This window comes from uncultured Methanobrevibacter sp. (assembly GCF_900314615.1).
Lineage (GTDB): Archaea > Methanobacteriota > Methanobacteria > Methanobacteriales > Methanobacteriaceae > Methanocatella.
Genome location: NZ_OMWA01000026.1, coordinates 1 through 40,864 on the forward strand (window position 1 = coordinate 1; position 40,864 = coordinate 40,864).

General features: G+C 33.2%; 57 protein-coding genes. 41 read left to right on the top strand and 16 right to left on the bottom strand.

Annotated features, from left to right (window positions below):
- Positions 1-566 precede the first annotated feature (566 nt).
- The gene (locus QZN33_RS09140) at positions 567-968 is read right to left on the bottom strand and encodes a pyridoxamine 5'-phosphate oxidase family protein (protein WP_296791385.1); all 402 of its coding nucleotides are present in this window, start codon (positions 966-968) and stop codon (positions 567-569) included.
- Between the two features lie 225 nt (positions 969-1,193).
- Here QZN33_RS09140 and QZN33_RS11760 point away from each other — a divergent pair, with 225 nt between their 5' ends.
- From QZN33_RS11760 to QZN33_RS09170, 7 genes are all read left to right on the top strand, one after another.
- Complete coding sequence (locus QZN33_RS11760) at positions 1,194-1,370, top strand: SWIM zinc finger family protein (protein ID WP_369333252.1); 177 nt, start codon at positions 1,194-1,196, stop codon at positions 1,368-1,370.
- Between the two features lie 170 nt (positions 1,371-1,540).
- Positions 1,541-1,789, top strand: a complete 249-nt coding sequence (locus QZN33_RS09145) for a hypothetical protein (protein WP_296791388.1) — start codon at positions 1,541-1,543, stop codon at positions 1,787-1,789.
- Positions 1,790-2,254: 465 nt separating this feature from the next.
- Positions 2,255-2,830, top strand: a complete 576-nt coding sequence (locus QZN33_RS09150) for an acyltransferase (protein ID WP_296791534.1) — start codon at positions 2,255-2,257, stop codon at positions 2,828-2,830.
- A 118-nt stretch (positions 2,831-2,948) separates the two neighbouring features.
- Positions 2,949-3,098 (top strand): hypothetical protein, encoded by a 150-nt coding sequence (locus QZN33_RS09155; RefSeq protein ID WP_296791392.1) that lies wholly within the window; start codon positions 2,949-2,951, stop codon positions 3,096-3,098.
- Positions 3,099-3,138: 40 nt separating this feature from the next.
- Positions 3,139-3,297 (top strand): rubredoxin, encoded by a 159-nt coding sequence (locus QZN33_RS09160; RefSeq protein ID WP_296791395.1) that lies wholly within the window; start codon positions 3,139-3,141, stop codon positions 3,295-3,297.
- Positions 3,298-3,364: 67 nt separating this feature from the next.
- Positions 3,365-3,484: a rubredoxin-like domain-containing protein gene (locus tag QZN33_RS09165; protein WP_287412284.1), complete on the top strand. Its 120-nt coding sequence runs from the start codon at positions 3,365-3,367 to the stop codon at positions 3,482-3,484.
- Between the two features lie 9 nt (positions 3,485-3,493).
- Entirely contained in the window at positions 3,494-3,604 is a 111-nt protein-coding gene (locus tag QZN33_RS09170) for a rubredoxin-like domain-containing protein (RefSeq protein WP_292742119.1), read from the top strand.
- Positions 3,605-3,614: 10 nt separating this feature from the next.
- On the opposite strand, the gene QZN33_RS09175 is transcribed toward QZN33_RS09170, so the two are convergent.
- Positions 3,615-4,214: a YigZ family protein gene (locus QZN33_RS09175; protein WP_296791402.1), complete on the bottom strand. Its 600-nt coding sequence runs from the start codon at positions 4,212-4,214 to the stop codon at positions 3,615-3,617.
- A 64-nt stretch (positions 4,215-4,278) separates the two neighbouring features.
- On the opposite strand from QZN33_RS09175, the gene QZN33_RS09180 reads away from it, so the two are divergent.
- Positions 4,279-4,677 (top strand): hypothetical protein, encoded by a 399-nt coding sequence (locus tag QZN33_RS09180; protein ID WP_296791406.1) that lies wholly within the window; start codon positions 4,279-4,281, stop codon positions 4,675-4,677.
- A gap of 24 nt (positions 4,678-4,701) precedes the next feature.
- On the opposite strand, the gene arfB is transcribed toward QZN33_RS09180, so the two are convergent.
- The 3 genes from arfB to QZN33_RS09195 form a co-directional block, all read right to left on the bottom strand.
- On the bottom strand, positions 4,702-5,394 hold the full coding sequence (gene arfB, locus QZN33_RS09185) for a 2-amino-5-formylamino-6-ribosylaminopyrimidin-4(3H)-one 5'-monophosphate deformylase (protein ID WP_296791409.1): 693 nt from the start codon (positions 5,392-5,394) through the stop codon (positions 4,702-4,704).
- Between the two features lie 9 nt (positions 5,395-5,403).
- Entirely contained in the window at positions 5,404-5,886 is a 483-nt protein-coding gene (locus QZN33_RS09190; RefSeq protein ID WP_296791412.1) for an RNA-binding protein, read from the bottom strand.
- Positions 5,887-5,947: 61 nt separating this feature from the next.
- On the bottom strand, positions 5,948-6,412 hold the full coding sequence (locus QZN33_RS09195) for a type II toxin-antitoxin system antitoxin SocA domain-containing protein (protein WP_296791417.1): 465 nt from the start codon (positions 6,410-6,412) through the stop codon (positions 5,948-5,950).
- A 289-nt stretch (positions 6,413-6,701) separates the two neighbouring features.
- On the opposite strand from QZN33_RS09195, the gene QZN33_RS09200 reads away from it, so the two are divergent.
- The 4 genes from QZN33_RS09200 (at position 6,702) to QZN33_RS09215 (ending at position 8,139) form a co-directional block, all read left to right on the top strand.
- A complete protein-coding gene (locus QZN33_RS09200) occupies positions 6,702-6,932 on the top strand; it encodes an LSm family protein (protein ID WP_116591755.1) in 231 nt (76 codons plus the stop codon).
- Positions 6,933-6,976: 44 nt separating this feature from the next.
- The gene (locus tag QZN33_RS09205; RefSeq protein WP_296791420.1) at positions 6,977-7,165 is read left to right on the top strand and encodes a 50S ribosomal protein L37e; all 189 of its coding nucleotides are present in this window, start codon (positions 6,977-6,979) and stop codon (positions 7,163-7,165) included.
- 157 nt (positions 7,166-7,322) lie between these two features.
- Positions 7,323-7,733, top strand: coding sequence for a hypothetical protein (locus tag QZN33_RS09210; RefSeq protein WP_296791424.1), 411 nt, complete (start codon positions 7,323-7,325; stop codon positions 7,731-7,733).
- A gap of 10 nt (positions 7,734-7,743) precedes the next feature.
- Complete coding sequence (locus tag QZN33_RS09215) at positions 7,744-8,139, top strand: hypothetical protein (RefSeq protein ID WP_296791427.1); 396 nt, start codon at positions 7,744-7,746, stop codon at positions 8,137-8,139.
- 9 nt (positions 8,140-8,148) lie between these two features.
- On the opposite strand, the gene QZN33_RS09220 is transcribed toward QZN33_RS09215, so the two are convergent.
- Complete coding sequence (locus QZN33_RS09220) at positions 8,149-8,484, bottom strand: hypothetical protein (protein ID WP_296791430.1); 336 nt, start codon at positions 8,482-8,484, stop codon at positions 8,149-8,151.
- Between the two features lie 162 nt (positions 8,485-8,646).
- On the opposite strand from QZN33_RS09220, the gene rnc reads away from it, so the two are divergent.
- The 25 genes from rnc (at position 8,647) to QZN33_RS09345 (ending at position 29,367) form a co-directional block, all read left to right on the top strand.
- The gene (rnc, locus tag QZN33_RS09225) at positions 8,647-9,324 is read left to right on the top strand and encodes a ribonuclease III (protein ID WP_296791433.1); all 678 of its coding nucleotides are present in this window, start codon (positions 8,647-8,649) and stop codon (positions 9,322-9,324) included.
- Entirely contained in the window at positions 9,317-10,783 is a 1,467-nt protein-coding gene (locus QZN33_RS09230) for a homoserine O-acetyltransferase (protein WP_296791436.1), read from the top strand. Before rnc ends, QZN33_RS09230 begins: the two co-directional genes overlap by 8 nt.
- Positions 10,784-10,864: 81 nt before the next feature.
- The gene (locus QZN33_RS09235) at positions 10,865-11,509 is read left to right on the top strand and encodes an AzlC family ABC transporter permease (RefSeq protein ID WP_296791536.1); all 645 of its coding nucleotides are present in this window, start codon (positions 10,865-10,867) and stop codon (positions 11,507-11,509) included.
- Entirely contained in the window at positions 11,509-11,823 is a 315-nt protein-coding gene (locus QZN33_RS09240) for an AzlD domain-containing protein (protein ID WP_296791438.1), read from the top strand. Before QZN33_RS09235 ends, QZN33_RS09240 begins: the two co-directional genes overlap by 1 nt.
- 657 nt (positions 11,824-12,480) lie before the next feature.
- Positions 12,481-12,717: a helix-turn-helix transcriptional regulator gene (locus tag QZN33_RS09245; protein WP_292744395.1), complete on the top strand. Its 237-nt coding sequence runs from the start codon at positions 12,481-12,483 to the stop codon at positions 12,715-12,717.
- A gap of 9 nt (positions 12,718-12,726) precedes the next feature.
- Positions 12,727-13,458 (top strand): DUF4013 domain-containing protein, encoded by a 732-nt coding sequence (locus QZN33_RS09250; protein WP_296791441.1) that lies wholly within the window; start codon positions 12,727-12,729, stop codon positions 13,456-13,458.
- Positions 13,459-13,521: 63 nt separating this feature from the next.
- On the top strand, positions 13,522-14,238 hold the full coding sequence (locus QZN33_RS09255; protein ID WP_296791443.1) for a hypothetical protein: 717 nt from the start codon (positions 13,522-13,524) through the stop codon (positions 14,236-14,238).
- 49 nt (positions 14,239-14,287) lie between these two features.
- Positions 14,288-15,205, top strand: coding sequence for an ABC transporter ATP-binding protein (locus QZN33_RS09260; RefSeq protein ID WP_292741394.1), 918 nt, complete (start codon positions 14,288-14,290; stop codon positions 15,203-15,205).
- A 12-nt stretch (positions 15,206-15,217) separates the two neighbouring features.
- Positions 15,218-15,943 carry an ABC transporter permease gene (locus QZN33_RS09265; RefSeq protein WP_292741396.1) on the top strand — a complete coding sequence of 242 codons (726 nt, stop codon included), beginning with the start codon at positions 15,218-15,220 and terminating at the stop codon, positions 15,941-15,943.
- A gap of 71 nt (positions 15,944-16,014) precedes the next feature.
- The gene (locus QZN33_RS09270) at positions 16,015-16,290 is read left to right on the top strand and encodes a zinc ribbon domain-containing protein (protein ID WP_296791447.1); all 276 of its coding nucleotides are present in this window, start codon (positions 16,015-16,017) and stop codon (positions 16,288-16,290) included.
- Between the two features lie 121 nt (positions 16,291-16,411).
- Positions 16,412-16,804: a hypothetical protein gene (locus QZN33_RS09275; protein ID WP_296791449.1), complete on the top strand. Its 393-nt coding sequence runs from the start codon at positions 16,412-16,414 to the stop codon at positions 16,802-16,804.
- Between the two features lie 57 nt (positions 16,805-16,861).
- Positions 16,862-18,310, top strand: coding sequence for an asparagine synthase-related protein (locus QZN33_RS09280; RefSeq protein WP_296791452.1), 1,449 nt, complete (start codon positions 16,862-16,864; stop codon positions 18,308-18,310).
- Between the two features lie 343 nt (positions 18,311-18,653).
- A complete protein-coding gene (gene gatC / locus QZN33_RS09285) occupies positions 18,654-18,869 on the top strand; it encodes an Asp-tRNA(Asn) amidotransferase subunit GatC (RefSeq protein ID WP_296791455.1) in 216 nt (71 codons plus the stop codon).
- Between the two features lie 11 nt (positions 18,870-18,880).
- Positions 18,881-19,366, top strand: a complete 486-nt coding sequence (locus tag QZN33_RS09290) for an amino acid-binding protein (RefSeq protein ID WP_296791458.1) — start codon at positions 18,881-18,883, stop codon at positions 19,364-19,366.
- 9 nt (positions 19,367-19,375) lie between these two features.
- Positions 19,376-20,395 carry a homoserine dehydrogenase gene (locus QZN33_RS09295; RefSeq protein ID WP_296791461.1) on the top strand — a complete coding sequence of 340 codons (1,020 nt, stop codon included), beginning with the start codon at positions 19,376-19,378 and terminating at the stop codon, positions 20,393-20,395.
- Positions 20,396-20,424: 29 nt separating this feature from the next.
- On the top strand, positions 20,425-21,636 hold the full coding sequence (locus QZN33_RS09300) for a cofactor-independent phosphoglycerate mutase (protein ID WP_296791464.1): 1,212 nt from the start codon (positions 20,425-20,427) through the stop codon (positions 21,634-21,636).
- Positions 21,637-22,272 (top strand): flavodoxin family protein, encoded by a 636-nt coding sequence (locus QZN33_RS09305; RefSeq protein WP_296791468.1) that lies wholly within the window; start codon positions 21,637-21,639, stop codon positions 22,270-22,272.
- 4 nt (positions 22,273-22,276) lie between these two features.
- Positions 22,277-23,632, top strand: coding sequence for an MATE family efflux transporter (locus QZN33_RS09310; RefSeq protein ID WP_296791470.1), 1,356 nt, complete (start codon positions 22,277-22,279; stop codon positions 23,630-23,632).
- 65 nt (positions 23,633-23,697) lie between these two features.
- On the top strand, positions 23,698-23,865 hold the full coding sequence (locus tag QZN33_RS09315; RefSeq protein WP_296791473.1) for a hypothetical protein: 168 nt from the start codon (positions 23,698-23,700) through the stop codon (positions 23,863-23,865).
- A gap of 8 nt (positions 23,866-23,873) precedes the next feature.
- Positions 23,874-24,653 (top strand): alpha/beta hydrolase family protein, encoded by a 780-nt coding sequence (locus QZN33_RS09320; protein WP_296791476.1) that lies wholly within the window; start codon positions 23,874-23,876, stop codon positions 24,651-24,653.
- Positions 24,654-24,786: 133 nt separating this feature from the next.
- A complete protein-coding gene (locus QZN33_RS09325) occupies positions 24,787-26,415 on the top strand; it encodes a CTP synthase (protein ID WP_296791479.1) in 1,629 nt (542 codons plus the stop codon).
- Positions 26,416-26,508: 93 nt separating this feature from the next.
- Positions 26,509-27,375: a prepilin peptidase gene (locus tag QZN33_RS09330; RefSeq protein WP_296791481.1), complete on the top strand. Its 867-nt coding sequence runs from the start codon at positions 26,509-26,511 to the stop codon at positions 27,373-27,375.
- Positions 27,375-27,800: a class III signal peptide-containing protein gene (locus QZN33_RS09335; RefSeq protein WP_296791484.1), complete on the top strand. Its 426-nt coding sequence runs from the start codon at positions 27,375-27,377 to the stop codon at positions 27,798-27,800. The genes QZN33_RS09330 and QZN33_RS09335 overlap by 1 nt, the downstream gene beginning before the upstream one ends.
- 74 nt (positions 27,801-27,874) lie before the next feature.
- Positions 27,875-28,681, top strand: a complete 807-nt coding sequence (locus tag QZN33_RS09340) for a hypothetical protein (protein ID WP_296791488.1) — start codon at positions 27,875-27,877, stop codon at positions 28,679-28,681.
- A gap of 5 nt (positions 28,682-28,686) precedes the next feature.
- Entirely contained in the window at positions 28,687-29,367 is a 681-nt protein-coding gene (locus tag QZN33_RS09345; protein ID WP_296791491.1) for a TIGR00289 family protein, read from the top strand.
- Between the two features lie 2 nt (positions 29,368-29,369).
- Here QZN33_RS09345 and QZN33_RS09350 read toward each other — a convergent pair whose 3' ends face one another.
- From QZN33_RS09350 to QZN33_RS09360, 3 genes are read right to left on the bottom strand one after another with little or no spacing between them, the layout of a single operon-like run.
- Positions 29,370-29,909 carry an AAA family ATPase gene (locus QZN33_RS09350; protein ID WP_296791494.1) on the bottom strand — a complete coding sequence of 180 codons (540 nt, stop codon included), beginning with the start codon at positions 29,907-29,909 and terminating at the stop codon, positions 29,370-29,372.
- The gene (locus QZN33_RS09355; protein ID WP_296791497.1) at positions 29,909-30,646 is read right to left on the bottom strand and encodes a phosphopantothenate/pantothenate synthetase; all 738 of its coding nucleotides are present in this window, start codon (positions 30,644-30,646) and stop codon (positions 29,909-29,911) included. Before QZN33_RS09355 ends, QZN33_RS09350 begins: the two co-directional genes overlap by 1 nt.
- Before the next feature lie 11 nt (positions 30,647-30,657).
- Positions 30,658-31,041: a hypothetical protein gene (locus tag QZN33_RS09360; protein ID WP_296791500.1), complete on the bottom strand. Its 384-nt coding sequence runs from the start codon at positions 31,039-31,041 to the stop codon at positions 30,658-30,660.
- Between the two features lie 303 nt (positions 31,042-31,344).
- Between QZN33_RS09360 and QZN33_RS09365 the strand changes: the two genes are divergently transcribed.
- A complete protein-coding gene (locus QZN33_RS09365) occupies positions 31,345-32,391 on the top strand; it encodes a ribonuclease H-like domain-containing protein (protein ID WP_296791502.1) in 1,047 nt (348 codons plus the stop codon).
- Between the two features lies 1 nt (position 32,392).
- Positions 32,393-33,898: a HEAT repeat domain-containing protein gene (locus QZN33_RS09370; protein ID WP_296791505.1), complete on the top strand. Its 1,506-nt coding sequence runs from the start codon at positions 32,393-32,395 to the stop codon at positions 33,896-33,898.
- Here the strand turns inward: QZN33_RS09370 and QZN33_RS09375 are convergent.
- On the bottom strand, positions 33,893-34,651 hold the full coding sequence (locus QZN33_RS09375) for a ferredoxin (RefSeq protein WP_296791507.1): 759 nt from the start codon (positions 34,649-34,651) through the stop codon (positions 33,893-33,895). The genes QZN33_RS09370 and QZN33_RS09375 overlap by 6 nt on opposite strands.
- Positions 34,652-34,769: 118 nt before the next feature.
- Between QZN33_RS09375 and QZN33_RS09380 the strand changes: the two genes are divergently transcribed.
- Positions 34,770-35,798 carry a M42 family metallopeptidase gene (locus QZN33_RS09380; protein ID WP_296791510.1) on the top strand — a complete coding sequence of 343 codons (1,029 nt, stop codon included), beginning with the start codon at positions 34,770-34,772 and terminating at the stop codon, positions 35,796-35,798.
- Between the two features lie 123 nt (positions 35,799-35,921).
- Here the strand turns inward: QZN33_RS09380 and QZN33_RS09385 are convergent, their stop codons facing one another.
- From QZN33_RS09385 to tsaA, 3 genes are all read right to left on the bottom strand, one after another.
- On the bottom strand, positions 35,922-36,179 hold the full coding sequence (locus QZN33_RS09385; RefSeq protein ID WP_296791513.1) for a hypothetical protein: 258 nt from the start codon (positions 36,177-36,179) through the stop codon (positions 35,922-35,924).
- Between the two features lie 38 nt (positions 36,180-36,217).
- Positions 36,218-37,156 carry a hypothetical protein gene (locus QZN33_RS09390; RefSeq protein ID WP_296791516.1) on the bottom strand — a complete coding sequence of 313 codons (939 nt, stop codon included), beginning with the start codon at positions 37,154-37,156 and terminating at the stop codon, positions 36,218-36,220.
- 349 nt (positions 37,157-37,505) lie between these two features.
- Positions 37,506-37,991: a tRNA (N6-threonylcarbamoyladenosine(37)-N6)-methyltransferase TrmO gene (tsaA, locus tag QZN33_RS09395; protein ID WP_296791519.1), complete on the bottom strand. Its 486-nt coding sequence runs from the start codon at positions 37,989-37,991 to the stop codon at positions 37,506-37,508.
- Between the two features lie 381 nt (positions 37,992-38,372).
- Between tsaA and QZN33_RS09400 the strand changes: the two genes are divergently transcribed.
- Entirely contained in the window at positions 38,373-38,579 is a 207-nt protein-coding gene (locus QZN33_RS09400; RefSeq protein ID WP_296791522.1) for a molybdopterin-binding protein, read from the top strand.
- 357 nt (positions 38,580-38,936) lie between these two features.
- On the opposite strand, the gene QZN33_RS09405 is transcribed toward QZN33_RS09400, so the two are convergent.
- The 3 genes from QZN33_RS09405 to QZN33_RS09415 are packed head-to-tail and all read right to left on the bottom strand — an operon-like array spanning position 38,937 to position 40,675.
- Positions 38,937-39,374: a molybdenum cofactor biosynthesis protein MoaE gene (locus QZN33_RS09405; RefSeq protein WP_296791525.1), complete on the bottom strand. Its 438-nt coding sequence runs from the start codon at positions 39,372-39,374 to the stop codon at positions 38,937-38,939.
- Positions 39,375-39,425: 51 nt separating this feature from the next.
- Positions 39,426-39,959 carry a nicotinamide-nucleotide adenylyltransferase gene (locus tag QZN33_RS09410; RefSeq protein ID WP_296791528.1) on the bottom strand — a complete coding sequence of 178 codons (534 nt, stop codon included), beginning with the start codon at positions 39,957-39,959 and terminating at the stop codon, positions 39,426-39,428.
- An 11-nt stretch (positions 39,960-39,970) separates the two neighbouring features.
- A complete protein-coding gene (locus tag QZN33_RS09415) occupies positions 39,971-40,675 on the bottom strand; it encodes a hypothetical protein (RefSeq protein ID WP_296791531.1) in 705 nt (234 codons plus the stop codon).
- Positions 40,676-40,864: the final 189 nt, after the last annotated feature.

A 40,864-nucleotide genomic window follows, 5' to 3' on the forward strand; every position in this document is an offset into this window, starting at 1 on the left:
CCACCTATTTATTAAATTTAACTATTTTTAGATAAAATTAAAAATTCACAACTAATTTTCATCAAAAAATTTCAAATCAACAAAGTTTTTGAAAGAGTCCTTTTAGGTTATGAAAAAATATTTTAAGTATTGAAATTAAATATTATTCATTGTTAATTTTGATTTTAACATTCTTAATCGTTAAGTAATATAATGTGAATTATGGAACTTGTTGTGGGATTAGTTCCTCAATAAAATATATATTTTTTAGCTCTATTCTTCAGACCTTCATCAACTACTTTTCAAGAACATGTTTCTATTTCAATGGCTGCCGTTAATGTTAATGTGGTTCTGGCTCAGCTATCGTTAATGTTAATGTTGGTGTTAATTTAATCAATGATGATTTCTTTTGCTTTAATTATCTGATTTGAATTTCACATTAACGCCAATGGTTGTTAATGTTGTTCTTTTCCAAACCCTTGCATATACATGTGAAAACAACTTTTAAAATGGCAATCGTTAATGTTAATGTTGTTTTTAAAAAAAGATTTGTGAAATGAGTAAATATTCTCATTTCTATTTTGGTTTTATAATTCGTAGGATTTTGGTGGGTTTCCGGAGAAATCAGCAATAGTTGCTTTGCCGGTTACTGTGAATACTTCAAATGTTGGATTGTCTGCGGTTTCGTATAATGTTTTAACTAATTCATTGGAGTCTATTACTTTTTGTTTTAAGTCTAAACTGTCAGTGAATTCTACTTTTCCTGCAATTCTTAACCATGCAAATTCAGGAGTTGCAACAACCATTTCACAGTTAGGGTTTGCATCTAATTCTTTAAACATTGGTTTGGTGTTTGCTGTACAGAAGTATGGTTTTCCATCTTCTTCAAAGTAAAATAGTATTGGTCTTACTTTTGCATTTCCGTCAAGTCCACTGGTTGCTAAATATATTAAAGAGTTTTCTTTTAAAAATTCTATTACATCGCTCATTTTTTAAATCTCTTAATAGTTTGTTGTTTATAGTTTATTTTAAGGTATATAAATCATTTTGTAACCAGCAAGTTACTTAGTTACCATTTGGTGACTAACTCTATTACTTAATTTATTATATATGTATATAAAAAAAGATAATAAAATATTAATCATGACATTAATAAAAGAATTGATGGTGTTCAAATCATTGCAGAAATTGAGTCATTCAAAGTCACTACATACATTCAATATAACAGCCCTACCTATGCATCATGCAACTGTCCTAAAAAATACCAATGCAAACATGAAGTGGCTCTGATATACTATCTTATAAATCATTCTGAAATATATGTGAGGGAACTGAATTTAAATGAGATGGTTAAGCTGCAGATGAAAACCTGCTTAAAAAATTCCTTTTAACCGAACTTGAATCAGATAAAGAACTTAAAAAGAGATTCCTCAATGAGTTTAAAAACAGCCCTATTGACAAAAAGCATTATGATGATAAATTATCTAAAGTTTTCAGAACGGGCAAAGGCAGAGATTTCAAACTTCACGGAATTTATGATCTGGATGTGATGGAGAACAGCTTGGAGGACTTTCTCATCCATGACATTTCAGACGTATTGTCATCCGGTGAATATGATTTGGCCTGCCATTTACTCTCAAGGATTGCTGATGTGCTCAATGATGAGGTGGCCAGCACTTATGATTCATGGGATAATCTTGTTGACGAGTTTTTCGAACAAGTAGATGTCTTGTCCGCTTCAATACATCTGGATGCTGATAGGATGAATGATCTGTATTCAAGAATGGATGTTATCAATGATTTGTTGTGAGTGATAACTATTCAATCCTGAGTCATTTTTTAACGAATATTTTTCATGAAATTCACTTTAACGCCACAGTATTGTCATTAAAAAACTTCAAAAATTAACCAGTTAATATATATACTAATTAAAAACATATATTAAATTAATATTCAATTAAATTTAATTAAAGAAAGGTTTGATAATATGGTCAGATTCTCACAAAGTCTTGATGATAAACAAAGGAAAAATCGAGAAAACCCTTACGAGCAGGTCAAGGATAATCATCATTATTATTCTCATGAAGAAAGACAGCCTCATGTAGTCCGCAGGCCTACTGAGGATAGACTCTATGCTCGCCCACCTCAAAAACCAGTTTATCAGGAACCTGCATATCAAAGGCAGGACAATTTCTACAGACATCCTCAAAGAGAGGAAACTGAAGAGATTATTTACGAAAGACCTGTTATTGAAAGGGAATCTGTTAAACCTGACCTGTCAAAACCTGAACTTAAATTCCCTGCCGATCAAAACATCCAGTTCGGTGTTGAATATTCTCCAAATTCAAGACCTCCTGTAATAGGTAAAAACTACACAATCAGGTCAAATTCAATCATCTATAACGATGTGGTTATCGGAGACAATTTCAGAACAGGACACAATGTTGTCATTCGTGAAAACACCAATATCGGAGATGATGTTTTAATCGGAACAAATACTGTCATTGAAGGGGATGTAATTATTGGAAATGACGTCAGCATCCAGTCCAACGTCTATATTCCAACCAATTCTGTAATTGAAGACAATGTATTTATCGGACCATGTGCCTGTTTTACAAATGATAAATACCCTGTAAGAATTAATTATGAACTTCAAGGGCCTAAAGTAAGGCGTGGAGCATCCATTGGTGGTAATACAACATTTCTCTCCAACGTTGAAGTTGGTGAAGGTTCTATTGTTGCTGCAGGAGCTATTGTAATACATTCAGTTCCGCCGTTCTATCTGGCTATAGGAACACCTGCACGTATCAAACCGCTTCCTGATCATTTGAAAGTTCCTAACAGATTCTAAATTTATAAGATATTTAATTGCACGGTCAATATAAAATTTTTTTAAACATATAACTCTAATCCACAATTATTTAAAATAACAAATATAAAAATATTATTAATCTGTTGAGGATGATTATATGGCAAGCAAAGTTAATTCAACACCTACTTTAAGTGGTATGGATGCTGAAAAATTTATTGAAAAATTAAATACGCCTTCAACTGATGATGAATTAAGGTCTTTGAAAAAATCTGATGAAACATTTAAAAAAATTAAATATGTTCGTTAATTTTTTCAATTATCTGATTAATTTTTAGGAGATTAAGATTATGGCTCAATATAAGTGTAAAATCTGCGGTTACGTTTTTGATGAAGATAATATTGAAGAAGGATTAAACATTCCTGAAGGAACCAAATTTGAAGATTTACCTGCTTCTTTCAAATGCCCTAAATGTCGCATGGCAAAGGCTATGTTTGAAAAAATTTAAATAGTTTTATATATTACTAATAAATAAAGTAATATTAATCAAAAATTTTATAAGGAGATTGTTAAATATGGCAAAATTTAAATGCAAACTTTGCGGATACACAACCGAAGAATTCGATGAATTACCAGAAGACTACAAATGTCCAATGTGCGGCGCTACCGCTGACATGTTTGAAAAAGTAGAATAGGTGTTTCGGATGGCATTTGTCTGCAAAGTATGTGGATTCGTTTTAGAAGAAGACGAATTACCAGAAGATTACGTATGCCCAGTTTGCGGCGTACCTGCAGCTAATTTTGAAGAACAATAAGTTCTTCATTTTATATTTTTTCTAAAAATTGCTTATTTTTAAAACTAGTTTTTATTTTACCTGAGTATTTTTCAAATATTTTTTCAATGTCTCTTGCGTCCTTTGATACAACATCATAGCTGACCTTATCGGAATAGTCCTTATCAATGACTTCAAGACTGTTGTTTCTAACTTCAGTATCAGCTGTTTTTATTTCTGAGTATTCAAATGTTATAGTATAGACTTCATACTCTTCAATTTCAAGTATTTCAGCTTCGCCGATTGCTTCCATAACTGATTTTGAATATGCTCTTACAAGACCCCCTGCACCAAGCTTGATTCCTCCGAAGTATCTTGTAACTACTGCTGTAACATTGTGAAGCTCGTTTTTTCTTAAAACATTGATCATAGGTTTTCCTGCAGTTCCTCCAGGCTCTCCGTCATCATCAAAACCCTCTCCGTCACTTGCGATGTATGCTGTGCAGTTATGGGTTGCGTCTGCATACTGCTGGTTCAGTTTCTGTATGACCTCTTTGGATTCCTTTTTGGTTCTTGTCGGAACGAGAGAGCAGATGAACTGTGATTTTTTAACATTGATTTCGCTTTGAACTGCTTTTTTTATAGTTTTCATTGTACCATATCTTTATATATTTAATCAAATATATTATTGTTAGTAAATTTTAAAGGTGTTATAAATGTCAAGTCGTTCAGCTACTATATTGGTAATTTTTGTTGTAGCATGCGTAGCTTTTTGCTTAGCTAGCGTTTTTGGAGCTATGACCGGACCTATATCCATTTTGCCTAATGAAAGTAATAATGGAAGTGTCCTTGATAATCTGTCAGCGATTACAGATTCTGATGATAATTATGATACTTACGGATATGACCAGTCCAGTCAATCTAATGATTATAGTTCAAGTAGTTCACAATCAAGTGAGCCAACTGTAGAGACTACTACTGATCAGTCTTCTTCAAGTTCGTCTCATACGTCTAGTGAATCATCAACAGATGTAGAAACTACTATTGACAATAGTAAAGTTAGTGATTCTTCACAAAATGAAGAATCTGCTAATCCTAAGAGTAATACTAAATAATTTATTATTCTCTTTTTTTTCTTTTCAAAAATCTAATAATTTTTCAATATCTAACAAAACAGAGTTAATTGCCAGATTAAATAGTCTGTGTCCGTATTCTTCATCAACGTAAACGCCGTTTTCTTCAACGTCACGTGCACCTTCTTCAATGTTTGGATCATCTTTTCTAGCTTGTGTAAAACCGTACAGACCTACTTCTTCGTATTCTTTAACATTTGCCTGATTTTCAACTTCATCTTCATTGACAATCCCTAATACTTTAGCCATTGACAGCTCTCCGCTTCCTCCGTGAGGACCTTCTGAAGAGATTACCTTGTTGTTGAATGTTATTGCAAGACCTGTTTTATCTTCAATGTCCCATAATTCAGCTACTAAAGGTATATTTCCACCATGTGCATTGACAATAATGACCTTTTCAACGTCCAGGAATTTTTTAGCTGAATTCAGGGTAGTTATAACATTTTCCTTTAACACGTCAAGTGAAACGTGAACTCCATGGTCTATTGTATCCAGTTCGTAAGCAGGGAATATGATTCCTAAAAATTTGGCACCGCTTAAAAGGGATGACTGAAAGGCAATGTGTGCTGCGATTTTAGCGTCTGTATCTATAGGAAGTGCCGGGCCGTGGTTTTCAAGGTGAGATCCGAGGGCTATTATTCCGACTTTGTGGACTTGGGGATTTTTAATGTTTCCGGCTCTGTATCTTAGCTCTGCCATAAAACCACCTTATATTTCAAAGTTCCAGATATCGTCGCCGACATAATGTTTGGTTTCAACAGCTTTTCCTGAGTCATTTTCAACCATTTCTTCGCCGCTGATTAAACTTACTCCGATAGCCAGAGGTTTTCCGTGTGTTTCATCAATGATTAAAACAATATCTCCCGGTTCAACATTTTCTGAAGCCGCTACAATTCCAGGACTCATGATGTCTGCACCGTTGCTTACGAATCTGATAGCACCCATGTCCACGGTAACGGTTTTTGCATCGATTTTGTTTGCAAGTGCAGCTTTCAGTGTTGGAAACGGTTTTTCATCAATAATTATAATGTAAGGTTCACCATCAACTAAAATGAATGAATTAGGTTCTGCTTCAAGTATCTCAACATTTTTCTTGCCTTGAAGTAACTCGCCATATTCGCCTAATTCTGCTTTTATCTCTTTAATTTTCTTTTTTTTCAGGAAATTTCTTTTTTTAACTTTTATAGCCATGATTATCCCATAGTATTTTTATTGAATAATATTTTGTATTTGAAATTAATAAATGTAATTATTACCTTAAAAACACATCATTATAATTAATTTCATCACCCAGTTCAGTATTGACTAACGGCTTGTCATGCCATGCAAAACGTGTTATTGAAGTTGCATTGCTGTCACTCAGCTTTCTGATTGATGAGTTGATTACCCTAAGCTCTTGGGGTGTGAACTTGAGAGATGGAATTGATGTGGGATAGTATCTGTGGATTGTTCTTGTAAAATAGGGTTCCTTTCTTAAAAACAGCTGGTTTTTGTCGATTAGACTTTGTGTAATCTCTTTAAAGTGTTTTGGCTTTATGCCTTTTCTTGATTTGATATAGGTTTCTTTTGTTAAAAAATCGCCGTATAATTCGTAATAGTTAAAGTCAATGAAATACATCACGGTACACAGAACAGTCTTGCCTAAATTCGGTTTGTTCAGGCATTTGAATAGGATGTACATAATTAGATTGATATATTTCTCTTCGTTGATTCTCATTATATGACCTGATGATGGTTGGGTGCATAGACTTATGTCATTGAGTAGATAAATATCAAGTCCTAGAGAGCATTTGATAACTAATTTAAATAGTGGTTAAGCTAATTATTTATTATTAAGATTAATATTTCACTATTTTTGCTTAAAATAAGGTAACCTTTATATAGTAGGTTAGTTATAATTAATAGTATTAGTTTTAATTAGGTTTTGTCTTATCTTAACTTGATTATATTATGAATTTATTAATTCAAATTAAAAACTAAAATTTTTGATAATATAAGGTGATATAATGAGCGGACAAAATGTTCAAAGACCACTTGACGCATTAGGAAAATCTGTGGATTCTCCAGTTTTAATAAAACTTAAAGGAGATCGTGAATTTAGAGGAATACTTAAGAGCTTTGATTTACACATGAACTTAGTTCTTAATGATGCAGAAGAGTTACAAGACGGAGAAGTAACCAGAAGACTCGGTGTTGTACTCATAAGAGGAGACAATATTGTTTATATTTCACCATAAATATTATTTGATCATATTCTAACTATAGCTAAGGAGGTGTATCAATGTCAAAGGGAACTCCATCAATGGGTAAAAAGAATAAAAAGACCCATATCAGATGCAGAAGATGTGGTAGAAACACTTACCATATACGTAAAAAAGTATGTGCTTCTTGCGGATTCGGTAAATCCAAAAAACTAAGAAGATACAACTGGCAAAATAAAAAACCAACTACTAGGCAAAGATTAGTATAAGTTGGTTAATTTTGAAGATTATTTTAATAATCTTCTTTCAAATCTATTTTTCAACTACTTTCAACTAATTTATAGACAACTTTTTTTTAGATAAGCTTATATAACAATTGCTTTAATAATTTAGTTATAACTAAAAATTTTTCAGGAGGCTCATTTTATGGTAGATATAAATGATGTAGCTAAAGAAAATGATGTTAATTTAGAAAACTGTGTTGTTTTTATAAGAGGTAAAGATGATATATTGGCTGTAGACATTTCCAATGCAGGAATCAGACAAAGAAGTGATGATACTATGGGATTCACTTTCTCTTTATCACCAAAACAGGCTTTGAAACTTGAGGAATACTTCAACAGATTCGGGACTGGTGAAAAATTCTACTTTGACATTTCACAGACCGGTTACAGGCCTGTCTATTACAGAGGTCTGTCTCCTTTGACCAAGGAAATCAGTCAGGAATATCAACCTAAATTCAATATAACCTTATTTGCACAGAAAGCTATTGTAGAGCCGGATGATTCATATTTTGCTCCGACATGCGAGTGCTGTCAGTTCTGTCATATTGATTAAACGGTGCATCATGTCAGATTTTGAATTCTCAGACAAAATTACAATAACTAAAAAAAATTCAGGCCAGAGCATCGATCTTGACCAGAGTAAAGTTCACATCCGTGAAAATCAGAAGGGAATAATGGCTGTCAGCTATGTTGCTCCGATATTTGAAATAATGGATATAGAAGACTTTTTCTCAGACGTAATTGGTTCTGAAAAATTAAGTGTTGATATTGGTGGGTCAGGAGAATTTACAGTAGCATTCAGAGGTCTTGTTGATGGGAAAGGCAAAAATTTCCCTCAAAACATTGACCATAAGATTATTCTCATGCAGGTGTCAAAAAATCTTGATTATCGCCAAAATATGCAGGTTACCGGTTTTTCCAAATTTAAACTAAGGGATGAAATTTCCGATGATAATTAAGATGAATTTTCATAATTCATCTTCAACTGCATCCCATAAATCAACTGCCCAGCCTTGGCCTGCATCAATTACCATGTCAAGCAGTCTTACTTTTCCGTCACGTATTCTGAATAGTCTGTAGTCCTGCTGAGGTTTGCGGGAGGTTCCTTCCTTATTGCAGTCAAGGTATAATCCTTCGCTGTATTCTGCTTCAAAATTTCCTGCCTGGACAAAGTCTCCAACAAGGGAATATCCGTTTCTTACGCTTTTATCCAGTTCTTCAACTGTTTTTAACCATCCGCCCTGTGCTCTAAATTTTATGTCGGGATCGACTTTTGTTATTTCTTCTTGCCAGTTTATTATCATATTACCAAATCCTTTTTGATATTACTTTAATGTTGGTTAATATATAAACGAAGAGATAGAGCATTTGAGAAGTAATATTTTTATATAACTATTGTTATATAATAATTATATATAACTTTAATTTCATAATAATATTATTACTAACGAGTCTGAGCTTTTAATATGAATTTATTTGAAAAATTTGGAATTAACAGTAATAATCATGAGTTATATGAAACAGCATTCACACATGGTTCATATAGTACAGAGTATGGTCTGGATTATACTTATGAAAGACTGGAGTTTTTAGGAGACTCCGTTTTAAGTTTGATTGTTTCAGATTATCTCTACAACAAATACCCTAGCTATGAAGAGGGTAAGCTTACTAAATTGAGAGCCAACTATGTATGCCAGAATGCTTTGATTTATTACTCTCATGAATTGGGATTACAAGATTATTTGAAAGTAGCTGTTGAAGAGTCCAACCTGACTAAAAATGAGGTATTGTCCATTACTGCAGATATTTTCGAATCCTTTTTGGGAGCTATGTTCCTGGACCAGGGTATGGAATTTGCAAAGGCGTTTATCGCAAAATATGTATTTCCACATATTGATGATAAAAAGATATTCTTCAGAGACTATAAATCTGCAATAAAGGAATATGGCGATGCTGAAGAGCTGAAAATATCTTATGAGATAGTTAAGGAGTATGGAGTTCCTCATGATAAAACATTCTACATATCCATTCTGATTGACGGTGATGAAATGGGTATAGGCAAGGGAAAAAATAAAAAAGAAGCGGAACAGGCTGCTGCCAAGATAGCTATGGAAAAATTAAATATTGGTGTTATAAATGAATGATGAATCTGTTGGCATTGTCGAGACAAAATATCTGGATATAAATGATCCTATTCACTTGGATAGTGGTAAAACTCTTGACAGTGTTACTGTTGCTTATGAAACCTATGGTGAACTTAACAAAGAAAAATCTAATGCTATTTTAATTTGTCATGCACTAACTGGAGATGCACATGCCGCAGGATGGCATGAAGGTGACAGAAAACCTGGATGGTGGGAAATAGTAATCGGTCCGGGCAAAGCAATAGATACTGACAAATACTTTGTAATATGTTCAAATGTTTTAGGCGGATGCAAAGGAACAACAGGTCCAAGTTCAATTAATCCGAAAACTGGAAAGGAATATGGAATTGATTTTCCAGTAATTACAATTAAAGATATGGTTAAAGTCCAGAAAAAATTAATAGATTCACTTAAAATTGAGCAGTTATATGCAATTATCGGAGGATCCATGGGCGGAATGCAGGTTCTCCAATGGTTAGTGACTTATCCTGAAATGACAAAAAAAGCTGTTCCGATGGCTACAGCAGCAATGTCATCACCTCAGCAGATTGCTTTTAATGAGGTAGGTCGCCAGGCCATATTTTCAGACCCTGACTGGAATGACGGGGATTATTACAGTACAGGTTTAAAGCCTGAAAACGGTTTGTCTTTAGCGCGAATGATTGCTCATATCACATACCTGAGCGATGAGTCAATGGATATCAAGTTCGGACGTGAGCTTCAGGACAAGGACAAAATCAGTTATGATTTTTCAATCGATTTTCAAGTTGAAAGCTATTTGAAGCATCAGGGAGAAACTTTTGTAAAACGTTTTGATGCAAACAGCTATTTATTCATTACAAAAGCTGTCGATTTATTTGACCTGTCAGTCAACAACTCATTAATCGACGGATTTAAAGATATTAAAGCTAAAATTGAAGTAATTTCAGTCGATTCAGACTGGCTTTATCCTACAGAGCAAAGTACAGAGATACTTACGGCGCTTCATGCAAACAATGTTGAAGCTACATTTTCACAAATCAAATCCAACTACGGTCATGATGCATTTCTTTTGGAAACCGGTCAGCTGAACTTTATTTTATCCAAGTTCCTTGCAAACAATGTTGTCAGTGATTTGATGAAAGAGGTTGTCGTTACCATAAAAGAAAATGCAGATGTTCATGAAGCTGCCGAATTGATGCTTTCACGCCAGGTAACTCATATTCCTGTCGTCACTGATGACTACAAGCTTATTGGTATAGTCACCAGCTGGGATTTGTCCAAATCAATAGCAATGGATACCAATCATCTAAAAGACATCATGACTACAACAGTCAAATACTGTTTTGCCGATGATTCCATTGAAAATGTGGCAAGGATGATGGGTGAATATGATATATCTTCACTTCCTGTTGTTGATGAGGATATGAAGGTTTTAGGAATTATCACAACAGATCAAATTAGCCATCTTATGAGCTAATTTCAATTATTTTTTTTTAAAGGAGACATTACTATTTCTCGAAAGTCCAAATTTATTGATGGTGTTAAAAAGGGTGTTCCAATTACATTCGGTTACGTTCCGATGGGAATTGGCTATGCTGCAATTGCAATGAAAGCGGGTTTTACGTCCCTTCAGACAGTTTCAATGTCTGTTCTGGTTTATGCAGGTGCTGGACAAATTATTGCAGCTTCAATGGCTCTCTCATCTGCCAGCGTTATGGCAGTGATATTGACAAATTTTGTTGTAAACCTGAGGTATTTTGTAATGTCCACATGTGTTTTAAATAAAATTGAGGATTCGAATTTGCCTTTGAATATATTTGCTGCTCATGTGACTGTTGATGAATCATTTGCAATGTTTTCACTAAGTGGGGACTCATCAATATGGACTTATCTTGGAATATCTGTCACTTCCTGGCTTTCATGGATTTTAGGCGCAGCAATTGGTGTTGTAACACTTAATCTGCTTCCTGTAATTGTTACAAACAGTTTCAATATTTCATTATATGCATTGTTTGTTGCGATTCTGGTTCCGGCAATAAAAGAATCAAAGCAGATTGCTCTTCTGGTTTTGATAACGGCAGTTTTGAATATATTTTTAAGTCCGGTTTTAGGAAACTGGTCTTTAATTGTTTCTACATTGGTTGGTGCAGCTGTTGGAATGTATATTGTTGATGATGAATACTTGCTTTCAGGTGATGAATAATGGATTACGTCAGTTTGATTATTTTGGGTTGTGCAATAGTAACTTTTATTCCGAGGTTAATTCCGGCTTTATTCATCAATAAACTTAATTTCCCGCCAAAGGTAGAAAAATTCCTGAATTTAATTCCATATACTGCTCTTGCGGCTCTGATTTGTCCGGGAGTACTGACAGTTGACAATCAGCTCTGGTATATCGGTCTTATAGGTGCGGTCGTTGCAGCAGGACTTGCATGGAAAAAGGTTCCTCTTGGAGCTATCGTAATTTTAACAGTTGTAGTTTTAATTACAGTTTATTCAATTGTTCCTTTCTTCTGATTCAAGTTACAATTTAATTTCACTTTAACATTAACTATTTTAGGATTTGGATTTGGTTTTGAAAGGTGTTTGATATATATCTCTGAAGTTGAACAGGTCTTGTTTTGTAAAATCCTTGATGTTAATGTAAAAAACAATCCATTAAATTAAACTTAAAAAATCTTCTTTTAATTTAATCGACTTTAACGTTAATTATTCTGCAGTCAATATATGTGTGAAAAATAGTTTAGTTCCAGGCAGAGTTTTAGGAAAAACGGGTTGGATATTATGGGTTCTTAATTATGATTTTTCTGCTTGGAAGTGATATGTAACATCAAATGTGTTAATCAAATGTTACATATGTTAAAGATGCATTACCTCATATATAAATGTTTTGTTTTTAATTTTATCATTAAAAAACTTGTATAATCATCATAAATTAAAAAATAATAGTTAATAGTTATGTATTATATTTAGATAAATTAAATATATCTAATTTTTGAAAATTACAGTTATATTTTCTATTTTAATATTTTTAAATAAATTTAAATGAATTAATATAAAATAGTAAAGTTTATATACTATGTAATGTAAGATTAACATAAGTAATTATATTTTAACATAATTGCTTAAGTACTTAAATACTTTTTGCAAAAATGAATTAATTTGTGGATTACTATGAGAACCATGATTAAATATTTAAGACAAGAACTCAAAATGAGTCAAAAAGAACTTGGCGATAAAGTTGGAGTGACTCGACAAACCATTAATGCGCTTGAAAACGGTAGATACAATCCATCTTTATTTCTTGCATATGAGATAACCCAAGTTTTTAATAAAATGTTATTTAAAGGAGATCGAGAACAATACTTTGTTATGGAAGATATATTCATTTTCGATGATGATTACTATTAGGTGATAAAAATGATTTTAGACATATATAAAGATGCACTGGAATATTCAGCAAAAGACTGGAAAACCTTGGTGGTATTGGGAGTAATTTCACTATTCAGTTTCTTATTGTTACCTGCATTCATTATTACAGGATACAATTACAGAGTTGTCAATCAGGCAGTACATGGAATAATCAACGGAAAGGATCCTTTGCCAGAATTCACAGATATAATGGGAATGTTTGTTGACGGAATAAAATTCTTCGTTGTTCAGGTGGCATATCTTATTGTACCGGTATTGATATTCATAATATTTGCATTAATTGCAGGAAACATTGGCGGTTTCGCTTCTGCCGTGCTGATGGTTATCGGATGTCTGATAACATTTATCGTTGGTGTTGTTGCATACATAATGAATCAAATGGGAATATGTCACATGGCATACCATGACGGTGAATTTTCAAAAGCATTTGCATTTAAAGAACTCAAAGAGGTCGTTGATGAAGTAGGATGGTTTGAATGCATTGCAACATACCTCGGGCTGATAATCATTACTGTTGTGCTTGCAGTAGTTGTAACTTCAATTATCGGAATGCTCTTTACAGTATTTGGATTTTCCGGATTCATTTTAGGTGTTGACGCAAGCGGAATATTCGCTTTAGGCGCATTCCTCAACTGGTTAATTACCATATTCATTGTAGGACCGTACCTGAGCATATTCAATTCAAGATCTGTCGGATTACTGTACACAATGCAGATATAATTTGAGACAATGGTCAGTGTTGGGAAAATCCCTTCACTGACATTTAACATTAAAGGTGATAATTTGAAAACAAATTCAAAAGTCTTTGGTATCGTCATGGCTCTGCTTGCTATGTGTATTGTAATTTCAGCTGCAAGTGCAGTTGATTTGGCAAATGATTTCAAAAGTAATGATTTTACAGTTAAAGTTGCATCAGGCACAGATTTTACCGAAACAGTACATGTTTCAACAAATGACATGAATTTCATGATTTTTGAAAATTCAGACAAAAATTCCAAAGATGTAAGTTCAATAATGATGTTTAAAGATTCTACAGCCGATAAAAAGGAAATGAATACCTTCATTAAAGATTTGGAAAAGACCGGAGATAAGGTTGAAGAAACTGACAAGTATGTTGCATTGAAAAATACTCAAAAGCTTTCTGACGGCGATATCGGAAGTGATCTTGAAGGTATTTTCAGCATTGCTAATGATGTCTTTTCATCTGAAGGATTAAATGTTTCCGCTGAGGGCAATTCCGTTTCCCTGTCAGGTAAAAGCTTTGAAGTTTCCACACATGATGGCGAAAATATATCAGTCACTCCTGCCGGAGTATCCTTTTCAGGCGGTGCCTCATCAGGCAATGAAAGCGTTAATATTTCAGGGGACGTTAACTCAAGCATTAAAAATTGTGATTATTCAGTTTATTTGAAGAATAATAACGGAGTTTTTGTAATATCTGGAAATAATTTGGAAGTATTGAAATCAATGGCCGAAACAGTTTCTTTTAATGGGAATTAAACTTTTTATTCTCATTTATTTTTTTTAATTTTTTATAGAGGATTTTAACATGGTAGACTACGTCATCAAAACAAACAATTTGTCAAAAATATATTTCAAAAATAAAGTTGTAAATTCAGTTAATATGCATGTTGAAAGAGGAAAAATCTATGGACTTTTAGGTAAAAACGGTGCTGGAAAGACCACAACAATGTGCATGCTTTTAAATCTTACATATCCAAGTGAAGGGGAAATATTTCTCTTTGGAAAAAATCCTAAAAAACATTCCAATGAAATTTATCCAAAAATAGGTTCAATCATTGAAACTCCTGGATTTTATGAAAATTTAACGGCTTATGAAAATTTGGAAATCATTGCTAAACTGAGGGGAGATTATAATCCGTTCAATATCAGTTCAGTACTTGAAATGGTTAATTTAAGCCAAGCAAAATCAAAAAAATTCAAGGATTTTTCATTAGGCATGAAACAGCGTTTGGGAATTGCAGCAGCAATTATGCACAGTCCTGAGCTATTGATACTGGATGAACCCATCAATGGCCTTGATCCATTTGGAATTAAGGAAATTCGTGCATTGCTTAAAAGATTGTCCCATGAATTTGGAATAACTATTCTAATTTCATCTCATATCTTGAGTGAAATAGAAAATCTTGCCGATGTCATAGGTTTCATGGACAATGGCGTTCTGATAGAGGAGATGTCCAGGGATGAGTTATTCAATAGACTGGATAAATTTGTAGAGTTTGAAGTATCAGACATTGATTTGGCAGTAAATATTTTCAAAGAGCTGGAACTTAGAGAAAATATTGATTTCACAGTCAATGGAAATATAATTCGTTTGTATAGTCATTTGAACATGAGAGATAAGTTCAATGCAATATTTGTCAAAGCAGGAATTGATGTGAAAAAAGTAAATCTGTGTGAAGAGAATCTGGAAGAGTTTTTCACAAGATTCGTTTCTAATAATTAAAGGGGAGATTAGATGTTGACTTTTATAAAGATGGAATTTTTAAAACTTAAAAGATCCAAAATATTTTTGTTAAGCATAATAGGAGCCATTCTTCCGCCATTGCTCATGTTTATTGCTGTAACTTCATTTGATGAAGGGCAAACTTTTGAAGCATTATTCACTAATGTTAATATGTACATGTCGGCGATGTTTGCAGTCATGATATTTGCAATAATCATATCATATCTGTTTGGCAGGGAATACAATGAGCATACCCTAAAGACAATGCTGACTATCCCTGTGTCAAGAGGAAAGTTTCTGATAAGCAAATATGTCATGTTTCTGGTTTGGATTGTTATTCTAACAGTGGTGACAAGTCTTTCAACACTCATATTTGGTTTTGCAGCAGGTCTTGAAGGATTCAGTGTAAATCTGTTTTTAGACAGTTTCACTCAGCTTCTCTATGCAAATGTACTGTTATTTTTAACATTCTCTCCATTTGTATTCATTTCACTGCTGATAACAAACATGGTTCCTGCGATGATTGGAGGTGCAGGCCTGTCATTGGTCAATTTGATGGTATATGGCCAAAAATGGGCTCCATTCGTTCCCTGGACATGCCCATATTTAATCGCATCAGGGGAGATAACCGAATATGCAACAAGCATTAGTGTATCGTATAGCATTATTTTAGCCACTTTTGTAATTGGATTAGTGATTTCATACATTTACTTTACAAGAACGGATGTTTCACTTTAGACATTACTCTTCAAATGCTCTATGCATTGATTTAAATACTGCTATGTCAAAATATATTAAGAGGTGATATAATGAATGATTTTGAAAATCAAAAATTCTGTCAATCCTGTGCAATGCCTTTGTCAGATAATCAGCTCTTTGGAACCAATGCCGATGGCACTAAAAACGAAGACTATTGCATATACTGCTTTAAAGATGGAGAATTCACATCTGACATTTCCATGGATGAAATGATGAATTTTTGCATTGAAAAAATGGTAGAAGTTCACCCGGAAATGGACAAAAAACAGGCTTCTTTTATGATGAGAGAAGTATTTCCAAAATTAAAAAGATGGGCAAAAGATTAGTTTCCCATCAAACTTTTTTTTTCTTTTTGTACCAAACTATATAATGTAAAAAATAGTATATAGTATAGGAGTTTTAAATATGAAATTGTGGAATCCTATCGCTTTTTTTATTAGTCTAATAATGAGTATTATAATGCCGTTGATTTTTGCAACCCCTATGGGAATGCCTGTTGAAATCTGTTTTCTGATGTGGCCGGTCAGATGGGTTGTAGCTTACTTTTTAGTTAATCTGATTGTTCATCCTTTAGGACTTAAACTGGCAGGTAAAATCTTTGGATTTAAATTAGGAATGAAAACAGGACTGTGGAATCCATTGGCATTTTTCATAAGTTTAATAATGAGTTTCATTATGCCTTTGATATTCGGAGTTCCTATAGGACAGCTGCCTGTTGACATGCTGATTTATTTATGGCCAGTCAGATGGGTTGTAGCGTACTTCATTGTAAGTCAGGCGGTTAATCCGTTGGCATTTAAGCTTGCCGGTAAAGTATTCGGATTTAACCCTATGAAATAGCTAAATTTATAAATCTATTTTTCAATATTTAATTATAAGTTAGGAGATTTTGATATAATGAGTTCTATAGTTGGTTTACAGGGTAATGTTAAAGCACAAGACATCATAAAAATGTTGAAAGCCTCTAAAAACAGAGGTCCTGATGCATCAGGAATTTATCTGGATAAAGTTTATGAAAACATTGATTTGGATGAGTTTTGTGATGATAATGATTATGATCTGGCCCTTGGGCACAATATGCTTTCAGTCTATGATAAAAATGAACATATATCTAAAGTGCAGCCTGTATCCGATGATAATCTCATTCTCGTTTTAAACGGCTCATTGTATAATTTTCCAACTATCAGAAACTTCCTCTCCAAAGTAGGTGTTGAAGCTGAAATCACATCAGATGCAGAAGCGATATTATATTTGATTGGTTTTTATGCTGAAAAAATGGACCTTCTCAAGGCATGCTCTGCTGCAGTAAGATTACTTGACGGTGATTATGCCTTTGCAGTCTGGGACGGTGAAAACCTGGCAATAGTCAGAGATCCGTTAGGTGTAAAGCCACTATTTTACGCACAAAAGGACGGTTTAAACGGATTTGCATCTTCCAGAAATGCACTAAAAGAAGTCGGATTTAGTGACATTAACACCCTGAAACCTGAACATATACTCTATAACTGGGAAGATATAGCTCCGGCACAGGCTATTTATGAAAAGGTCTTTGAAGGGGACGTTGCTAAAATAGACAAGATGTTAAGGTTAAGTCTTGTTACAAGAGTTGCTGATTTAAGGGAAGTGGGAGTGATATTCTCAGGCGGCCTTGACAGTTCATATCTTGCCCTGCTTTTAAAGGAAATATCAGAAAACATACCTCTGAAAATCAAATTGTATGCTGTAGGTGTGGAAGGCTCAAAAGATGTTGAAGCCGCAATATATGCATCTAAGTTCCTGAATATGGACCTGGAGATATTCACACTGACAGAAGAAATGATACGTGAAGCATTGCCTGGTGTAGTAAATGCAATCGGTGATGATAATCTGATGAAGGTTGGAGTAGGTCTTACAACATATTTTGCAACAAAAATGGTGGCTGAGGACAATATCACAGTTGCAATTTCCGGACAAGGTGCAGATGAGCTTTTCGGAGGATATAAAAGATACCTTAAAAGCTTTGTTGACGGAACACTGAACTATGATATCCGTGAAGACATCTCCAACATGTATCATGTAAATCTTGAACGTGATGACGCATGTTCCATGTTAAACTCAGTAGAGGTAAGATTGCCGTTTTTAGATAAAAAACTGGTAGAGCTGGCCTTAAACATTCCTGACAACAAAAAAATCGTATCAATGCATGATGACATGAGAAAAAGCATTTTAAGAAAACTGGCATTTGAAGAAGGCCTTGACTATGAAATAGCATACAGGCCTAAAAAAGCAGCCCAATACGGGACAGGCATTGATAAAGTTTTACGTAAAAAAATAATAAAAGACACAAATCTGGCTCAGTTTTTATAAACGATGCTGTATTTTTTTCTTTTTAAAAATAAATGTATGATATTTTTTCCATAAATATTTTTCAAATATTTAAGTTGCACTGATGTTAAAAATACGTGTGCAATGAATAATGTTTTGCATGAATTTGATATAGTTTAATTTCTAAATGATATTGATTTTCTTTATAATTTTTAATAATTATTTTCTTCATTCAATTTAGCAAATTAATTTTTTAAGAATTTTTAAAATTTAATTAGAAAATTGAACAGTTATTGTCAGTTATTTTTTTCAAAGTAATCTTTAACTTTATAAATGGTAAAATACATAATAATAATATTATTTATTATTATGGGAGTTTATTTTAATGACAATCGAAAAAGATGCAGAAGATATTATAGAAAAATTTTCAAAAATTTTAGAAGACATTCCGGATTCAGATGAAACCTGGTACATTACAGATAACTTGAATTTAACCCGTGGGGATGAATCTCACGAGAAAAATCCGGAAAAAATATTAAGAAATGCTCGTATTGACAAAGACGGAAATCTAGTAGTTAAAAAAGCAGATTGGACACATTAAGAGTGATTTAAATGAGAATGAACTTAGTTTTAGAACTTTTAGATATTCCTGGCCAGTTAGTTTCAGTACTGGAACCTATTGGTGTTCTTGGGGCAAATTTAGTCACAGTAATCCATAAAAGAGAATTGAAAAATGAACAGGGAATGGTTCCGGTTCACATTACAATAGAAGGCGAACGTGAAAACTTATTTAATGTTATTGAGAAATTTGAAGAGTTAGGATTTTCTATTGTTGAAATGGATGGTGTGGTCAAAAAAGAAATAATCAGTACAATATTATACGGCCATATTGTTGATCAGGATTTAAGAGACACTATGGACAGGATTAATGAACTGAAAGGCGTTGTAATTGTTGGATTTGATATTAAATTAGATGGTGAAAAGGAATCCACAGCATTAATTAACATAGAAACTGATTATGGATTGAAAAAATTTGTATTTGAAAAAATTAGAGAAATCGCTGATGAAAAACAGCTATTGATGATTAATGAAGTTTAAGGGATTATTATGGATGAATGTAAAGTCATTATCATGGGATTTGGTTCAGTAGGTCAAGGTGTAGCCAATGCAATCTCCATGAAAAAAGATTTAATTAAAGAAAAAACAGGAGTAAGCGTAAAAATTGTCGCTGCTGCTGATTCATCTTCATCTGCAATATCTGCTGATGGATTGGATGAAAAATTATTGGTGGAAACAAAAAACAATGAAGGAAACTTATCTACTTATCCTGAATTTGGTTCAGATAAAAACGGTGAAGATGTTTTAGATGCTGTTGAATATGATTGTCTTATCGAAGCAACTCCTACTAATATCGTTGATGCAGAACCAGCATTTTCACTAACTCTTAAAGCTTTTGAACAGGGAAAAGATGTTGTAACTTCAAATAAAGGTCATTTGGCTCTTAAATTTAAAGAAGTAACTGATGCTGCAAAAAGGGCTGGTGTTGAATTCAAATATGAAGCTAGTGTCGGTGGAGCAATGCCTATTATTAATTTCGCAAAAGAAACATTGTCCTCATGTGACATCAAATCAATTATAGGTATTCTAAACGGTACAACCAATTACATTTTATCAAGAATGACTTCTGAAGGTACTTCATATGAAACAACCCTCAGAGAATCACAGGAATTAGGAATAGCCGAAACAAACCCTACACAGGATGTTGAAGGTATTGATGCAGCTTGCAAAACTGTTATTCTTGCAAATTCCCTTTTAGGAATCAATGCTACATACAGTGACGTTGAAGTCAAAGGAATTTCAGATATTAACTCTCAAGCTATTGAACTGGCTAAAAAAGATGATTATTTAATCAAATTAATAGCTGAAGTATCTCATGACAATTTAAGAGTATCTCCACGTTTGGTTAAAAGAGGAAGTTCCTATGATGTTGGAGGAACTTTAAACATGGCTACAATCCACACAGATTTAGCTGGAGATGTAACTGTAATGGGACTCGGAGCAGGATCTATTGAAACTGCTTCTGCGATGTTGACCGATTTAATTAGTGTTTTAAAAAATAAAAACTAATTAATTTTTTTTACTTTTTTTTTGATAATATGAAATATGTAATTTTTATCCCTGACGGGTCTAGTGATTATCCTGTTGATGAATTAGATGGAAAAACTCCTTTAATGGTTGCTAAAACTCCAAATATTGATAAATTGGCTAAAGGTGGTTTTGGAGGATTTACCAACAATGTTCCTGCACAGTACACACCGGGTTCTGATGTTGCAAATATGAGTATCTTCGGATACAATCCTGCAGACTACTACACCGGCCGTGGGCCTCTTGAAGCAGGCAGTGAAGGCATTCCTACAACACCAAAGGATGTAATATTCAGATGCAATACAATATTCAGTGAAAACGATGAAATGGATGACTTTAATGCAGGCCATATTTCCACTGAAGAAGCAGATGAGCTGATGAAAGGATTGAACGAATACTTCACCAAAAAATACCCTGACTTTAAAGGCAAATTTTACACAGGTGTAAGCTACAGACATTTGTTCATTTATTCCTGTGACAGCATTGAAGATGCAGAAATACTATCCAGCATCAAAACAATGCCTCCTCATGATATTGCAGGTGAAAAACTGGTTGATAACTTATTTGGTGACTGTGAACTTGCTCATGAAATCCAGCAGATAATGTTTGAATCAAAAGAATTCCTAAAAGACCATGAAGTTAATCAGAAAAGAGAAATTCCTGCAAATATGATATGGCTATGGGGACAGGGAGTAACACCAACCTTGCCGAACTTTGAAGAAACCTACGGAATCACCGCTTCAGTAATAACAGGAGTGGATTTGCTTAAAGGAATCGGCAACTTTGCTGGAATGAACATTGTCAATGTTCCTGGAGCAACAGGATACTTTGATACAGATTATGAAGCAAAAGGAAAATATGGAATTGAAGCTTTAAAAGAAACTGACCTGTTATTGATTCATATTGAGGCACCTGATGAAGCGGGTCATGCTCAAAATGTTGAAGAGAAAGTCAAAGCTATTGAAAGAATTGATGAATTTATCGTCGGACCGATTATTGAAAGTCTGGAAGGTGAAGATTTCAGAGCTGCAATATTGCCTGACCATCCGACTCCAATAAGCGTAGGAACACATACCCGTGACGATGTACCTTTAATAATCTATGATTCAGCACGTGAAGGCGATGAATGCGAATCATTTGATGAAGAAGGAGTTAAAAAAGGTTCACTTGAAAATAAAAAAGGACATTTTCTAGTTCAAAGAATGATATCAGGAGATTTTTAAATGAAAGTTATACTTGTTAACGGAAGTCCAAACAAAAACGGATGCACTTACACTGCACTTACATATGTTGAAGAAACATTAAATGAAGCAGGCATTGAAACAGAGATATTCTGGATTAAAACAAAACCTATACTGGGATGTACTGCATGTTCAAAATGTCAGGAAAAAGGGGAATGCACATTTGATGGAGACGTCGTAAATGAGTTTGTCAAAAAAGCTTATGATGCTGACGGATTTATCTTCGGATCTCCTGTTTATTATGCAGGTGCAACAGGTTCAATAACTTCATTTTTAGACAGAGCATTCTATTCAAACTCAAATGGAGCTGGTCTTGAAGCATTCAAACATAAACCGGCTTCCGTAATATGTTCTGCAAGAAGAGCAGGAACAACAGCAACTTATGACCAGTTAAACAAATACCTTGGAATTTCACAGATGCCTATAATTTCATCATTTTACTGGAACATGGTTCATGGAAACACTCCCGAAGAAGTCAAACAGGATGCGGAAGGCCTTGCAACCATGAGACAACTGGGACGCAACATGGCATATTTCCTGAAATGTATTGAAGCGGGCAAAAACGAAGGAATAACTCCTGAAGAAGAACCAAAAATAGCCTTTAATTTTATCAGATAAAATTATGAATATTTTCAAGACTCCTGAAGGTTACCTGTATACAAACAAGGCATTGCTCTACCTGTTCATTCCTCTGCTGGTAGAATATGCTTTGGAATTTTTTGTAGGTCTTGCAGATTCCATTATGGTTGCATCTTTGGGTGAAGCTGCAATTTCAGGAGTTTCCCTTGTCGATTTTTTAATGCAACTACTTATTTTTTCTTTTTCAGCTCTTGCAACGGGAGGTGCTGTTGTAGCAGGGCAGTATCTGGGTGACAATCAAATTGATAAAGCTCAAAACTCAGCAACACAGCTGGTATGGTTTTCAACAATTCTCTCCTCAGTGCTGATGATTTTAGTAATCATTTTAAGGCAGGTACTTATTGGCGTACTTTTCGGACAAATTGAAGCCGACGTATGGCACAATGCGGACATATACCTTTATATAGTTTCCCTGTCAATACCGTTCATTGCAATATATAATGCGGGAGCGGCAATTTTCAGAACAACTAACAATGCAACCCTGCCGATGAAAATCATGCTGATATGTGATGTGCTGAATGTGGTGGGCAATGCATTCTGCATATACTATCTGGGCTGGGACGTCAGAGGGGTGGCCATTCCAACGGTAATATCAAGGATACTGGCTGCAGTTGCAATATTGCACTTTGCAGTTGATGAGGACTACAAACTGCATATTAAACGGACTTTAAAACATAAATTTGATACTAAAATACTTAAAAAGGTATTGCAGGTAGGTATTCCATACGGTATTGAAAACGGATTGTTTCAGCTTGGAAGAGTCCTGATTTTAAGTCTTGTTTCAACATTTGGAACAATGGCAATAGCAGCAAACTCCGTAGGTTATGCAATAGGAATATTTTCAGTCCTGCCCGGTTTTGCTATTAATTTGGGTTTGACAGCAATTATTTCAAACTGTGTCGGCGCAAACGATTACGAACAGGCAAGATACTACAACAAAAAATGTCTTATTATTGTTATTGTATCTCACATTGTCATCAATCTGGTGATATTTGCAATTCTGCCTTTGATTTTAGGAATATACAACCTCTCAGACCAGACTGCGGTAATGGCGTCTGAAATGATTATATGGCATGGAATTTTTGCAATTATAATATGGCCGTTGTCATTTACTGTACCTGCAACATTCAGAGGTGCCGGTGATTCAAAGACAGTAATGTACATAAGCCTTGCTGTAATGTTTACATGCAGAATTGCTCTTTCCTATGTCATAGCTGATTGGATGGGTGTTGGAGTATTTGGAACATGGATAGCAATGTTTGTTGACTGGTATGTTAGGGCTGCGATTTATATTTATAGATATTTCTCAAATAAATGGACTGAATACAGGGTAGTTTAATCTGAAAAATTTTTATACTATTGCAATTAAATTTTTAATCAACTGAACATCTTGAGGTTTTTATCATGACTGAACAGAAAAGTACATATGATAAAGTTGTAGGTTTAATAAACTTAAGCGATGCACAATTTAAAGTAATTACTGACAATCAGGCTTTAATAATGAAAAATCAGGAAATACTATCAAAACAGTTGGATGAGATTAATCTTAAGTTGGATAAACTGTTAAAATAGGTGTTTTGATGGTTCTTTTTAGAGGTGATGTCAAATCCAAAAGTCTGCAGAGAAGAACATCCATCAGCGTAATTCTTCCTGCCGACAATATTCATTTTTTACAGGATGCCGAAGAGATAGTTCCAAAGCCTTACCGGACATTATACCTTCTTCATGGCCTGTACGGCAGTGATGATATATTTCTTGCAAATACTTCAATTCAGAAATTTGCAGAAGACAATGGAATAGCTATTGTCATTCCATGCGGTGAAAACAGTTTTTATGTCGATAATGTTAATGCACATGCTCTTTACGGAGAATATGTGGGTCAGGAACTTTTGGACATTACAAGAAACATATTTCCACTTTCAGATAAAAGAGAAGACACTTTTATTGCCGGTTTTTCAATGGGTGGTTATGGCGCTATCCGAAACGGATTGAAATACTCTCAAAACTTCTCAAAGATTGGAATGATTTCAGCCGCTTTAATAACCGATGATATTGTTGGATATTCCAGTGATGACAATGTTTTGAGGTCCAGACCATTTTATGAATCTATTTTCGGTAATCTGGATGAGCTTGAAGGTTCAGATATGGATCCCAAAGCTTTGATTGAAAACTGCAGTGACATTCCGGATATTTTCATGGCCTGCGGTAAGGATGACTTTTTATATGATAAAAATACTGATTTTTACGATTTTTTAAAAACCAATAATGTTAATGTTGATTTTGTTGAAGCTGAAGGTGAACATACATGGGATTTTGCCGATAAATATGTTAAAGAATTCATCAAAACATTAACTTTATAACTTTTTTTTGACAAAATGGTCATTACTAAACCGAAATGCTATTTCAAACAAATTCCATAATTGGAAAAGCAATATGCAACTTATTTTATAAAGCAGATTAAATTTTTATATATTAGTAAATACTAACATTATAATGTTATTAATATTAGGAGAGGTTTCATTGACAAAGTATATTATTATAACTGGTGGGGTTGTAAGTTCCATAGGTAAAGGAATCACTTCCGCATCTATGGGTAGAATATTAAGATCATACGGTTTAAAAGTTTCAGCTATTAAAATTGACCCTTATCTGAACTGGGATTCTGGAACACTCAATCCATATCAGCATGGTGAAGTATTCGTTACTCACGATGGAATGGAAACTGATTTGGATTTAGGTCACTATGAAAGATTTTTGGATGTTGAACTTGATGGAATGGCAAACATCACAACCGGAAAAGTATACGAATCCGTAATCGCTAAAGAAAGAGAAGGCGGATACTTGGGTGAATGTGTGCAGGTTATTCCGCATATAACTAATCGTATAAAAGAAATGATTAGAGCCAACTCTGAAAGTGCAGATTATGATGTGGTTCTGGTGGAACTTGGTGGTACCGTTGGAGATATTGAAAGTCAACCTTTCCTTGAAGCTTTAAGACAACTCAGAAACGAGGAAGGACGTGAAAACGTCATGTTTGTCCATGTTACATTTATTCCCTACCTAAATGCAGCTGGAGAATTCAAAACCAAACCTACCCAACACTCTACAAAAGAATTAAGAAGTGTTGGAATAAATCCTGATGTTATTGTATGCAGATCACAGGTCCACATTGATGACGCATTGCTTGGAAAAGTCGCTCACTTCTGTGATGTGGATGCAAGCGCTGTTGTAAACACTCCTGATGCAGGTACAATCTATGAAGTGCCTTTAGTTCTTGAAGACAAAAACATCGGTGAGTTGATTGTCAACAGAATCGGTCTGGATATTGAACCTGACTCATCCAAACTTGATGAATGGAGAAAAATTGTCGAATCTCTCAGAATATCTGACCCTGAAGTTACAATAGGTATTGTCGGAAAATATGTTGAACTGGAAGATTCATATATCAGTATCCGTGAATCACTGCTTCATGCTGCTGCAAGCATTGGTGTTAAAGCTAATATAAAATATTTAAGTTCAGATGTTGAAGAACTTGACAAGGATGCATTAAAAGAGTTTGACGGTATTCTCATTCCTGGAGGATTTGGAGAACGTGGTTTTGAAGGCAAATTGGATGCAGTTGATTACGCAATTGAAAATAATGTTCCTTTATTCGGAATCTGTCTTGGAATGCAGTCAATGGTAACTCAGTTTGCAAGAAGAAACGGTTATGCTAATGCAAACAGCTCTGAATTTGATGATGATTTAGAATTCCCTGTTATTGATATGATGGAAGAGCAAAAGAAAATCAAAAACATGGGTGGAACTATGCGTTTAGGTTCATATGACTGTAAAATCATTGAAGGAACTAAAACTTATGATGCTTACGGTGAAATCGATATTGAAGAACGTCACAGACACAGATATGAATTCAACAACGATTTCAGGCAAGACTTGCAGGAAAAAGGTTTAATAATTTCCGGAACCAGTCCTGATGACTTTTTAGTTGAAATTGTAGAAATTCCAAATCATCCATGGGCTGTTGGATGTCAGTTCCATCCTGAATTCAAATCAAGACCTAACAGGCCTCATCCATTATTTAAAGCATTTTTAGAAGCTATTTATAAGTTTTCTAAAAATTAATTTTTCTTTTTTTGTACAATATTACAAACTAAAATCAATTTAACGAGTTGAATTTCTATCTAATTAATATTATAGTTTGTATAATCTATAATCATGAATTTCAGTGTAGTTTTTTTAATTCAGATTATAGTCATAATTTTATTTTCCATTCTGGCATCAATTTACGATGTTAGGAAGGGTTTTGTTCCCGACAGGTTAAATTATTTTTTGATAATTTTTGGTGTATCTTCGAATTTAATTTTAACATTATTTACAAGTAATGTTAAATACGTTTTAGCTTCAATTATTTCAATGGTTATCACCTATGTTATAGCTTATATGTTATGGCAATTGCATATGTGGGGTGGTGGTGATGTAAAATTATTCACTTCAATCGCTACAGTTATACCATTTGGTTTAAATGGGGAATTTTTCAATGTTTTTCCTCTGCTGTCAATTTACCCATTTGCATTTACGGTAATATTTAACAGCATTCTGGTTTCATTTCCTTTTCTGGTTATATTTACAACCCATTTGATTCTAAAAAACAAAGCTGTTAAAAATAATGTTGATTTGCTGGTAAATGTCTTTAATTATCAGTCTTTAAGGACGCTTATAAAAACAACACTTAATAAAACTGTCATGGTAAAAGATCTTAAAGAGGGAATGATTGTAAACAAGTACAGTTTTAATGATGAGCATATCTGTGAACTTATAAAAGAGTCAGAGGGCAATTTAAAAGTTTATGATAGTCCTGATGATAATTATAAATATTATTTCAAATCAAAAAGTGCAGGTGGTCTCACTGATAAGGACGTGACTCTCCTGAAGCTTTTATGCCTTCAGAAATTTATCGCAAAATCAGTTTGTGTAAAAATTTCATTTCCGTTTACTCCTTCAATCCTCGTAGGGCTTATTATTGCATTGAGTTTCGGTGATTTGATGATGCTGATTACAAAACATTTTGTGCTGGTGATATGATGCTGGATGACAGAGGACAGGTGTCTTTGGAGTATATTCTGATATTTGCAGTATCTCTGATAATTTTAATTGCATTTACAATGCCTTTTTTAAATGAAACAATGTCAGATACATTTGATGTTAGCGATTCTTTAAAAACAAAGGTGGATTTGTCTAAAATAGCAGATGCGATTAAACATGTTTACGGTGAGGGTGAAGGATCAAAGCAGACAGTAAGCATTGATGTTTATAAGCCGGTTAAGATTGATGTTTCGAATAATCAGATTTCATCAAAAATTAAGTTAAATAATAATCAGTATAAAGTGGAAAAAATAAACGTTCACTCCAAATTAAAAACAGGCACATTTAAACTTAACAAGGGAAAAAATTCTTTAGTTGTTGAATGGCCTGTAGGAAATGAAAACATGATATTGTATGCTGTTTAGTCTATTTTTCATACAAAGCTATTTAACTACTTAATTTTAAATATTTAAATTAATAGAAAATGGCGTGTGAATTTATGGATATTATAATTGCAATAATATATATCGTATTATTTATAATAATGATGGTATTTGTTTTTTCCATAGGTATGATAAGACACTATATGCCTAAAAGAGAACTTGCTTTAGTGCTTGTAGTGGCTTTTTTAATCGGTGCCATTGGAGGAGCATTCTTTTTAGAACCTATATATGAAGAACTGCCTTCCGTAATGAGTACGGTTGAGAAAAATGTACCTGGAAATGAAGAGACATTATATCTGGATTTATCATCATCTATAAATATGGATGAATTAAAAGACACTTTGTCAAAAACTGAAGGATTTGTTTCATTTAAAGAAACATCTATTACGATTCCACTTTGGAAACTTAATGATAAGGAAATCGAATACTTCAATTACGTTTTAGGAAATATTGATTCTCATTTTAAACATTATAATGTTACTAAAGACGGAAAACTTCAAATTGAACTTGAAGAAAACTATTCTTCTTATGATGCTTTAAAATCATTCTCAGACTGGTACAAATTAGTTTATGGAGGTTCTATTTCTTATGCACAGGTTCATGCTGAGCTTGTAGTTTCATCATCTTCAGTAGAATCGTTCCAGCAAAAATTGCTTGATTATGGTGTTGTGCCAAGTAAAATGGATGGACCAGTTCAAAACAGTATCAACAATACAAACAGCTCAATGCTTCCGAATTATCAGTTTGTTTTAATTACTGGTGTAGTCGGTGTTATTGTTGCCGTGCTTGGAATTTACTATGATTCCTTTGGAGTATTTTCCAGAAGATTTAAAAGATTTGTAAGGGAAAAACGTAAAAGGTAAAATTTATGAATGCTTGTGTATTGTTTTCGGGCGGAAAGGATAGTACAATGGCACTGTATTATGCTTTAAAAGAGGGAGAAGATGTCAGATATCTTCTTTCCATGAAATCCCGCAATGATGAATCATATATGTTTCATGTTCCGAACATTCATGTAACCGATTTGCTTGCAGAAGCCCTTGATATTCCGATAATGTCTGTTGAAACTGACGGAATTAAGGAAGAGGAACTCAAGGATTTGAAGCAGGCATTTGAAAACCTTAAAAAATTGGGTGTGGAATGCATATACACAGGCGCACTTTACTCACAATATCAAAAATCAAGAATAGAAAAACTTGGAAGTGAGGTAGGTTTAAAGATCATTTCTCCATACTGGCATGTTGATGAACTGGAGTATATGAGAGAAATTGTTTCTTTAGGCTTTAAAATAATCATCAGCGGTGTTGCCGCATGGGGTTTGGATGAATCCTGGCTTGGAAGAATAATCGACGATGAAGCAATTGATGAGCTTGTAGGGCTCAATGAAAAATATTATGTTGACATTGCTTTTGAAGGCGGTGAAGCCGAAACTTTAGCCGTTGACGGACCTATTTTTAAAAAGAGATTAAAAATTATAAAAGATAGAAAAGAATGGCACCGTGACAGTGGTGTTTACATTATTGAAGATGCCATTTTGGAAGAAAAATAATTCTACAGTCCGATATCATTTAAAAATTCATCAACTTTTTCTCTGTAGCTTTCCATATCGCTTTCATTGATGATGAGCTTATCTGAAAGTGCAACAACATCTCCGATTCCGAAACCCAGTTCGGTCACATCCCTTTTATGGAAACCTTCATAATCCTGGGAGTCATCTTCTCTGTTTCTTATTTTCAACCTTTCAAATCTGAGAGTTTCATTTGCAAAGATTGACAGAATAAAGAAATCGCTGAAGTTTTCCTTAAACATTTCCACTTCATGCAGGCTTCTTATTCCTTCAATTATTATAAGCTTGTTGTTTTCATCTTCTTCCAGTTTTTTAATCTTTTTGATTGTCAGTTCGGAAACGATGTCATTTCCAAATTCCTTTCTCAAATTGACTGCGGTTTCCTTTGTACTTTCTCCTCTTTTTTTGGCTTCTTCTCGTATAATGTCGCCCATACTGACGATAATTGCGCCTCTTTCGGTTGCCATTTCAGAAACTAAAGCTTTTCCAGATCCAGGTAAACCTGATATACCCATTACTTGCATCATAACCCTCTTTTAATATGTTCTAAACTTTCTTTAAGATTTTCATCATTATCAAATTCATTAACCATTTCCATTAAATCTTCTCTTTTCTGTGTCTTTAAGTCTTCGGCTATTTTTGTCATAAAAGGAATGGCCCTCACTATATTGTCCATTATTGAAACATCTGACATTTTTGAAGTTCTTGAAAGAGGGTTTAAATCAATGGTAATTATATTTTTTCCACTTTTTTTAAGTATTTCTGCTCGATCTCCATCTTCAAGAGGAATCAAAATTGTGTCGGCGGTATATATTCCTGTTTTACTGGCTGATGCACGATTGTTAGGGATATCGTTTAAATATTCTATGTCGTCATCCAGACTGCCCAGAATTTCAGGATATCCATGGTCTTTGTATAATTTTGTAAGTAGTCTTACTCTCTCATCAGTCCTGTAAAAAAGATTTATTTCAATTTTAGCGTTAAGTACTTTGGCTAAGTCAATCATTTCATCAATGGCTAAAGCTGTTGCATTTCCATTGACTGAAATAACTGGATTATTTGATAAAAGTAATGCTGCAACGGCAACGTACATTGCTCTTTTTGCAGGGTAAACTGTGGTTTCTCCAATTAAATAATCAAAAGCTTCTCCTCTTCCATGGGCAATCATTGCAGAATCTGCAAGATAACCTTCCTTTGAAGCTTTAACGATTTTATCTCTAAGCAATAATGATTCATAACGTGGATGAGATTTTGGTATCATTTTCTATCTCCTTATTTTAAATCTATACTCATCTGGGCAAGATAGCCTAAGAATGTTGTAATCAGTAATGTCATCACGATTGTTGAAGTGATATGAAGGGAATAATTCATAAAAATCAGATTTCTATAGGAAGTTCCGATTAAAAATATATTGTCCAGAATTAAATCTATGATTATAAAAATGACTCCGAACATAAATCCTTCTATAACTTCATTTTCATTTATATTTCTGATGTATAGTATTCCAAAAAAGCCGATTAGTATTATGGACAGTATTGGAACTATGACATTTACTTCAGGAAGGCTTTTTGTAAAAAAAGGATTTAAAATATATGTTCCTATGTTTAAAAAAATCCATATCAGAACTCCATAGACAATAGCTAATTTCAATTTCATAATCAAACCTTATATTATAATTATGTATGAAAATCTTATAAGTTTTTCTAAATTGGAAATTTTTCAAAAAAAGAGTAAATTGGATGGTTAGGTAGCTTCGTGTTTGCTACCTAACAACTTGTTTTTACAAGCTTTTAGAGAAATGAATTTTAAAATTTGGCTGTTTAATCTATCTCTCTGGCTACATTGTAGCCAAATTTTATATATGTTTTTATAGTATATAAATTTACTTATAATTTATAAAAAATCAATTAAACTTTATAAAAAAATTATATATAATTTGATAAACAGAAATTAATCTGAATGACAGGCTATGACGAAATGGAAATGTATCTAAGAAAAGTTCTTTCAAATTCGATTTCTTCTGCAAATCCTTCCAAGGAAGCTAAACAAAAGGCGAGAAAACTTTCACCATCTTACTTTGAAGATTACAAGCAAAGGCTTCTAAATGAGTGGAGCGGTAAAAATGTGGAGGATATTGATAACTCTGAAGTTATTTCAACTTCCTTTGGAGATACATTAAGGATAACTCATGAAGAAAAAATCGATTTTAAGATTTCAGACAATGATTTTAAAAATCAAATCAACAGAAATCTTAAACTGCTTCCTAAAATCGGTTTGAAAACCGAGCAAAATCTTAAAAATAAAGGATACACAACAATAGAATCCTTGAAAAATCATGACAGGTATGCAGATATCGCCACCAAGTTTGCAAGTCGGATTGAGGATATGTCATATGCTGAAATCATTGACCTGTTGGATACTAATCGTTATAGCAAAAAATGCAGAGACAATATAATCAAATCAATAAGTCTGACAGATAAGGAGAACTTCAAATTTATGGATATTGAGACATTAGGTCTTTCCAATGTTCCATTGATACTGATAGGTGTTGCAGAAATCAAAAAAGATAAAATAATTACTTCACAATACTTTTTAAGACGTATTTATGAAGAGCCTGCAGCTATCGAGGCATATCTTTCCCATCTCGATGAGGACTCTGTACATGTCACATTCAACGGAAAAAGCTTTGATGTGCCTTTTATCAGAAACCGGTGTTTATATAATCGGGTCAGGCTTGACTACAGGCTGCCTCATTTGGATTTAATGTATTTTGCAAAAAACTTATGGTCTGATAATCTTCCAAACTGCAGACTGCAGACTATTGAAAAAGAACTTTTCGGTATTGAAAGGCAGGGTGATGTTCCAGGACAGTTCATTCCCGGATACTACAATACCTACATATCACAGGACAATATCGGGCCAATAGTTCCGATTATAGAGCATAACCGTCAGGATATTGTTTCATTAGCATATTTTCTGGAGAAAATGTATGAGGATGTAAATTAAAATGGGATTTTTTGACAGATTTAAAAATAAAGAAGAAAAAAAGCAAAAAGCAGATATTCCGGATGAATCACAGATTGACCCGGAACAGCTGGCTTTAAAGGAAATAGCAGTCAACAGTAAAGACAGAAATCAAAGAGCAATCGCAGCAGACAGCATAACTGACCAGTATGTTGCACTTGATATAGCAAAAAATGTTAAAGACCGTGCTATCAGACTTATAGCAGCAAATAAGCTTAAGGATGAATCTCTTTTATGGGATGCTGCTGAAAACTCAAAATTCTTTGACGTTAGAAGTTTTGCCTATGAAAGGCTGGGTGAGAACAACAAATCAATATCTGAAATCGTGAAAAATACAAAGAAAAACAGGAATGTTGATGAAATATTTGAAAAGATTGTTGATGAAGAAACTCTCGAAGACATAGCAATCAATGCAATCGATAAAAATTACAGAAGGCTGTCTCTGGAAAAGATAGAAAGTCCTGAAATTTTATACAATCTGGTTTTTAAGGCCAACGATACATCAATTAGAAAATCCGCAATAAACAAGGATAAATTTGTAAGCGAGGACATTCTTCAAAAGGTAGCTATTGAAGATAAGGACGAAGCAGTTAAAATTGCTGCTGTCAAAAAGATTAAAAATGAGGAAACACTTGCAAAGATTGCAATAAATGAGGATAACGCCAAAATAAGATCACTGATATTTACAAAAATAGAAAATGTGGGCATCCTTAAAAATATAGCTTTGGATTCTGATAAATCTGACGTAAGGCTGGATATTGTAAATAAACTGGATGATGAGGAATTGTTAACACAGATTGCCTTAAACGACTGCGATAAAATTGTCAGAAGTGAAGCTGCTAAAAAACTCACAGATGAAAAGGTTTTACTTGATATAATCAACAACGATGATGACAGGTTTGTAAGACAGATTGCCGTTAAAAACATTAATAATACTCAGGAATTAATAAACATTGCATTAAATGATGAAGACCAGTTTGTAAGAAACCATGCTATGTCCAATCCTGCTTTAAATGATGAAAAAGATTTTACATATATTGCAATCAATACAACTCATGAAGAAGTGGCGCTCCAGGCAATGGAACACATAACTGATGAGAATAATTTCATTGATATTCTAAAAAATGCAAAGTTGGATAATATTAGAAAATCCACATTGGATAACATTGACGATTTGGAAACATTAATCAGAATAGTTCTTGCAAATGAGGATGAGGAATTCTCACTGAAAGCATTGAATAAAATCAAAGTTGAAAAATGCCTTATTAAAATATATGATCAGGGAATATCTGAAAAAATCTCTGTCAGAGCAGTTTCATTAATAAGAAATCAGAAGGAATTGACTAAAATCGCTCAAAACGATGACTCATGGAGAGTCAGGGAAGCGGCCTGTAAAAAAATAGTAAGTAAAAAAGTATTAAAGGACATATCCATTTCCGATGAAAACGAATATGTCAGAGCAGTGGCCAAAAAAAGAATGAAATTATAAGTAAAATTCAGGTTCTTTTCTCTCACTGTTTGCATTTTCAAATTCAGGCTTTTTGGCTTCAAAAGCTTCTCCTGAAAACATTCTGGCATCTTCAGGACAGATATGAATACATGCGCTGCATCTTGAGCATAAGTCTAAATCAGTATCAATCGGATCATCGTCCGGAATTGCATTTTCAGGACATGCTGAAACACAGTCATAACAGAATGCGCATAATGTTTCATCACAGCTTACGGTAAATGGTAACTGTTTGTAGTCCACATAAGGTCTGTTTCCAGGAATCTCAGAGCTTAAACCTTCACCTGATTTGATTTTTTCTGCGCATTTTTTAGCAAAATCATTAATCTTTTCAAGATCATCGAAATCAGGTCTTCCAACTGCAACACCATCAAAGATTGAATGGTGACTGACGGTTGAAGCTGCGGCAACAACATTGAAGCTGTTTTCTTTAAGCAAATCCACTAACTCAAGAAGGGCATCTGTAACATGAGCATTACCATAGTTTACAACAGCAATTGCAGGTGTGTTGTCTCCTTTGATTTTTTCCAATCTTTCTCTTGCGGTTTTAGGTATTCTTCCTGCAAAAACAGGCATTCCCACTACAGCAATGTCATCAGATGAAAACTCTTTTTCGCTGTTGAAATTCAATAAATCAAAACTCTCTTTTTTGTAACTGAAATTATTTGCAATTTCCTCAACCACTTTTTTAGTTGTAGATGAAGGACTGAAAAATATTTTTTCTATATTTGCCATACTCTCACCGTATTAATCATTGTTTTTAAATGCATTTAAATTTTTAGAGTTAACTTAATTATTCCATGAATAGAAATTATTTAATATCATTAAAACAAAAAAATTATTTGGTGATACGATGGAATTAATGAAAGAGCTATCTTTAGCACCAGGGGTATCTGGTTCAGAAGAAGAAATAGCTAAAATTATTACACGTGAATTAGAAGATGTAGCTGATAAAATCGAAATAGACAGTATGGGAAACTTAATTGCTACAAAAAAAGGTGAAAAGAAAGCACCTACAGTAATGCTCGCTTCCCATATGGATGAAATTGGTTTGATGGTTAGATACATTGACGATAATGGATTTATTAATTTTTCAACAATCGGTGGAATTAACGACCAGATGTTAATGAATCAAACTGTAACAATACATTCCTCTGTTGGAGAAGATGTTGTTGGAGTAATCGGTTCAAAACCACCTCATGTAACAACTCCTGAAGAAAGAAACAAGGTTGTCAAAGCTAAAGACATGTTTATTGATATTGGAGCAAAAGACAAGGAAGAAGCTGAAAAGATGGTTAGAGTCGGAGACAAAATGACCTTCAATTCTTTATTTGTCGAATATCCAAACAACAGAATCATGGGAAAAGCTTTAGATAACCGTGTCGGATGTTATGTTATGATGGAAGTCTTAAAAAGAGTAGATACCAGAGCTACTGTCTACGGTGTTGGAACCGTACAGGAAGAAGTAGGTCTTAAAGGAGCTAAAACTTCCGCATTCAAATTAAACCCTGATCTAGCAATTGCACTTGACGTTACCCTGTCCGGTGACCATCCTGGAATCAAACCTGATGAAGCACCTGTTGTAATGGGTAAAGGTCCTGCTATTATCCTTGCAGATGCAAGCGGAAGAGGTATTTTAACCCAGCAGTCTGTAAAAGATATGTTAATTAAAGCTGGAGATGAAAACGAAATTCCATATCAATTGGAAGTCAGTGATGGTGGAACAACAGACGGAACTGCAATTCACTTAACCCGTGAAGGAATTCCAACCGGTGTTTTATCCGTTCCTACTCGTTACATACACACTCCTGTAAGTGTATGCAGTATGGATGATATTGAATATACTATTCAATTAATTACTGAAGCTATAAACAATTTATAGCTCTTTTTTACTTTTTTTACATTAAAATTAAGGTTGAAATGATTTTTTTTACCTTCGGGTGAGTTTAAATCATCTAATTCATTTAATTGTTTTAGTTTTTTCTTGTATTCTTGTTCATTTTTGTTAAGTTGATTTATTTGTTTGTTCATTTTTGTTAAGTTGATTTATTTGTTCTGATTGGTTTTCTAGTTCTTTTGTTTGTGATTTTATTTGTTTTGATTGGTTTTCTAGTTCTTTTGTTTGTGATTTTATTTGTTTTGATTGGTTTTCTAGTTCTTTTGACTGTTTTTCGATTATTTTGTCTTTTTTATCTAGTTCTTCACCGTATTCGTCGTAAACTAGTTTTTGTATTTCGCTTTCGAAGTGTCTCATATTAATCATTTATTTTAATTTAAAAAGAGTTTTGATGTGATTTAGTATCACATCATAATTAAAGTTGAAATGATTTTTTTACCTTCGGGTGAGTTTAAATCATCTAATTCATTTAATTGTTTTAGTTTTTTCTTGTATTCTTGTTCATTTTTGTTAAGTTGATTTATTTGTTGGTTTTCTAGTTCTTTTGTTTGTGATTTTATTTGTTTTGATTGGTTTTCTAGTTCTTTTGATTGTTTTTCGATTGTTTCGTCTTTTTTATCTAGTTCTTCACCGTATTCGTCGTAAACTAGTTTTTGTATTTCGCTTTCGAAGTGTCTCATATTAATCATCCCTAGCAATCTGCTTTGTTTTTCATTACTTTTAAAGTATTTCAATACCATTCCAGTTAAAATAGCTCCAACATCTAATTTTAAAAGTTCATCTTCAATTTTTGCGTCATTAAATATTCTTATTAGTTTTTCAGTCACTTCAGGAGCATATTTTTTGGAAATAAATTTCGGTACAAAAGCCATATCCAATGCTTCTCTGCCAGTTAATTTTTTCTTATGTTTGACTTTACATATAATATTTTCATACTTTTCCCATAGCTCCTCTTGGGGAAAGTAGAAATAATGGATTTTGATGTAAAGTGAAGAAGAATATTCATAGTATTCAAATTCTTTTTTCGGGTCTTTGTGGCATAATACTGCTAAATATACCTGACTTAAATATCTGTAACTGAAAAATATTACATATTTTCCAAATTTATCCAATGTAGTTGGGGTAATGTCTCCACTTTCTTCTTCAAGATTAATAATTAACCCCTCATCGTTGACATATATTTCATCTGCTCTTGCGACTTCTAAATTCGGAAACGTTATTTCCTGAGGCATTCTTATTTTTAATTCACCTGGCAGTCCCAAATACTGATGTTGACGTATGCTTTGAGCTAGTGAAATATATTTCATAGTCCGATCATTAATGTGGTAAATTTTTTCCACCATTTTTTAAATCTCCATCAATTTTTTAATTGAGATTTCTAGAAATCGCTAATATCTGCTCATGAGTGATTAATTATTATTAAAAACAATTTATATAAACTTATCTCATTTTAAAAGTTCATATTGACTTTATTTTATAATTTAACACTTAAATATTATTATTTAGATTAAATTAAAATCATTTTTGCTTTTAAAATGAAATCTGGTAAAAATAATGCTAATTTGTATTAGTTAAACATTAAAAAAAGAATATTTGATAAATTATTTGTGAATTGATGATGTATTGTTTTAAATAAAGTTTGAAAATGTAAAAAGTAGTGGGTAAATAAAAAGGAATGTTTAAGTATTCCTTTTATTTGAATCTGTCGTCTGATTTTTGTGATTTTGCTTTTTGGTGTTTTGTTTCAAACCAGCCGATTTTAAGCTCGTCAATTGTATCTTCATATAATTGAGGAACATACGGTTTGATATCAAGCAGAGGTGTTCCGTCCAAAATGTCCACATTTTCGATGTAAACTGTATTTCCTTCGACATTTTTTACTTTAACAACGCTCATTCCAATACGGTTTGGCCTTTTAGGAGATCTTGTTGCAAATACTCCATGAGTGTTATTGTCCATGAACGGTTTGACCTCAAGCATGTATCCTTCTACTTTGTGAAGCAGATAGATTAAATGGATATGTGAAAATCCTTCTAAATCTTTAAGACCGTCAATATATTTATCTTTAATTTCAATTGTTCCTTTAATCCCTTTTGCGCCTGTTGGCTGAATTGGCATTCCTTCAATCTCTGTAAATTCTGTGTGAATGGTACCAATTGATTCTAATTCTATCTTCATGTTTGATATTTTTGTTTTATTTTTTTAATAAAATTTTCTAGGTATTTTTTTGAATTTTATGAATTTCGATAGAATTTGTTATAACTTATCTAAATTTATTTAAATTAATATAATTTAGTTAATACTAATTATTATTTAAAAATTAATCTTTTTATTTTTATATTTTATATTTAAGTAATTAATATTTGTTTTTAATAGTTTAATTTTTATATTTTTATTTCGATATGAAGTATTTTCGGTAATCGATTAAATTATTCTTATTTTACATAAAACCGAAACATTTATAAGTAATTCGATACAACAGTATATTGTGAAATACATATGATGTGAAAAATTAACTTAAATATGTAATTCGATATAAATTTTAAGGAGATAATTTAAATGCAACTTAGTGCAAGAAATCAATTACAAGGAAAAATCACAAACATTGAAAAAGGAACTGTAATGGCTAATATTAAAATCGAAGTAACTGAACCTAATGTTATTACTGCTATTATTACCAAAGAGTCTGCTGAAAAATTAGGTTTAGCTGAAGGCGATGACGTTACAGCTATTATTAAATCAACCGAAGTAATTATAGGTAAATAAACCTATTAATTACACTCTTTTTATTCTTATTTTTTCGAAATTAACATGTCACTTTCAAAGATTATGTGATTTGAATTTTTACTATTTTTGTTTGCGAATTTTTTTCACAATATTTTTAAAATATTATTTAAAACTTGATTTTCAATATCTGGTGAAGATGCAGAATACTGGATGTTAAAGTTGATATAATCAATAGCTGATTTTTCTTTTTGATTTAAATTAATTGGGTTTCACTTTAACGTCAGGGTTTTCAGATTTGAATTCTGATTTGTGACCTGGATATATATGAGATGGTTTTGGAAAGTGAGTTTTGAATTGGTGATGGCTATTGGTTAGGATATTTCTAAAACCTCCGGATTATCCGCCGGCAAGTATTGTTTTAGTTCCTTCTTCGGAAATTTCTTCTTTTTTAAATTCGACATCATATTTTACTGTTTCAATAACTTCTTTTAGTGCATCAAGGGTTTCTCCACGATGAGCTCCTAAAACTGCAACTAAAAACAGCATGTCGCCGGTGTAGAACTCTCCGATGTAGTGTACAACTGAGATTTCATGAACATTATATTTGATTTTAGCGTTTTCAGCAATCTTTTCGATTTCCTTTTTGGTTTTTTCCTTGTCGGGAGTTGTCAATATCAACTTTTTAAGGTTCATATTTTCTTCTTTTCCACGTACTATTCCTTCAAATGTGAAGATTGCACCGGAATAATCCACTTTGTTGGATTTTTTCAATTCATCGATTAAATCAGCGGTTGTGATTTTATCTTCTTTTGCTTCAATGACTCTTACGACCATTATTTCATCTCCAGTATAATAATATAATTAAATTAATATAAATAACTATTGTTATATGTCACTAATTTCCTTAACTGACAAATTTTTTATTCTTTCAATACCATTTATTTCAGCTATAACGTCTGCTGTTGCCTTTGGAACCAGTTCCTGCCAGTCATCATCTTCAAGAATGCGTTTTCTAACTTCAGTTCCGGATAAATGAATGCGGTCATAAAGAGGTGGCTGTCTGACCTCAAATCCTTCCTCTGAAAATAACTGCTTGACTAAAGGATTTCCTGAATAAACGATTGAAAAAGGAGGGGTTAACATTTTCACATGTGAAACCCAAATGGCATTGAAATTGATGTCCTGCATTGGAATAATGTAGTATCTGCTTGAATCGACTCCGGCATCAGCCAGTGCCTGTGACATCATAACGATTCGCTCACCTGCAGTAAAAGGATCTTTCAGCTCATGGCTCAGCTGTGCGCTTCCGATACCTATAATGATTTCATCAACTTCATCTAAAATCTTACTAATGACCTGCATATGGCCATTGTGTACTGGCTGCATTCTTCCTATAAGTATTCCTCGTACTTTTTCCATTTAAACCACACTCATGGATTCAATTCATCTAAACATTTAATTAACTTATCAGCAGTATTCTGTTTTTCACTTAAATTATTTGTAATTGATGTTTCAACTAGTATTGTATTGATACCCTTATTAGCTATAGGTTGTGTTACTTTTTCAGGACTTGTTCCTTCGGTAAAATTGAAATCAACCAGACCAACGCCGTCAGATAACTTACTTATATAATTGTCTATTGTATCTGTTCTGTTTGACAGGCTAAAGAGGAAATTCGAATATTCATAAACCGGATCTATTTCATGTATGTCAGTAACGATAAAAGGGTTGTCCTTTTCAATATTCGGAACGATATATTTGTTGGCCAGTGATTCTCCGGCTGCTCTTGTGTCATCTCTTGAAGTTAGGTTATCTATAGTTTTAACATAATAAATAACGTATTTTTTAGTTAAGTTTTTAGCACCGTTTTCGGAAGTGATATTATATATTGTTCTGTTTACGGCCTCATGAATTTCATGTTCTCTCGGATGGACTCCTAAAATAATCCCAACTGTGTCTTTTGAATTGGTATTGCCTGCAATAATCTTGTAAACAGTACCGTTTGAATCATTTCCAACGGTAGTGACTTCATAGGAATTTTTACCATCATTGGATGTGAATATGATTGCTAAATTAAATATTACAATAGCAATAAGAACCAATACTATTATTTCATATTTGGTTTTCTTATTCATAAGTTTGACCTTATTAAATTTAATATACAAACTTTTGTTTTTATTAATTAAAATACTTTTTTAATCAAAATAAAGTATATTAAACACTTTTATTGAACTACCTCGACCTGTAAGAGGTCGAGGATTCTTACTTCACGGGCTGGTACTTTCCCACGAAAGTAGGATTACCGTGCTATCCCCCCAGTTCCT

What these genes read in the sequence shown, in the direction of transcription:
- QZN33_RS09140 (WP_296791385.1), bottom strand. Translation starts at nt 968, where the DNA reads ATGAGCGATGTAATAGAATTTTTAAAAGAAAACTCTTTAATATATTTA.
- QZN33_RS09155 (WP_296791392.1), top strand. Translation starts at nt 2,949, where the DNA reads ATGGCAAGCAAAGTTAATTCAACACCTACTTTAAGTGGTATGGATGCT.
- QZN33_RS09160 (WP_296791395.1), top strand. Translation starts at nt 3,139, where the DNA reads ATGGCTCAATATAAGTGTAAAATCTGCGGTTACGTTTTTGATGAAGAT.
- QZN33_RS09165 (WP_287412284.1), top strand. Translation starts at nt 3,365, where the DNA reads ATGGCAAAATTTAAATGCAAACTTTGCGGATACACAACCGAAGAATTC.
- QZN33_RS09170 (WP_292742119.1), top strand. Translation starts at nt 3,494, where the DNA reads ATGGCATTTGTCTGCAAAGTATGTGGATTCGTTTTAGAAGAAGACGAA.
- QZN33_RS09175 (WP_296791402.1), bottom strand. Translation starts at nt 4,214, where the DNA reads ATGAAAACTATAAAAAAAGCAGTTCAAAGCGAAATCAATGTTAAAAAA.
- QZN33_RS09180 (WP_296791406.1), top strand. Translation starts at nt 4,279, where the DNA reads ATGTCAAGTCGTTCAGCTACTATATTGGTAATTTTTGTTGTAGCATGC.
- arfB (WP_296791409.1), bottom strand. Translation starts at nt 5,394, where the DNA reads ATGGCAGAGCTAAGATACAGAGCCGGAAACATTAAAAATCCCCAAGTC.
- QZN33_RS09190 (WP_296791412.1), bottom strand. Translation starts at nt 5,886, where the DNA reads ATGGCTATAAAAGTTAAAAAAAGAAATTTCCTGAAAAAAAAGAAAATT.
- QZN33_RS09195 (WP_296791417.1), bottom strand. Translation starts at nt 6,412, where the DNA reads ATGAGAATCAACGAAGAGAAATATATCAATCTAATTATGTACATCCTA.
- QZN33_RS09200 (WP_116591755.1), top strand. Translation starts at nt 6,702, where the DNA reads ATGAGCGGACAAAATGTTCAAAGACCACTTGACGCATTAGGAAAATCT.
- QZN33_RS09205 (WP_296791420.1), top strand. Translation starts at nt 6,977, where the DNA reads ATGTCAAAGGGAACTCCATCAATGGGTAAAAAGAATAAAAAGACCCAT.
- QZN33_RS09210 (WP_296791424.1), top strand. Translation starts at nt 7,323, where the DNA reads ATGGTAGATATAAATGATGTAGCTAAAGAAAATGATGTTAATTTAGAA.
- QZN33_RS09215 (WP_296791427.1), top strand. Translation starts at nt 7,744, where the DNA reads ATGTCAGATTTTGAATTCTCAGACAAAATTACAATAACTAAAAAAAAT.
- QZN33_RS09220 (WP_296791430.1), bottom strand. Translation starts at nt 8,484, where the DNA reads ATGATAATAAACTGGCAAGAAGAAATAACAAAAGTCGATCCCGACATA.
- rnc (WP_296791433.1), top strand. Translation starts at nt 8,647, where the DNA reads ATGAATTTATTTGAAAAATTTGGAATTAACAGTAATAATCATGAGTTA.
- QZN33_RS09230 (WP_296791436.1), top strand. Translation starts at nt 9,317, where the DNA reads ATGAATGATGAATCTGTTGGCATTGTCGAGACAAAATATCTGGATATA.
- QZN33_RS09240 (WP_296791438.1), top strand. Translation starts at nt 11,509, where the DNA reads ATGGATTACGTCAGTTTGATTATTTTGGGTTGTGCAATAGTAACTTTT.
- QZN33_RS09245 (WP_292744395.1), top strand. Translation starts at nt 12,481, where the DNA reads ATGAGAACCATGATTAAATATTTAAGACAAGAACTCAAAATGAGTCAA.
- QZN33_RS09250 (WP_296791441.1), top strand. Translation starts at nt 12,727, where the DNA reads ATGATTTTAGACATATATAAAGATGCACTGGAATATTCAGCAAAAGAC.
- QZN33_RS09260 (WP_292741394.1), top strand. Translation starts at nt 14,288, where the DNA reads ATGGTAGACTACGTCATCAAAACAAACAATTTGTCAAAAATATATTTC.
- QZN33_RS09265 (WP_292741396.1), top strand. Translation starts at nt 15,218, where the DNA reads ATGTTGACTTTTATAAAGATGGAATTTTTAAAACTTAAAAGATCCAAA.
- QZN33_RS09270 (WP_296791447.1), top strand. Translation starts at nt 16,015, where the DNA reads ATGAATGATTTTGAAAATCAAAAATTCTGTCAATCCTGTGCAATGCCT.
- QZN33_RS09275 (WP_296791449.1), top strand. Translation starts at nt 16,412, where the DNA reads ATGAGTATTATAATGCCGTTGATTTTTGCAACCCCTATGGGAATGCCT.
- QZN33_RS09280 (WP_296791452.1), top strand. Translation starts at nt 16,862, where the DNA reads ATGAGTTCTATAGTTGGTTTACAGGGTAATGTTAAAGCACAAGACATC.
- gatC (WP_296791455.1), top strand. Translation starts at nt 18,654, where the DNA reads ATGACAATCGAAAAAGATGCAGAAGATATTATAGAAAAATTTTCAAAA.
- QZN33_RS09290 (WP_296791458.1), top strand. Translation starts at nt 18,881, where the DNA reads ATGAGAATGAACTTAGTTTTAGAACTTTTAGATATTCCTGGCCAGTTA.
- QZN33_RS09295 (WP_296791461.1), top strand. Translation starts at nt 19,376, where the DNA reads ATGGATGAATGTAAAGTCATTATCATGGGATTTGGTTCAGTAGGTCAA.
- QZN33_RS09300 (WP_296791464.1), top strand. Translation starts at nt 20,425, where the DNA reads ATGAAATATGTAATTTTTATCCCTGACGGGTCTAGTGATTATCCTGTT.
- QZN33_RS09305 (WP_296791468.1), top strand. Translation starts at nt 21,637, where the DNA reads ATGAAAGTTATACTTGTTAACGGAAGTCCAAACAAAAACGGATGCACT.
- QZN33_RS09310 (WP_296791470.1), top strand. Translation starts at nt 22,277, where the DNA reads ATGAATATTTTCAAGACTCCTGAAGGTTACCTGTATACAAACAAGGCA.
- QZN33_RS09315 (WP_296791473.1), top strand. Translation starts at nt 23,698, where the DNA reads ATGACTGAACAGAAAAGTACATATGATAAAGTTGTAGGTTTAATAAAC.
- QZN33_RS09320 (WP_296791476.1), top strand. Translation starts at nt 23,874, where the DNA reads ATGGTTCTTTTTAGAGGTGATGTCAAATCCAAAAGTCTGCAGAGAAGA.
- QZN33_RS09325 (WP_296791479.1), top strand. Translation starts at nt 24,787, where the DNA reads ATGTTATTAATATTAGGAGAGGTTTCATTGACAAAGTATATTATTATA.
- QZN33_RS09330 (WP_296791481.1), top strand. Translation starts at nt 26,509, where the DNA reads ATGAATTTCAGTGTAGTTTTTTTAATTCAGATTATAGTCATAATTTTA.
- QZN33_RS09335 (WP_296791484.1), top strand. Translation starts at nt 27,375, where the DNA reads ATGCTGGATGACAGAGGACAGGTGTCTTTGGAGTATATTCTGATATTT.
- QZN33_RS09340 (WP_296791488.1), top strand. Translation starts at nt 27,875, where the DNA reads ATGGATATTATAATTGCAATAATATATATCGTATTATTTATAATAATG.
- QZN33_RS09345 (WP_296791491.1), top strand. Translation starts at nt 28,687, where the DNA reads ATGAATGCTTGTGTATTGTTTTCGGGCGGAAAGGATAGTACAATGGCA.
- QZN33_RS09350 (WP_296791494.1), bottom strand. Translation starts at nt 29,909, where the DNA reads ATGCAAGTAATGGGTATATCAGGTTTACCTGGATCTGGAAAAGCTTTA.
- QZN33_RS09355 (WP_296791497.1), bottom strand. Translation starts at nt 30,646, where the DNA reads ATGATACCAAAATCTCATCCACGTTATGAATCATTATTGCTTAGAGAT.
- QZN33_RS09360 (WP_296791500.1), bottom strand. Translation starts at nt 31,041, where the DNA reads ATGAAATTGAAATTAGCTATTGTCTATGGAGTTCTGATATGGATTTTT.
- QZN33_RS09365 (WP_296791502.1), top strand. Translation starts at nt 31,345, where the DNA reads ATGACAGGCTATGACGAAATGGAAATGTATCTAAGAAAAGTTCTTTCA.
- QZN33_RS09370 (WP_296791505.1), top strand. Translation starts at nt 32,393, where the DNA reads ATGGGATTTTTTGACAGATTTAAAAATAAAGAAGAAAAAAAGCAAAAA.
- QZN33_RS09375 (WP_296791507.1), bottom strand. Translation starts at nt 34,651, where the DNA reads ATGGCAAATATAGAAAAAATATTTTTCAGTCCTTCATCTACAACTAAA.
- QZN33_RS09380 (WP_296791510.1), top strand. Translation starts at nt 34,770, where the DNA reads ATGGAATTAATGAAAGAGCTATCTTTAGCACCAGGGGTATCTGGTTCA.
- QZN33_RS09385 (WP_296791513.1), bottom strand. Translation starts at nt 36,179, where the DNA reads ATGATTAATATGAGACACTTCGAAAGCGAAATACAAAAACTAGTTTAC.
- QZN33_RS09390 (WP_296791516.1), bottom strand. Translation starts at nt 37,156, where the DNA reads ATGGTGGAAAAAATTTACCACATTAATGATCGGACTATGAAATATATT.
- tsaA (WP_296791519.1), bottom strand. Translation starts at nt 37,991, where the DNA reads ATGAAGATAGAATTAGAATCAATTGGTACCATTCACACAGAATTTACA.
- QZN33_RS09400 (WP_296791522.1), top strand. Translation starts at nt 38,373, where the DNA reads ATGCAACTTAGTGCAAGAAATCAATTACAAGGAAAAATCACAAACATT.
- QZN33_RS09405 (WP_296791525.1), bottom strand. Translation starts at nt 39,374, where the DNA reads ATGGTCGTAAGAGTCATTGAAGCAAAAGAAGATAAAATCACAACCGCT.
- QZN33_RS09410 (WP_296791528.1), bottom strand. Translation starts at nt 39,959, where the DNA reads ATGGAAAAAGTACGAGGAATACTTATAGGAAGAATGCAGCCAGTACAC.
- QZN33_RS09415 (WP_296791531.1), bottom strand. Translation starts at nt 40,675, where the DNA reads ATGAATAAGAAAACCAAATATGAAATAATAGTATTGGTTCTTATTGCT.